The 55,583-nt window shown below is 68.3% G+C and carries 58 protein-coding genes and 2 pseudogenes (1 of these 60 running past the window's edge); 29 read left to right on the plus strand and 31 right to left on the minus strand.

The features are described 5' to 3' along the window. Positions 1–32: 32 nt before the first annotated feature. Entirely contained in the window at positions 33–569 is a 537-nt protein-coding gene (locus tag SK854_RS04660; protein ID WP_319973720.1) for a flavodoxin domain-containing protein, read from the minus strand. 31 nt (positions 570–600) lie between these two features. After that, positions 601–1,194 (minus strand): Rv1733c family protein, encoded by a 594-nt coding sequence (locus tag SK854_RS04665; protein ID WP_319973721.1) that lies wholly within the window; start codon positions 1,192–1,194, stop codon positions 601–603. Between the two features lie 333 nt (positions 1,195–1,527). Between SK854_RS04665 and SK854_RS04670 the strand changes: the two genes are divergently transcribed. Genes SK854_RS04670 through SK854_RS04685 form a run of 4 tightly spaced genes read left to right on the plus strand, consistent with a single transcriptional unit; the run spans position 1,528 to position 5,138 of the window. Next, positions 1,528–1,992, plus strand: a complete 465-nt coding sequence (locus SK854_RS04670) for a universal stress protein (RefSeq protein ID WP_319973722.1) — start codon at positions 1,528–1,530, stop codon at positions 1,990–1,992. Further along, positions 1,949–2,872: an ABC transporter ATP-binding protein gene (locus SK854_RS04675; RefSeq protein WP_319973723.1), complete on the plus strand. Its 924-nt coding sequence runs from the start codon at positions 1,949–1,951 to the stop codon at positions 2,870–2,872. The genes SK854_RS04670 and SK854_RS04675 overlap by 44 nt, the downstream gene beginning before the upstream one ends. 2 nt (positions 2,873–2,874) lie before the next feature. Next, positions 2,875–4,044 (plus strand): ABC transporter permease, encoded by a 1,170-nt coding sequence (locus tag SK854_RS04680; RefSeq protein ID WP_319973724.1) that lies wholly within the window; start codon positions 2,875–2,877, stop codon positions 4,042–4,044. Next, entirely contained in the window at positions 4,041–5,138 is a 1,098-nt protein-coding gene (locus SK854_RS04685; protein ID WP_319973725.1) for an ABC transporter permease, read from the plus strand. The genes SK854_RS04680 and SK854_RS04685 overlap by 4 nt, the downstream gene beginning before the upstream one ends. Before the next feature lie 3 nt (positions 5,139–5,141). Here SK854_RS04685 and SK854_RS04690 read toward each other — a convergent pair whose 3' ends face one another. The 4 genes from SK854_RS04690 to sqr all read right to left on the minus strand — a co-directional run bounded on the left by SK854_RS04690 (position 5,142) and on the right by sqr (position 8,572). Further along, entirely contained in the window at positions 5,142–6,440 is a 1,299-nt protein-coding gene (locus tag SK854_RS04690) for a wax ester/triacylglycerol synthase family O-acyltransferase (RefSeq protein WP_319973726.1), read from the minus strand. Positions 6,441–6,517: 77 nt separating this feature from the next. Continuing rightward, complete coding sequence (locus SK854_RS04695) at positions 6,518–6,985, minus strand: DsrE/DsrF/DrsH-like family protein (protein WP_319973727.1); 468 nt, start codon at positions 6,983–6,985, stop codon at positions 6,518–6,520. Positions 6,986–7,004: 19 nt separating this feature from the next. Continuing rightward, the gene (locus SK854_RS04700; protein WP_319973728.1) at positions 7,005–7,322 is read right to left on the minus strand and encodes a TusE/DsrC/DsvC family sulfur relay protein; all 318 of its coding nucleotides are present in this window, start codon (positions 7,320–7,322) and stop codon (positions 7,005–7,007) included. Positions 7,323–7,333: 11 nt separating this feature from the next. Next, a complete protein-coding gene (sqr, locus tag SK854_RS04705; protein WP_319973729.1) occupies positions 7,334–8,572 on the minus strand; it encodes a type III sulfide quinone reductase, selenoprotein subtype in 1,239 nt (412 codons plus the stop codon). A gap of 108 nt (positions 8,573–8,680) precedes the next feature. Here sqr and SK854_RS04710 point away from each other — a divergent pair, with 108 nt between their 5' ends. Continuing rightward, complete coding sequence (locus SK854_RS04710; protein WP_319973730.1) at positions 8,681–10,411, plus strand: aminotransferase class V-fold PLP-dependent enzyme; 1,731 nt, start codon at positions 8,681–8,683, stop codon at positions 10,409–10,411. Here SK854_RS04710 and SK854_RS04715 read toward each other — a convergent pair. The 4 genes from SK854_RS04715 to SK854_RS04730 all read right to left on the minus strand — a co-directional run bounded on the left by SK854_RS04715 (position 10,378) and on the right by SK854_RS04730 (position 13,531). Then, positions 10,378–10,641 (minus strand): metal-sensitive transcriptional regulator, encoded by a 264-nt coding sequence (locus SK854_RS04715; protein ID WP_319973731.1) that lies wholly within the window; start codon positions 10,639–10,641, stop codon positions 10,378–10,380. The genes SK854_RS04710 and SK854_RS04715 overlap by 34 nt on opposite strands. A gap of 72 nt (positions 10,642–10,713) precedes the next feature. Continuing rightward, positions 10,714–11,562, minus strand: a complete 849-nt coding sequence (locus tag SK854_RS04720; protein ID WP_319973732.1) for a sulfite exporter TauE/SafE family protein — start codon at positions 11,560–11,562, stop codon at positions 10,714–10,716. 5 nt (positions 11,563–11,567) lie between these two features. Further along, positions 11,568–12,143: a rhodanese-like domain-containing protein gene (locus SK854_RS04725; protein ID WP_319973733.1), complete on the minus strand. Its 576-nt coding sequence runs from the start codon at positions 12,141–12,143 to the stop codon at positions 11,568–11,570. Then, entirely contained in the window at positions 12,140–13,531 is a 1,392-nt protein-coding gene (locus tag SK854_RS04730) for an MBL fold metallo-hydrolase (RefSeq protein WP_319973734.1), read from the minus strand. Before SK854_RS04730 ends, SK854_RS04725 begins: the two co-directional genes overlap by 4 nt. A gap of 256 nt (positions 13,532–13,787) precedes the next feature. Between SK854_RS04730 and pflB the strand changes: the two genes are divergently transcribed. Both pflB and pflA read left to right on the plus strand, forming a co-directional pair. Continuing rightward, positions 13,788–16,037, plus strand: coding sequence for a formate C-acetyltransferase (gene pflB, locus SK854_RS04735; RefSeq protein WP_319973735.1), 2,250 nt, complete (start codon positions 13,788–13,790; stop codon positions 16,035–16,037). Further along, complete coding sequence (pflA, locus tag SK854_RS04740) at positions 16,034–16,765, plus strand: pyruvate formate-lyase-activating protein (RefSeq protein ID WP_319973736.1); 732 nt, start codon at positions 16,034–16,036, stop codon at positions 16,763–16,765. Before pflB ends, pflA begins: the two co-directional genes overlap by 4 nt. 128 nt (positions 16,766–16,893) lie before the next feature. Here the strand turns inward: pflA and SK854_RS04745 are convergent. Continuing rightward, positions 16,894–17,550: pseudogene (locus tag SK854_RS04745) on the minus strand (DUF4389 domain-containing protein); the annotation flags it as partial. Positions 17,551–17,671: 121 nt separating this feature from the next. On the opposite strand from SK854_RS04745, the gene SK854_RS04750 reads away from it, so the two are divergent. Then, positions 17,672–18,166, plus strand: a complete 495-nt coding sequence (locus SK854_RS04750) for a flavodoxin domain-containing protein (protein WP_319973737.1) — start codon at positions 17,672–17,674, stop codon at positions 18,164–18,166. 5 nt (positions 18,167–18,171) lie between these two features. Here SK854_RS04750 and SK854_RS04755 read toward each other — a convergent pair whose 3' ends face one another. From SK854_RS04755 to SK854_RS04790, 8 genes are all read right to left on the minus strand, one after another. Further along, positions 18,172–18,474: an HPF/RaiA family ribosome-associated protein gene (locus SK854_RS04755; RefSeq protein WP_319973738.1), complete on the minus strand. Its 303-nt coding sequence runs from the start codon at positions 18,472–18,474 to the stop codon at positions 18,172–18,174. Between the two features lie 219 nt (positions 18,475–18,693). Then, positions 18,694–20,280, minus strand: coding sequence for an ABC transporter permease (locus tag SK854_RS04760; protein ID WP_319973739.1), 1,587 nt, complete (start codon positions 20,278–20,280; stop codon positions 18,694–18,696). Then, positions 20,277–21,164 carry an ABC transporter ATP-binding protein gene (locus tag SK854_RS04765; RefSeq protein ID WP_319973740.1) on the minus strand — a complete coding sequence of 296 codons (888 nt, stop codon included), beginning with the start codon at positions 21,162–21,164 and terminating at the stop codon, positions 20,277–20,279. Before SK854_RS04765 ends, SK854_RS04760 begins: the two co-directional genes overlap by 4 nt. A 210-nt stretch (positions 21,165–21,374) precedes the next feature. Then, positions 21,375–21,830, minus strand: coding sequence for a universal stress protein (locus SK854_RS04770; protein WP_319973741.1), 456 nt, complete (start codon positions 21,828–21,830; stop codon positions 21,375–21,377). Between the two features lie 24 nt (positions 21,831–21,854). Continuing rightward, positions 21,855–24,434 (minus strand): bifunctional acetate--CoA ligase family protein/GNAT family N-acetyltransferase, encoded by a 2,580-nt coding sequence (locus tag SK854_RS04775; RefSeq protein ID WP_319973742.1) that lies wholly within the window; start codon positions 24,432–24,434, stop codon positions 21,855–21,857. Then, positions 24,431–24,934, minus strand: coding sequence for a universal stress protein (locus SK854_RS04780; RefSeq protein ID WP_319973743.1), 504 nt, complete (start codon positions 24,932–24,934; stop codon positions 24,431–24,433). Before SK854_RS04780 ends, SK854_RS04775 begins: the two co-directional genes overlap by 4 nt. Before the next feature lie 77 nt (positions 24,935–25,011). Next, entirely contained in the window at positions 25,012–26,223 is a 1,212-nt protein-coding gene (locus SK854_RS04785; protein ID WP_319973744.1) for an MgtC/SapB family protein, read from the minus strand. 4 nt (positions 26,224–26,227) lie between these two features. Next, positions 26,228–26,443: a DUF1918 domain-containing protein gene (locus tag SK854_RS04790; RefSeq protein ID WP_319973745.1), complete on the minus strand. Its 216-nt coding sequence runs from the start codon at positions 26,441–26,443 to the stop codon at positions 26,228–26,230. Between the two features lie 144 nt (positions 26,444–26,587). On the opposite strand from SK854_RS04790, the gene SK854_RS04795 reads away from it, so the two are divergent. After that, on the plus strand, positions 26,588–27,034 hold the full coding sequence (locus tag SK854_RS04795; RefSeq protein ID WP_319973746.1) for a universal stress protein: 447 nt from the start codon (positions 26,588–26,590) through the stop codon (positions 27,032–27,034). 803 nt (positions 27,035–27,837) lie between these two features. Next, positions 27,838–29,517, plus strand: a complete 1,680-nt coding sequence (locus SK854_RS04800) for a TIGR04141 family sporadically distributed protein (protein WP_319973747.1) — start codon at positions 27,838–27,840, stop codon at positions 29,515–29,517. Here SK854_RS04800 and SK854_RS04805 read toward each other — a convergent pair. From SK854_RS04805 to SK854_RS04815, 3 genes are read right to left on the minus strand one after another with little or no spacing between them, the layout of a single operon-like run. Next, positions 29,514–30,389: a universal stress protein gene (locus SK854_RS04805; RefSeq protein ID WP_319973748.1), complete on the minus strand. Its 876-nt coding sequence runs from the start codon at positions 30,387–30,389 to the stop codon at positions 29,514–29,516. The two genes, SK854_RS04800 and SK854_RS04805, sit on opposite strands and share 4 nt — an antisense overlap. Continuing rightward, positions 30,389–30,955: a CBS domain-containing protein gene (locus tag SK854_RS04810; protein WP_319973749.1), complete on the minus strand. Its 567-nt coding sequence runs from the start codon at positions 30,953–30,955 to the stop codon at positions 30,389–30,391. Before SK854_RS04810 ends, SK854_RS04805 begins: the two co-directional genes overlap by 1 nt. 26 nt (positions 30,956–30,981) lie before the next feature. Then, a complete protein-coding gene (locus SK854_RS04815; protein ID WP_319973750.1) occupies positions 30,982–31,674 on the minus strand; it encodes a hypothetical protein in 693 nt (230 codons plus the stop codon). Between the two features lie 124 nt (positions 31,675–31,798). Here SK854_RS04815 and SK854_RS04820 point away from each other — a divergent pair, with 124 nt between their 5' ends. The 3 genes from SK854_RS04820 to SK854_RS04830 all read left to right on the plus strand — a co-directional run bounded on the left by SK854_RS04820 (position 31,799) and on the right by SK854_RS04830 (position 33,044). After that, the gene (locus SK854_RS04820) at positions 31,799–32,068 is read left to right on the plus strand and encodes a DUF1876 domain-containing protein (protein ID WP_319973751.1); all 270 of its coding nucleotides are present in this window, start codon (positions 31,799–31,801) and stop codon (positions 32,066–32,068) included. A gap of 10 nt (positions 32,069–32,078) precedes the next feature. Continuing rightward, complete coding sequence (locus SK854_RS04825; protein WP_319973752.1) at positions 32,079–32,309, plus strand: SHOCT domain-containing protein; 231 nt, start codon at positions 32,079–32,081, stop codon at positions 32,307–32,309. Between the two features lie 78 nt (positions 32,310–32,387). Beyond that, on the plus strand, positions 32,388–33,044 hold the full coding sequence (locus SK854_RS04830) for a response regulator transcription factor (protein WP_319973753.1): 657 nt from the start codon (positions 32,388–32,390) through the stop codon (positions 33,042–33,044). Here the strand turns inward: SK854_RS04830 and SK854_RS04835 are convergent. Continuing rightward, a complete protein-coding gene (locus tag SK854_RS04835; RefSeq protein WP_319973754.1) occupies positions 33,041–34,714 on the minus strand; it encodes a sensor histidine kinase in 1,674 nt (557 codons plus the stop codon). The two genes, SK854_RS04830 and SK854_RS04835, sit on opposite strands and share 4 nt — an antisense overlap. Positions 34,715–34,855: 141 nt before the next feature. Between SK854_RS04835 and SK854_RS04840 the strand changes: the two genes are divergently transcribed. The 3 genes from SK854_RS04840 (at position 34,856) to SK854_RS04850 (ending at position 37,266) form a co-directional block, all read left to right on the plus strand. After that, complete coding sequence (locus SK854_RS04840; RefSeq protein WP_319973755.1) at positions 34,856–35,854, plus strand: Acg family FMN-binding oxidoreductase; 999 nt, start codon at positions 34,856–34,858, stop codon at positions 35,852–35,854. 190 nt (positions 35,855–36,044) lie between these two features. After that, the gene (locus SK854_RS04845) at positions 36,045–36,737 is read left to right on the plus strand and encodes a universal stress protein (RefSeq protein WP_319973756.1); all 693 of its coding nucleotides are present in this window, start codon (positions 36,045–36,047) and stop codon (positions 36,735–36,737) included. Further along, the gene (locus SK854_RS04850) at positions 36,685–37,266 is read left to right on the plus strand and encodes a hypothetical protein (protein WP_319973757.1); all 582 of its coding nucleotides are present in this window, start codon (positions 36,685–36,687) and stop codon (positions 37,264–37,266) included. Before SK854_RS04845 ends, SK854_RS04850 begins: the two co-directional genes overlap by 53 nt. Here SK854_RS04850 and SK854_RS04855 read toward each other — a convergent pair. Beyond that, positions 37,214–38,350 (minus strand): lycopene cyclase family protein, encoded by a 1,137-nt coding sequence (locus tag SK854_RS04855; protein ID WP_319973758.1) that lies wholly within the window; start codon positions 38,348–38,350, stop codon positions 37,214–37,216. The genes SK854_RS04850 and SK854_RS04855 overlap by 53 nt on opposite strands. A gap of 108 nt (positions 38,351–38,458) precedes the next feature. On the opposite strand from SK854_RS04855, the gene SK854_RS04860 reads away from it, so the two are divergent. Both SK854_RS04860 and SK854_RS04865 read left to right on the plus strand, forming a co-directional pair. Next, the gene (locus SK854_RS04860; RefSeq protein ID WP_319973759.1) at positions 38,459–39,067 is read left to right on the plus strand and encodes a hypothetical protein; all 609 of its coding nucleotides are present in this window, start codon (positions 38,459–38,461) and stop codon (positions 39,065–39,067) included. Between the two features lie 212 nt (positions 39,068–39,279). After that, entirely contained in the window at positions 39,280–40,989 is a 1,710-nt protein-coding gene (locus SK854_RS04865; protein ID WP_319973760.1) for a GAF domain-containing protein, read from the plus strand. Positions 40,990–41,085: 96 nt separating this feature from the next. Here SK854_RS04865 and SK854_RS04870 read toward each other — a convergent pair whose 3' ends face one another. Next, positions 41,086–41,958, minus strand: a complete 873-nt coding sequence (locus tag SK854_RS04870; RefSeq protein WP_319973761.1) for a slipin family protein — start codon at positions 41,956–41,958, stop codon at positions 41,086–41,088. Between the two features lie 293 nt (positions 41,959–42,251). Between SK854_RS04870 and SK854_RS04875 the strand changes: the two genes are divergently transcribed. Together SK854_RS04875 and SK854_RS04880 are read left to right on the plus strand one after the other, a co-directional pair. After that, entirely contained in the window at positions 42,252–43,418 is a 1,167-nt protein-coding gene (locus tag SK854_RS04875) for a hypothetical protein (protein WP_319973762.1), read from the plus strand. Between the two features lie 162 nt (positions 43,419–43,580). After that, complete coding sequence (locus SK854_RS04880; protein ID WP_319973763.1) at positions 43,581–43,886, plus strand: hypothetical protein; 306 nt, start codon at positions 43,581–43,583, stop codon at positions 43,884–43,886. Positions 43,887–43,953: 67 nt separating this feature from the next. On the opposite strand, the gene SK854_RS04885 is transcribed toward SK854_RS04880, so the two are convergent. Next, on the minus strand, positions 43,954–45,327 hold the full coding sequence (locus tag SK854_RS04885; RefSeq protein ID WP_319973764.1) for an MBL fold metallo-hydrolase RNA specificity domain-containing protein: 1,374 nt from the start codon (positions 45,325–45,327) through the stop codon (positions 43,954–43,956). A gap of 153 nt (positions 45,328–45,480) precedes the next feature. Here SK854_RS04885 and SK854_RS04890 point away from each other — a divergent pair, with 153 nt between their 5' ends. Together SK854_RS04890 and SK854_RS04895 are read left to right on the plus strand one after the other, a co-directional pair. Further along, positions 45,481–46,173, plus strand: a complete 693-nt coding sequence (locus SK854_RS04890; RefSeq protein WP_319973765.1) for a universal stress protein — start codon at positions 45,481–45,483, stop codon at positions 46,171–46,173. 171 nt (positions 46,174–46,344) lie between these two features. Further along, a complete protein-coding gene (locus SK854_RS04895) occupies positions 46,345–46,935 on the plus strand; it encodes a hypothetical protein (RefSeq protein WP_319973766.1) in 591 nt (196 codons plus the stop codon). Positions 46,936–47,212: 277 nt separating this feature from the next. Here the strand turns inward: SK854_RS04895 and SK854_RS04900 are convergent, their stop codons facing one another. Both SK854_RS04900 and SK854_RS04905 read right to left on the minus strand, forming a co-directional pair. Further along, a complete protein-coding gene (locus SK854_RS04900) occupies positions 47,213–48,232 on the minus strand; it encodes a Vgb family protein (protein WP_319973767.1) in 1,020 nt (339 codons plus the stop codon). A 120-nt stretch (positions 48,233–48,352) separates the two neighbouring features. Next, positions 48,353–48,595 carry a Gmad2 immunoglobulin-like domain-containing protein gene (locus SK854_RS04905; RefSeq protein ID WP_319973768.1) on the minus strand — a complete coding sequence of 81 codons (243 nt, stop codon included), beginning with the start codon at positions 48,593–48,595 and terminating at the stop codon, positions 48,353–48,355. A 15-nt stretch (positions 48,596–48,610) separates the two neighbouring features. Between SK854_RS04905 and SK854_RS04910 the strand changes: the two genes are divergently transcribed. Beyond that, on the plus strand, positions 48,611–48,772 hold the full coding sequence (locus SK854_RS04910) for a hypothetical protein (RefSeq protein ID WP_319973769.1): 162 nt from the start codon (positions 48,611–48,613) through the stop codon (positions 48,770–48,772). Positions 48,773–49,081: 309 nt separating this feature from the next. Here SK854_RS04910 and SK854_RS04915 read toward each other — a convergent pair whose 3' ends face one another. After that, positions 49,082–49,333 carry a hypothetical protein gene (locus SK854_RS04915; RefSeq protein WP_319973770.1) on the minus strand — a complete coding sequence of 84 codons (252 nt, stop codon included), beginning with the start codon at positions 49,331–49,333 and terminating at the stop codon, positions 49,082–49,084. Positions 49,334–49,495: 162 nt separating this feature from the next. Between SK854_RS04915 and SK854_RS04920 the strand changes: the two genes are divergently transcribed. The 5 genes and pseudogenes from SK854_RS04920 to SK854_RS04935 all read left to right on the plus strand — a co-directional run bounded on the left by SK854_RS04920 (position 49,496) and on the right by SK854_RS04935 (position 53,353). After that, on the plus strand, positions 49,496–50,647 hold the full coding sequence (locus SK854_RS04920) for a site-2 protease family protein (protein ID WP_319973771.1): 1,152 nt from the start codon (positions 49,496–49,498) through the stop codon (positions 50,645–50,647). 58 nt (positions 50,648–50,705) lie between these two features. Next, positions 50,706–51,824 (plus strand): carboxylate-amine ligase, encoded by a 1,119-nt coding sequence (locus SK854_RS04925; protein WP_319973772.1) that lies wholly within the window; start codon positions 50,706–50,708, stop codon positions 51,822–51,824. A 116-nt stretch (positions 51,825–51,940) separates the two neighbouring features. Beyond that, positions 51,941–52,030, plus strand: a pseudogene (locus SK854_RS48195) (DUF4342 domain-containing protein); the annotation flags it as partial. A gap of 364 nt (positions 52,031–52,394) precedes the next feature. Next, on the plus strand, positions 52,395–52,568 hold the full coding sequence (locus tag SK854_RS04930; protein ID WP_319973773.1) for a hypothetical protein: 174 nt from the start codon (positions 52,395–52,397) through the stop codon (positions 52,566–52,568). A gap of 71 nt (positions 52,569–52,639) precedes the next feature. Next, positions 52,640–53,353 carry a calcium-binding protein gene (locus SK854_RS04935; protein WP_319973774.1) on the plus strand — a complete coding sequence of 238 codons (714 nt, stop codon included), beginning with the start codon at positions 52,640–52,642 and terminating at the stop codon, positions 53,351–53,353. A gap of 10 nt (positions 53,354–53,363) precedes the next feature. Here SK854_RS04935 and SK854_RS04940 read toward each other — a convergent pair whose 3' ends face one another. Next, positions 53,364–53,573 carry a CBS domain-containing protein gene (locus SK854_RS04940; protein ID WP_319973775.1) on the minus strand — a complete coding sequence of 70 codons (210 nt, stop codon included), beginning with the start codon at positions 53,571–53,573 and terminating at the stop codon, positions 53,364–53,366. A 351-nt stretch (positions 53,574–53,924) separates the two neighbouring features. Between SK854_RS04940 and SK854_RS04945 the strand changes: the two genes are divergently transcribed. Then, on the plus strand, positions 53,925–54,395 hold the full coding sequence (locus tag SK854_RS04945; protein ID WP_319973776.1) for a GyrI-like domain-containing protein: 471 nt from the start codon (positions 53,925–53,927) through the stop codon (positions 54,393–54,395). On the opposite strand, the gene SK854_RS04950 is transcribed toward SK854_RS04945, so the two are convergent. Continuing rightward, positions 54,356–55,583 carry the 3' portion of a DUF4389 domain-containing protein gene (locus tag SK854_RS04950; protein ID WP_319973777.1) on the minus strand. It continues 158 nt past the right edge of the window, so 1,228 of the gene's 1,386 nt are visible here — the last part of the coding sequence; its start codon lies beyond the right edge, outside the window; the stop codon is at positions 54,356–54,358. The genes SK854_RS04945 and SK854_RS04950 overlap by 40 nt on opposite strands.

Here is a 55,583-nt window from a genome sequence, read left to right on the forward strand (position 1 = left end):
GCCCGCCCCCCCCCCCCCCCCCACCACTGTGTTCAATATGGACGGTGGATCGTGGCGGCCTTGACGGTGTCGAGCGAGTCCGCGATGCCATCGGCCCACGTCTCTACCGCGGCCCGGTCGCGGAAGTCGCCGAAGCAGCCGCCCACCGCGCGAAAAGCCAGCGCCCCGAACCTGCCGAACGCTCCTTTGCTCACGACACCGGTGAACAGCTGGTGCTCGACAGGCGTTACCTCGTCCACCAGCTCCCCTAGGATCGTCGCAGCCTCCATGCCGGCCCAGCGCCGCAGCGGTCCTCGCAGCGCACCGGGCAAGCCGACACTGAACAACCACACAGGCTTGCCCTTCAACAACTTCCGCTGGTGCCGCAGGAATGCCGCGCCGGCCGGTAGCCACGCCCGGTCGTGCACCGCGCTGCCGAGCACGTAGGCGTCGTAGCCAGCCGTGCTCGTTCCTTCCTCCATCACGTGGGTCACGACGTCGTAGCCCCGACCACTCAGCCTGTCCGCGATCCAGCGCGCGATTCCTTCAGTTGATCCCGCGGCCGTCGCATATCCGACCAGCACCTTCATGACAGTTGCTCCCTGTCCTCGAACGGCCTTGTCAGCGTGCGGTCCAGTCGGCAGCAATCCGTTCCCACTCCGCCGCCCACCGGCGAATGCGCATCCGCTGGCGCACGAAGCGCACCGCCAGGTAAGACAGCGCCATCACGGCTGAAACCCCTACCCACAGCAGGACGGCCAGCGCCATCGCCTCGATCGCCGCGCCTTCGGTGGTCAGCGGTGCCCGCGTCAGAGCTCCAGCGCTGTCCACCCAGACCGGCACGGCCCCACCGCTCTTGCGGCCATGAGCGGCCTGGACGGTGCCCTGCCGCTCTGTTCCGTCCGGCCCGCGCCACGTCGCCCGCACAGGTGCGGACTCCACCGGACCGTCCGGGTCCACGAACCCGTTCACCGGTGGCGCGTCTTCGATCAGCACTGCGTCCACCTGCTGCCGCGCGCGCTTCTCGCTCACCGACTGGACCAACTGGGTGGCATAGACCTCCGAGCCGATGGCGCCCACGACGGGTACTGCCAGCAGCGCGACGAACACGGCCGCGACGAGCACGGCGCCCTCGAGACGGTCGCCCGCGGTGGCGAGCTGATTGCGGCCGGGAAAGGCCTGGCGGACGGCTCGGGCCAGCATTGTCGCGTCCATGGTCCACCTCCGTGGTCAAGGCTGCGCGCGCGAGTTGCTCCTCCCCAGTGCCCTTGGTCCCGTCACCGGCACGACCATTGGTCACCGGACACCGCTTAGGAGGCAGAAGTCTCTGGCGTGCCGAGGGTTCGGTGGGAAGGCTGAGACCGGCGTCGGCGCGCCGGACGCAGATGTCACAGTCGAACACCTGCGCGTCGGCGTCCCTGGCTTCGACGCATGCGATTCCCTGGATGGCGCGAGAAGTTGTGCACTGATCAGGCGGGACGAAAGCCCCTGCGCCAAAGGCCGCGCCTGCGAGCACGCTGAGTGGCGAATCCACGCGAGGAGCCCCTCATGAACTCCGAGTCCCGCATCGTCGTCGGTGTCGACGGTTCGCCCGCCGCGAAGGCCGCGCTCGCCTGGGCCGTCGCGGAGGCCAAGCGCACGAACGCGTCCGTGCTCGCGCTGTCGGTCTGCCACTTCAAGCCCTCGGCCGACAACGAAGCCGATCCGTTCGCCGAAGGGCATCGGCGCAATCTCCGTGCCGCTGTGGACGCCCTCGGCGCGGCCGGCAACGGCGTGCGCATCGACCAGGACATCCCGCTCGGCACCCCCGGACCGGTGCTCGTCGAACGGGCCGCCGGCGCTGACTTCCTGGTGGTCGGCGGGCACGGCGACCACAGGTCGGGCGTGCTGGTGATGAGCTCGGTCACGAGCTACTGCCTGCGGCACGCCCGCTGCCCCGTCGTGGTGGTTCCAGCGGAAGGAGCACACCATGACGGTCCTCTCATGCTCCGGCCTGAAACGCCGGTTCGGTGACGTGCTCGCGGTGGACGACGTCTCGTTCACCATCTCCGAAGGTGAGACGTACGGTCTGCTCGGCCCGAACGGCGCGGGCAAGACCACCACGATCTCGATGATCACCGGTGTGCTCGCACCGGACGCGGGCGAGGTGCTCGTGGCAGGTGAACCGATGTCCACGAACGCAATCGCCGCCAAGCGCCTGGTCGGGTACGTGCCGCAGGAGCTCGCGCTCTACCCGGACCTCACCGGGCGAGAGAACCTCAGGTTCTTCGCGAGCTTGTACGGGGCTCCGAGGAGTCGCGTCGACCACGTGCTCGACGTGGTCGGCCTGGCCGACCGCGCCGGCGACCTGGCTCGGGAGTACTCGGGCGGGATGAAGCGACGGCTCAACGTGGCGATCGGGCTGCTGCACGAACCGAAGCTGCTGGTGCTCGACGAGCCCACTGCGGGCGTCGACCCGCAGAGCCGCAACCAGATCATGGACAACGTCCGAGCACTCGCGGCCGAAGGCATGGCGATCCTCTACACCACGCACTACATGGAAGAGGCCGAGCGCCTCTGCGACCGCGTCGGCGTCATCGACTCCGGCCGCCTGATCGCCGAGGGCACGCGCCGCGAACTCGTCGAGCGGCTCGGCGAACGGGACCGGATCTCGTTGCTGCTGGACGGCGACGTCACGCACGCGGCCTCGGTGCTCGGCTCGATCCGGAACGTGCACGGCATGGCCACGCACGGACAGGGCCTCGAACTGGTCGTGGACGACGCGCGGGAAACCCTGCCGCTGGTGCTGTCCGCGATCTCGGCCGACGGTGTGGTGGTGCGGTCGGTCGAGGTCGCCGAACCCAACCTCGAGACCGTCTTCCTGCACCTCACCGGCAAAGCACTACGGGAGTGACCATGCGCCACGCCCTGTTGATCGCCGCGCGCGACCTGCGCGAACGCGCCCGCGACCGGACCGCCTACGTACTCGCGCTCGTCCTGCCGCTGGGGCTCGCCGGCATCTTCACGCTCATCCTCGGCAACGTCGGCGGCGACAGCCAGCTCTTCCGCTACGCCGTCGTGGACTCCGACCGCGGCGCCATCGCCAGGACCTTCACCGACGAGGTCCTGCGCGGTGCCGCGAGCTCCGGCGCCATCGAGATCCGGCCCGCGGCCACCGAGCAGGAGGCACGCACGCTGGTGGACAAGGGCGAGACGACGGCGGCGTTCCTCCTGCCGGCGGGGTTGACCGAGGACGTGCTCACGGGCCGCGCCGCGCGGATCGAGGTCGTCGGGGACGTGGACGCCCCGACCGGCACGCAGGTCGCCCGCTCGCTCGCCCAGTCCTACACCGACCGGCTCACCGCAGTGCGCCAGGCGGTCGCCGCGACCATCCACTCCGGACTGACCACCTCGCCCGCCGAACTCGCCGCCGAGGCCGCCGCCGCACTTCCCAGGGTGACGGTGGCCGAGGACACCACCACCAGCAGACAGCTCGACGCGAAAACCCAGTACGCCGCAGGAATGGCCGTGTTCTTCCTGTTCTTCGCCGTACAGCTGGGCGTGACCGGACTGCTGGAGGAACGCCGCACCGGCACGATGGCACGACTGCTCGCCGCGCCGGTGCGCCGGTCGTCGATCCTCGCGGGCAAGCTGCTGACGAGCGTGGCAATCGGCGTGCTGAGCATGACCGTTCTGGTCGTGGCCAGTTCGCTGCTGATGGGCGCGCGATGGGGAAATCCCCTGGGGGTCGCGATGCTCGTGCTCTCCGGAGTGCTCGCCGCCACAGGTGCGATGGCGGTGGTCGCCGCACTCGCGAAGACACCGGACCAGGCGGGCGGCTGGCAGGCGGTCATCGCGATCGTGCTCGGCTCACTCGGCGGCGCGTTCTTCCCGGTGTCACAGGCGGGCGGGCTGCTGGAGGTACTCAGCCTGGCCGCGCCACATCGGTGGTTCCTGCGGGGGCTCGCCGATCTGGCGGGTGGTGAGGTCGTCGCGGTGTTGCCGTCGGTCGCCGCCATGACCGCGTTCGCCGCGGTGACGGGCACGGCGGCACTGCTGCTGTTCCGAAAGGTGGTGCGACCGTGAAAGTCCTCTCGATCGGCTGGATCAACGTCCGTCGTGCACTCCGCGATCGCACCGGCCTGTTCTTCCTCGTGGCGCTGCCTTTGATGCTGGTGTTCATCATCGGTGCGGCGTTCGGCAGCGCGGGCACACCGGTGCTCGGCGTCGTGGGTGACGCCGGTGTGTTGCGCGCGGAGTCCGCGCTGCGGGTCCGGGACTTCTCCGACGAATCGGCTCTGCGCGCCGCGGTGGAACACGGTGAGGCGAGCGCCGGACTCATCCGAGTCGCAGGGAGTACACCCAGGCTGCTCGTACGACCTGATCGAACCGGTCAGCAGCTGCGGATGCTCGTCACCACGGCGCTCACCCAGGAGGCGAACCGGCTCGCCGCAGGCGAGTTCGTCGCTTCGCACACCGGGCTCGACACCGCGGCCGCCCTGTCCGTTGTCGACTCGACCTCGGTGGAACCGGTCGAGGTGCGCACGACCACGGCAGGCGAAGCTCTGTTCCCCGAAGGCTTCTCGGGCTTCGATCTCGGCGCGGCGAGCCAGTTGATCGTGTTCACGTTCCTCAACTCGCTCACTACAGCGGCGGCGTTGGTCGAGACACGTGCCTTCGGCGTCACACGGCGGATGCTCGCCACCCCCACACCCGCACGCGTGATCATCGCCGGCGAGGCGCTCGGCCGAGTGGCGATCGCCCTGCTGCAGGGACTGATAGTCGTCGTCGGCTCGGCGCTTCTGTTCGGTGTGCGCTGGGGCGATCCACTCGGCGCGGCGGCGCTGCTGTGCGCGTTCGCACTCGTGTCCGGCGGTGCGGGACTCCTGCTCGGCGCTATGTGCCGCACGCAGCAGCAGACCACCGGTGCCGGCATCCTGCTAGGGCTGGGCCTCGCCGCGTTGGGCGGGTGCATGGTGCCGATCGAGTTCTTCAGCTCCACGTTGCGCACGGTCGCATTCGCCACTCCGCACGGCTGGGCCAACGACGGGTTCACCGCGCTCACCCGGCGCGGCGGCGATCTCCTCACCGTGGCGCCGCACCTGGGAGTGCTGCTGGGATTCGCGGCAGTGCTGTTCGCGCTCGGTTCCTGGCGGCTCCGGCGCGCGGTGACGGCATGACGTTCAGCCGGAGACCAGCTCCCGCGCCGCGGCGGCCAAGGCGTCCATCGCCTCGTGCAACGCGGACACGAGCACGTCCACGTCGGGTGTGCTGTCACGGTCGGCGGTGATGCCGAACGACAGCCGGTCGGTGTAGGACAGCACGGCGATCCCCGTCCTGATCCGGACGGCGATCGGGACATACGGCAGGATCTCGACGATCCGCCGGCCGAGCACCCGCAACGGCTTCCTCGGCCCCGGCACGTTCGTGGTCACCGTGACGATGCTGCGCTGCGGCAGCGAGGCGCCGAGCCGGATGCTCCAGGCGAGCGGCGCGAACGGCTCGTACCGGGCGAGCTCGGTCAGCGCCTGCCCGCTCTCCGCCTCGTGCCCTTCCTTGAGCGCGGTGAACCGGCCATGCACCAGGTGCAGTGCCTCGGTCGCGCTGACCGCCTCGACCGGCAGGAACACCAGCCGCAGGCTGACCTGGTTGTCCAGGCGTCGATCGCCTCGCACCGACACCGGCACCATCGTCCGGACGCTGTTCGGCGCAGGTTCTTCGCCACGCTTCAGCATCATCGCCCGGTAGGCGCAGGTGACCACGGCCAGCACCACGTCGTTCACCGTGACGCCGAACGCGTGGGCCACCTCCTTCACCTCCGGCAACGAAGCCCGCACCACTCGGTAGAGCCGAGGCGCGCCCAGTGGCCCGACCAGCGACGAGTCACGCACCGGCAGCAGCGACCACGCGAGCTGCACGAGTCCACCGGCGATGGCCAGCGGTGCCCGCACCAGATTGCCCAGCAACGACAACAGGCTCACGCCACGTTCCTCGCCCCCGAGTTCCGGTGCGGGACCTTCGCCGTACAGAACGTCGTAGAGCATTGTGCCGCTCACGCCGTCCGCCATGCAGTGGTGGACCTTGGCGAGCACCGCCCACCGGCCGCCTTCAAGCCCTTCGACGACCCAGTACTCCCACAGCGGACGGTCTCGGTCTAGCCGCTGGCCCATGATCCGCGCGATGAGCGCGCACAGTTCCGCGTCACGACCCGGTGAGGGCAGCGCGGTGCGCCGCACGTGATAGGCGAGGTCGAACGACGGGTCGTCCTGCCACGTGGGCGTGCTGAGGTCCAGCGGGGTGCGCACGACCCTCTGCCGGGCGCGAGGCAGCACCGGCAGCTTCGTCCGCATCAGTGCGAGGAACTCGTCCTGGCTCGGAGCTGGTCCTTCGACGACCGCGACCGAGCCGATGGCGAGCGAGGCGTGCGGGTCCGCGTCCTCGACCTCGAGGAACGCGGCGTCCAACGGGCTGAGGTCATCCATTCACCCAGTGCAGCACCGGAGGCGCCTGGCGCACACGGTCCAGCGTCCCGCTCCGCACGAGTCCTTCGGCCCTGCGATCACGTGAAGATGATCTGGCCGCCCGCCGCGAGCTCGTAGAACTCGCCGACCGTGATGATGTCCTGGACCTGGTCGATGAAGTCCTCTTTGGACAGGCCGAACAGGTCGACGGACGCCTGGCACGCGTACAGGCCCGCACCGGTGTCCGCGATCATCTCGACGAATTCCGGGATCGGCGGGATGTCCAGCTCTTCCATCTTGTGCGACAGGTAGCGCGTCATCACGGAGGACACCCCGGGCAGCCCGCCCGCCCAGGTCGCCAGGTGCAGGCCGGGGTTGCCGACGGTGGCGAGCTTGATGTGCTCGTGCCGTGCCTTGTGCACGGCGTCGAGCCCGAAGAAGGTGAAGAACAGGTTGGCGTCGATGCCTTCCGCACGTGCGCCGTTGGCCATGATCAGCGCGGGGTAGATCCCCTCCAGGGAACCCTTGGAGATGATGATGGAGATCTTCTCGATCTTGTCCGACATCGCAGGCGGTCCTTTCGAATCAAATGCAGCCGCGGGGTTTCGGGATGCCCGCGATGCGGGCCGCGAGCTTGGCCGGTCCCTTGGGGAACAGCTGGTAGAGCTCCTTCACGCTGACGCCGGAGGTCTTGCCGAGGGCGCGCACCGTGGGACCGGTGCCCTTCTCCGCGAACTCCGCGCGCATGAAGCTGATGACCTGCCAGTGCCGATCGGTCAGGTCGCCGACGCCCACCTCGTGGGCGATGTCGGGAGCCATGTCCTCGCTCCACTGGCCGGGGTCGAGGAAGAACCCCTCGTCGTTGAGCGACACCTCGGTTCCCGCATACACCTTCGTGGACATTCGATCTCCCCTCACCGGGCTTCGAGGCGCTTGCCCGCGAGGGGCATCGCGGCGGACACGCCGGGCAGGTCCCGGCCGGGCAGAAGGCTGTGCCAGTACAGCCAGGCGAACATCAGCTTGCCGAGGTGATTGAGCCTCGACTCCTTCAGCAGCGGCAGTCCCACCGCCGACGGGTAGTGGCCGGGCAACGGCTCTGTGCCGTAGTTGAAGTCGATCAGCAGGGCCTTGCCGAACCCGCTCTCGATGAAGCAGTTGGTGTGGCCGTCGAAACTCGCGTCGAGTTCCTCACCCGCGAGGAACCGGGCCACGTTGCGGGTCAGCACCTCGCCCTCGAAGTGAGTGACCGATCCCGCCTTCGAGGTGGGGATGGCCGCGGCGTCGCCGATGACGAAGATGTTCTCGCGCACCTTGGACTGCAGGGTGTGTTCGTCGGCGGAAACGAAGCCGAGTGCGTCGCCCAGTCCCTGAGAACGTTCGACGCATTCGGCTCCGCCGTGCACCGGCACCACTACCGCCAGATCGAACTCGACCTCTCGCTCGTCGTACGAGATCAGCTTTCCCGCCTCACCGTCGACCTCGCCGGTGTTGAACTCGGTCACCAGCTCGATGCCCTTCTCCTGCAGCATCCCGGCGAGTGCACGGGCGGCGAAGGGCTTGGTGAACGCCGCGTCCAGCGGGGTGACGTAGGTCAGCCGGACGTGGTCGCGGATGCCGCGTTCCTGGAAGTACCAGTCGGCCAGGAAGCAGAACTCAAGCGGGGCGACCGGGCACTTGATCGGCAGGTCGACGACGTTGACGACCAGCCGGCCGCCGTCGAAGTCCCGCAACGCCCGTGCCAGCGCGGTCGCACCCGCCAGGTCGTAGAAGCTGAACACCTTGCTCATCCAGCCCGGACCCGTCAGGCCGTCAGTCTCCTCCGGCACCAGTCGGGCACCGGTCGCGATGATCAGGACGTCGTATGCGAGCACGCCGCCGTCATCGAGGTGGACCTGGTCGGCCTCCACGTCGACGTGGAGGACTCCGCTGTCGCGGTAGGCGACGCCGTCGTGCAACTGGCGGCGCCGGGACCGGACGAGGTCGTCCGCGTGGGCGAGCCCGAACGGCACGAACAGCAGGCCCGGCTGGTAGACGTGGTCGTCGTCGCGGTCGACCACGGTGATCTCGCACTCGGCGCCCAGGGCGCGACGCAGCCTGTTGGCGGCAAGGGTGCCACCAGTGCCACCGCCGAGGATCACGATCCGCTTGGTCATGGTCGCCAGTCTTCGACGCGGCACGGCCGGTCCCCAGTGGCCTTGGTCCTCGCCCACACGGGCCCATCGACAGCGTCCCGCTGTGGCTGGCAGATCCACGATGGATCGATGATGGGCAACGTTCTCGACGCGGAGGCCTCACCGCTGCTGAACCGCATCCGGCAGGGCCTCATCGGCGACGACGAGGTTCTCGACGGACCTTACGGCCCCCGAAGGATCATTTACGCGGACTACACCGCGTCTGGCAGGGCGCTCGACTTCGTCGAGGACTTCGTCCGAGCGCACGCGCTCCCCCGCTACGCCAACACCCACACCGAGAGCTCCGGCACGGGGCGGTACACGACGAGGTTGCGCGAACAGGCTCGTCAGCTCATCCGCGACTCCGTCGGCGGTACGGATGACGACCTGGTGATCTTCTGCGGATCCGGTGCGACCGCCGCGATCGCGAAGCTGGTCGCCATCCTCGAACTGCGGCTCCCGGCTGGGCTGAACGAGAAGTACTCGTTGCTGGATCAGATCCCCGCGAACCAGCGCCCAGTGGTGTTCGTCGGCCCGTACGAGCACCACTCCAACGAGCTGCCGTGGCGCGAGTCCATCGCGGACGTCGTCGTCATCGACGAAGACGCCCACGGTCACATCGACGTCGCCGAGCTGCGCCACCAGCTGGTCCGGTACGCCGGCCGCCCGCTGAGGATCGGCAGCTTCTCCGCCGCCTCCAACGTCACCGGCGTGCTCACCAACACCGACAGCATCGCCGCGCTGCTGCACGAACACGGTGCACTGTCCTTCTGGGACTATGCGGCCGCCGCCCCGTACGTGCCTATCCGCGTACGGGAGAGCGCACGGGGTCGCGGCGATCACAAGGACGCGATCTTCCTGTCACCGCACAAGTTCGTGGGCGGTCCGCAGACCCCTGGTGTTCTCGTGGTCCGCCGGGAACTGGTCACCAACGCGGTGCCCACAGTCCCAGGTGGCGGCACGGTGGCGTTCGTCCACCCCCTTGGTCACCGCTACCTCGACGAACCGGTCGCCCGTGAGGAAGGCGGCACGCCCGCGATCGTCGAATCGATCCGCGCCGGGCTGGTGTTCGCACTCAAGGACGCCGTCGGCACCCGGCTGATCCAGGCACGCGAGGAACGCCTGTGGCGGCACGCCCTCACCGAATGGGAGGACGAACCCGGCATAGAGATCCTCGGCAACCACGACGCGGCACGGCTGTCCATCGTGTCGTTCCGCATCCGCGCCGGCGAACTCTTCCTGCACCACAACTTCGTGGTCGCCCTGCTCAACGACCTGTTCGGCATCCAGACCCGCGGCGGCTGCTCCTGCGCCGGACCGTACGGACACCGGCTGCTCGCCATCGACACCGCGCACTCCCACGGCTACGACCACGAGGTCGCCCTCGGCTGCGACGGGGTCAAGCCGGGCTGGGTGCGGCTCAATTTCAACTACTTCATCACCGATGCTGTCCGCGACTACCTCGTCGACGCAGTGCGGCTGGTTGCCAGGTACGGCCATCGGCTCCTGACCGACTACGCCTTCGACCCGCACACCGGGCTGTGGCAGCACCGCGCCACCGCAACCATTCCACTGGGACTGCCTGATCTGCGCTCCGTCGCGCCCCTGGGTGCTCCCCCAGCCGGACCGTCAGATCATGCTGACGACGGCGTCCTGGCCACGCAACTGGACGAAGCCCGGTGCCTGCTGGCCGCTCGCGCGGACCTGCTCGACGACGGTCCCACCGGGCTGCCGGAGGACTTCGAGGCATTGCGCTGGTTCGTCCTGCCTCCGGTGTGCCTGCTGGGTCAGGCCAGTGCGAGGAACAGCTTCTCCAGCTGAGCGCGGTCTGCCACCGACTGCTCGGAGCCGTCGGCGATGCACTGCTCCAGCCCGCTCGCGATCAGCTTGAAGCCGGCCCGGTCCAGGGCACGCGACGCCGCGGCCAGCTGCGTGATCACGTCCTTGCAGTCGCGTCCGGACTCGATCATCTGGACGAGCCCGCCCACCTGCCCCTGCACGCGCCGCAGCCGCTTGACCACGTCGGAGAGGACTTCTTCGTTCAACTCCACCCCATACCTCCTTCAGTACCCCCTAGGGTACCTGTGCGACGCGCCTCTCCGACGGTGCAGCGAGGGGCGTCCCTATCTGGGGCGGCTTCCCGTTCTCATCTCACGACGCTTGCGCTGCGCCAGCCACGCGCCACCACCCACGGCGATGAGCACGGCCGCGACGACCCAGTACATGACGGGCAGCTGCTGAGCAAGCACGAAGCCACCCATCACCAGGACGAACCAGCCAAACCCCTTGCGCAACAACGTCTCCGGGATGCGGCCCGCGAGTCTGCCGCCCGCCAGGCTGCCCGCCACCGCCGCCGCGGTGACCAGCGCGGCGAGCGTCCAGTCGATGTGGACGGTCGCCAGGTAGCCCGCAAGTCCCGCGAAGGACTTCATCGCGATCACCACGAGCGACGTGCCGACCGCGACCGCCATGGGCAGTCCGCCCAGCAACGCCAGCGCGGGTACCACGAGGAAACCGCCGCCCGCCCCGACCAGACCGGTGACCGCGCCGACCGCGACGCCCTCGGCGACCACGCGCCCGACCGACAGTTCGCCGTGGGTCTTCGCCTGTGCGCTGTCGCGGCGTCCGCGGATCATCGCCACGGCGGTCGCGATCATCATCACCGCGAAGCCCATCAGCAGCCACGTGCCGGGAATGAACTGTGCGAGCCGGCCGCCGCCGTACGCCCCGGCCATGCCCGCGGCTCCGAACACCAGTCCTGTGCGCCAGCGCACCCGCCCTGCCCTTGCGTGCGACACGGCGCCCACCGCGCTGGTCACGCCCACGACGAACAACGACATGGCGATCGCCTGCTTGGGATCCTGCCCGGCGAGATAGACCAGGATCGGCACGGTCAGGATCGAGCCTCCGCCACCGAGCACCGCCAGAGCGAGCCCGACGAGCACCGCGGCGAGCAGCGTGAGCACGATCATCCCGCTCACCTTCTCCCGTCGCCCAGCGCGGAGACCACGGCCCCGACGGTCGTGCGAGGACCGCGGTTGTAAGGCAACTTCGCGAGCAGCATGCCCAGCGCACAGGTGTTGCTCAGCGCGGCCACGACCAGCCCGGCACCGACCAGGCCCGCGAGCCACATGACGGGCGGGACGAACCACCCCACCAGCACCGCAGCGAGCACGATCGCGCCCGCCACCAGCCGGACCTGGCGTTCGAGGTCCCAGCGCGGCTTCCCGTTTCGCACCGGGCCGCCCTCGGCCTGCCACGCGGTCATCCCTCCGGCCAGCAGGCGGAGGTTGGGCAACCCGGCGGCGGACAGCGCCTGCTCGGCCTGTCCAGCCCGTTGCCCGGACCGGCAGATCAGCACCACCTGTTCGTCCAAGTGGTGGCGCAGCTCGTCACGGTGCTCCCGCAGCAGGTCCAGCGGCACGTTGTAGGCGCCCGGAATGTGCGCGACCTCGAACTCACCGGGCGTACGCACGTCGATGAGCCGCGGGCCGGTTCCAGACGCGACCAACTGCCGGAGTTCTGCGACGTCCAGCGTCACCGGCGCGCTCACCGCTGCTCTCCTGCCACGACCAGGCCGGCGCTGCGCGCGGTGTCGAAGTCGTCGTCGAGGTGCACCACGGCGCGGCCCGCGCGGGCAAGCACGCTCGCCGCGATGGACGCCCGATATCCGGACTGGCAGTGGACCCACACGACACCGCCGGGCACGTCACCCACCCGCTCCGGCAGGTCGGGCAACGGGATGTGCAGCGCACCGTCCAGGTGACCCTGCTGCCATTCACCGCCCATCCGGACGTCCAGCAGCACGTCGGCGGGAGGCAACCCGTGCGGCGACTGCCCGGCGCGCGCCGCGGCGAGGTCCGCGAACGTCGCCACGGCAAGCTCACCCAGCCGGCGCTCCTCATCCGCCCACTGCTCCGGCGCACCGGTAACGGCGGCCGCGGGGCGGTCGATCCCGATTCGTGCCAGTTCGCGTTGGGCCTCGGCCACCTGCTCGGCGGACTCGCCCAGAAGCGTGATGGGCGCACCCCACGGCGCCATCCAGCCCAGCCAGGTGGACATCGGTCCGTCGAGGCCGAAGCTCAGGGTGCCGGTCAGATGCCGGTGGGCGAAAGCCTTGCGCGAGCGAAGATCCACCACCCACTCCTGGGCATCGATCCGGCCTCGCAACTCCTCGGGATCCGCGATCCGTACCGGCGTGAGGTCGGCCAGCTCAGCCCCTTCGGCATTGCGCACGCCCATGTGGGCGTAGTAAGCGGGATAGGCGTCCAGCCCTGCCAGCATCTGGGCGACGAAGTCTCCGGCTTCGAGGCGCAGCGCGGGATTCGCCGTCTTCTCCCTGCCGACCGTCGACGAGGGCGCGTCCGACTGGGTGGCCGAGCAGAAGCTCCCGAACCCATGGGTCGGCCACACCTGCGCTCCGTCCGGCAACAGGTCGGCGAGCCGGCGCACAGAGGCATGCTGGTGGTGCGCCAGCGTGTCGGCGTGCTGCTTGCCGAGCAGGTCCGTCCGGCCGGTAGTACCGAACAACAGCGAACCACCGGTGAACACCCCCACCGGCCCGTCCGCACCGTGCAGCACGTACGACACGTGATGGAACGTGTGCCCTGGCGTGGCCACCACCGTCAGCCGCATCTGGTCGGACAGCACGATCTCATCCCCATCGCTTACCGGTAACCGTCCGAACCTGACGTCATCCGCCGCCGCCACCGCGTACACCGCGCCGGTCAGCTTCGCCAGCGCCAGTCCACCGGACACGTAGTCGTTGTGCAGATGGGTCTCCACGACGTGCGTGATCCGCACCCCGCGCCGGCCCGCCAGCGCCAGCACCCGGTCGATGTCGCGCTGCGGATCGACCACCACCGCCACCCGTCCGTCGTGTGCCAGGTAGCTCCGGTCGCCCAACGACGAGGTGGCCACGACCTCAATTTCTATCGTCATGATCATCCGTTCTGCCGCATTCATCTGAGAACCAATGGAATCCCCATTGGTGACACATACCCCTGGGGGTACCCGCGCCTCCACCATACGTCGCCCTCCCACTCTCCGACAACTACCCCCGGGGGTATACCTGTGGAGCCTGCACGGCGCCCGCGAACCAGGGACCTTCGGTCCTGGATGCCGGGGACCGCAGGCTCTGCATCGCAACCTCTGATCAGAGAAGTCTTGGATCGACGACCCGATGAGGAGGAGCGCGATGACCGCAACTGCGGAGCGCCTGACCGCCGCCTGGCGCGGGTTCGACGAAGGGCCGTGGTGCGATGAGATCGACGTACGCGGCTTCATCCAGGCCAACTACACGCCGTACGAGGACGATTCGTCGTTCCTGTCCGGCCCAACGCCACGCACGACCGCGTTGTGGCACCGGCTGACCGAGATGTTCGTCGACGAGCGCGCTCGCGGGATCTACGACGTCGACCCGAACACCCCGTCGTCGATCACCGCGCACGCACCGGGCTACATCGACCGCGCACACGAGATCATCGTCGGGCTGCAGACCGACGCACCGCTCAAGCGCGCCATCATGCCCACTGGCGGCCTGCGGATCGTTGAGACCAGTCTTGCGACCTACGGCTACGAGCTCGATCCGCACGTCAAGGAGATCTTCACCAAGTACCGCAAGACGCACAACGACGGCGTGTTCGACGCCTACACCGCCGAGATCCTGCGTGCTCGTAAGGCGGGGATCATCACCGGTTTGCCGGACGCCTACGGGCGTGGCCGGATCATCGGCGACTACCGCCGAGTGCCGCTCTACGGCGTCGACCGCCTGATCGCGGCGAAAAAGGCCGAGCGCGCGGTACTGGACGAGATGGTGTCCACAGAGGACATCATCAGGGACCGGGAAGAACTGACTGAGCAGATCCGGGCGCTCGAGGAACTGCGCCGCATGGCCTCGTCCTATGGCTACGACATCTCCGGCCCCGCCGGTAACGGCCGAGAGGCCGTGCAGTGGCTGTACTTCGCCTATCTCGCCGCGGTGAAGGAGCAGAACGGCGCCGCGATGTCGTTGGGCCGCACGTCCACCTTCCTGGACGTGTACCTGCAGCGCGACTTCGACGAGGGCCGGCTGACCGAACGCGAGGCGCAGGAGCTCGTCGACGACCTGGTCATCAAGCTGCGGATCGTGCGGTTCCTGCGCACCCCGGAGTACGACCAGCTGTTCTCCGGTGATCCGACCTGGGTCACGGAGTCCATCGGCGGCATGGGCGAGGACGGACGGCCGCTGGTCACTCGGACGAGCTTCCGGTTCCTGCAGACCCTCTACACCCTCGGCCCAGCGCCGGAACCGAACCTCACCGTGCTGTGGTCACCGCGTCTGCCGGACGGGTTCAAGCGTTTCTGCGCCAAGGTGTCCATCGACACCAGTTCGATCCAGTACGAGAACGACGACCTGATCCGGCCGAGGTTCAGCGACGACACCGCGATCGCGTGCTGTGTGTCCGCCATGCGGGTCGGCGAGCAGATGCAGCTGTTCGGCGCACGGGTCAATCTCGCCAAAGCGCTGCTGTACGCGATCAACGGCGGCCGTGACGAGGTCAGTGGCGTGCAGGTAGCGCCGGAGTTCCCGCCGATCAGGTCCGAGTACCTCGACCCGGAGGAGGTGCAGGCGGCGTTCGACCGGATGACCGACTGGCTCGCGAAGACCTACGTCGAAGCGCTCAACGTCATCCACTACATGCACGACAAGTACGCCTACGAGCGCATCGAGATGGCACTGCACAACCACCCGGTTCAGCGGCTGCTCGGCTGCGGCATCGCCGGTTTGTCGGTGGTGGCAGACAGCCTGTCCGCGATCAGGTACGCCCGCGTCCGCGTGATCCGCGACGACACCGGCCTCGCCGTCGACTACGTCGTCGAGGGCGACTTCCCGAAGTACGGCAACAACGACGACCGCGCCGACGCGATCGCCGTCGAGCTGGTGGAGGACTTCATGCGCAAGGTGCGGCAGTACCCCGCGCACCGCGGCGCCGTGCACTCCCAGTCGGTGCTCACCATCACCTCGAACGTCGTCTACGGCAAGCACACCGGCAACACCCCGGACGGCCGCCGCGCGGGCGAACCGTTCGCACCCGGCGCGAATCCGATGAACGGCCGCGACAAACACGGGCTCGTCGCCGCGGCGTTGTCGGTGGCGAAACTGCCCTACGACCAGGCGCAGGACGGAATCTCGTTGACCGCGAGCATCACCCCGACGGGTCTGGGGCGCACCGAGGACGAGCAGGTGACCAACCTTGCGGGTGTCCTGGACGCCTACACCGACGCGGGCGGGTTCCACCTCAACGCCAATGTGCTCAACCGCGAGACCCTGCTCGACGCCATGGCACACCCGGAAAACCACCCGCAGCTGACCATCCGCGTCTCCGGTTACGCGGTGAACTTCGTCCGGCTCACGCCCGAGCAGCAGCGCGACGTCATCAACCGCACGTTCCACGAGTCGCTGTGACCATCACCGGCTCAGTCCACTCGTGGGACGTCTCGACCGCGGTCGACGGCCCGGGCACCCGCTTCGTGCTCTTCCTGAGCGGGTGCCCGCTGCGCTGCCTGTACTGCGAGAACCCGGACACCTGGCACATGCGCGACGGCCACCGCATGACCGTCGACGAGGTCATGACGGAGGTCGCGAAGTACCGGCGGTTCATCGAGGTCGCCGGCGGCGGACTGACCATCACCGGCGGAGAACCGCTGCTGCAACCCGCCTTCACCGCCGCCGTGTTCCATCGCGCCAAGCAACTCAGCCTGCACACCGCGCTCGACACGTCCGGTTTCCTCGGCGCGCGGGCGTCCGAGGAACTCCTCGCCGACACCGATCTGGTCCTGCTGGACATCAAGTCCTGGGATCCGGCCACCTACCGGCACGTCACCGGCGGCGAGGTCACACCGACACTGCAGTTCGCCCGCCGGCTGTCCGCGATGCGCAAGCCGATGTGGATCAGGTTCGTCCTCGTGCCCGGCCACACCGACGCCGAGGACAACGTCGCGGGCGTCGCGTCCTTCGTCAGCACCCTGGACGCGGTCGAACGCGTGGAAGTGCTGCCGTTCCACAAACTCGGCGCCTCGAAGTACACGGCACTCGGCATCCCGTTCCCGTTGGCGGACGTCCCCACGCCGGATGCCGAACTGGTGCAGCGAGTCCGCGAGCAGTTCGCCGACTGCGGTGCTCCCGTTCACTGACACGACTCGGCGGCGCATGCCGGGCACCGCACGACGCGGTGCCCGGCTCGGTCAACGGCTCGACGCCTCGACGTCCGCGAGCGCTTCGGCGATGATCTCGCTCCACGCCGGAACCCTCATGATTCCGCGCTCGGCTCATCGCCACCCGCGTCGAAGCGGAACGGCGGGTAGTCGTCGGTCATCAACGCCGCATAGGCACCCACACGCAGAGCCCAGCGGTTCATGCCCAGCACGAAGTCGAAGAGCCCCTTGGGATAGCGGCCGGTGAACAACAGCGCGATCCCCGCCACGAGCACCATCAGGCCGATGAGCCCGCCGGTGGAGTTCCGCACCGACTCGTGCACGACATAGCTGCCCCCGCCGACGAACACGGCGACGATCAGGTAGTGCGGGATGGCGAGCAGCCACCACTTCACCAGCACCAGCCCGCGCGACAGGTGCTCGGGGTAGGCGATGTCGAGCGTCGCCGGGTAGTCCGGTTCAGCGCCGAGGCTGAACGGCGGATACCGGTCTGTGGCCAGCGCACCGTAGCTGTAGCAGGAGACACGCCACGTCCAGCGCAGCACGCCGAGGTTGAAGTCGAACAGGATGCGGGGATAGCGGCCGGTGAACAGGATCGCGAAGAACGCGATCACGCTCACCACCACGAACCCCAGCCACAGGAACGCGAGCACCACGTAGTGCGGGATCGCGAGGAACCACTTCAGCAGCCATAGCCAGCGACTCAGATCTGGTTCGAGCCGCGCATGCACGTGCACCGGATAACCGGCGGTAGCGGTAGTCATCGTTGCCTCCTTCAACGTCCACCCTCACGCGCGCACGCGAGCACCGTCAGTACCCCGCGGCCCTGCGCCGATGAGCACAAGTGCCCTGTCGAGACCGAGCATCCGGCTAGATCGTGTTGGTATGGAAGAGATTCTCGTCGCGTACGCGACCAAGATGGGTTCCACCAGGGAAATCGCCGAGGCGATCGCTGAGCGCATCCGCTCGGCCGCCCACGAGGTGACCGTCCAGGAGGCCGCATTGGTCCAGTCGGTCGCGCCCTACAAGGCGATAGTGGTGGGCAGCGCCCTCTACGCCGGACGGTGGCACCGGGAAGCTGTGAAGCTGCTGAAGCGCAACGAGGAGCTGCTCTCCAGGCGACCGGTGTGGCTGTTCCACAGCGGTCCGCTCGGCGCGGAACTGACCCCGCAGAGGGCGCCAAAGGTGGTGCGGGAACTCGCCGCCCGCATCGGCGCGGACGAGCCCGTCACGTTCGGTGGCAGGCTCACCCCCGAGACCGCGGTCGGCTTCATCGCCAAGAAGATGGCGCGCGGCGAGATGGCCGGTGACTTCCGCGACTGGGACAAGATCGCCCTCTGGGCGAACATGATCGCCGAGCGGTTGGTCGCGGCGCGCTGACGGCGTCAGTTGTGCATCTTGAGCAACTGGCGGTGCAGGTGATCGCGGACCGCGTCGATCGCCTCGGTCGCCGTGCCCGCCTCGGCCTGCGCGACCACTGATGTGCCGTTCACGTCGAGGTTCGCGTGCACGGCCACCGTGCGCGGGCTCGAGTGCGAGACCCGGACATGTGCGTAGGCGGTCTGTTCAGGTGCGAACCGGCCGAGCGACGCGATCTTGTCGTGCGCGTACTGCCTGGCGTCCTGCGGTGTCTGGTCGTCGGCGTCGATGACGACGTTGGCGATTTCCGTTGCTCCGGCGTGCTTCATCTGTCCTCCTGGAAGTCTGCACGCACTCTCGCTCGAAGTGATCACAGCTGGGCAGGGCCGAAAGAGCGCGGCGAAGCGGGACCTGTGGCCCGGTTCCGGTACGCGCACGGCCCTGGTTCGTGATCGATCCGCTGAGCACCGTGGAGGTATAACCCCGAGCAGAGGAGCGGGACACGATGCACCCCGACCCGTCGCTGGCCGTGGCCTTCAGTTCGATGTTCAGCCGACGTCTCTGCGCCGCAGCGCCATCAGCCCTGCGCCGGTGAGCAGGAGCGTGCTCACCGCAAGCCAGGCCATCGGCATCGCGGCGAAGGTTCCACCTGGCAGATGTGGCACGTGCGTGAACGGTGAGAGGTCCATCAGCCACTGGTCGAGCTTCAGCACCGGACCGAGGTCTCCGAGCAGCAGGAACACCGCCAGCACAGCCCACCCCGCCCCCGCGAGTGCCCGCGCGGCACCGAACAACACGACCGCCACGCCGGTCAGCACCCACGCGGCGGGCACTTCCACCACCGCGCCGGCGAAGACCCGGCCGACCTGCGTCGCGTCACCTGTCCGCACCGCGTGCACCACACCGGCGGCCAGCCCGGCACCGACCAGCAGGAGCGCGGTTCCGGTGAGCGCGACGCTGACGTGGCTCATCACCCAGCAGGCCCGGCTCACACCCGCCACGAGCACGGGATCCGCTCGGTGGTCGGACTCCTCGGCGTGCAGCCGCATCGCCGCCTGCACTCCGTAGCCGGCCGCGACCACGCCCAGCAACCCGAACATGGCAGCGAACACCGCGTCCGTCAGACCCTCGACACCGCCGAGCGCACGGAACATCTCCTGGGACTCGGCGCTGCCGACCATGTCTCCGATGCTGCCCGCCACGCTGCCCACCAGCAGGCCGTACAGCACGAACCCGATCGTCCAGCCGATCAAGGAACCTCGCTGCAGCCGCCAAGCCAACGAGAACGGACCTCGCAGCCACCGCGAGGCGCCGGCGGGCCCGAGCCGGTCGGGCAACATACCCGCGCCGTGGTCGCGCCGCGCGACCAAGAGATACGCCACCGCGGCGACGATCGCCGCGAACGCCAGTGCGATCCATGCGACCCACCACCGATCACCCTCGTACGGCCGAAGCTGCTGCGCCCAGGCGAGCGGCGAGAGCCAGGACAGCCACCTCGGGCCGGTCACGTCCCCCACCGCGCGCAGCAGGAAGGCAAGGCCCAGCACGGCCAGCGCGAGTCCGGTCGCCGCGCGCTTGCTCGCCACCAACTGCACCGTCACGGCAGCAACGCACGCGAACACGAGCCCGACGCACACCCAGGCCAGTCCGAACGCCAGCGAGCCCGCAACAGGCAGTCCGGCCAACGCCACGGCGATCCCGGTCACGAGCCCCAGCACCACGTCCGCCCCGATCGCGACCGACAGCGCGGCCGTCAGCGGCGCCCACCGGCCGACCACGCCGGATCCCACGAGTTCGAGCCTGCCCGCGTCCTCCTCGGCGCGCGTGTGCCGGACCACCACGATGATCGAGAAGATCGCGACGAGAACCGAACCGCTTCCCATCGCCTTGAGCATCGCCAAGGCGCCGAGCGACGTCGGGTCGAAGATCCGGCCGTACACCGCGACCAGCGCCGGCGTGCCGTTCATCAGCGACGCTGCCTGCACGATCGACGCGACCGTCGGGAACAGGTCCTTCGTCGCAGCCGCCGACGTCACGGCCATCATCAAGAACGCCGTGATCCACACTGGCAGCAGCACGCGGTCGCGTCGCAACGCAAGCCGCATCAACACCCCGGTGCCCGTGAGCGCGTTCATCGCTTCACCTCATACTGGCGCAGGAACAGCTGCTCGAGCGTCGGCGGCCGGCACTCCAGCGTGCGCACACCGAGCACGCTGAACGCGCGGAGCACGGCATCGAGCTGTTCGGCGTCGACCTGACAGCGCAGGCGCGTGCCGGTGACCTCCGGCTCGTGCACGCCCGGCATCGACACCAGGCCGTTCGGCGGGCTCACGAGATCGACGTCGATGGACGTCCGGGTGAGGTGCCTCAGCTCCACCAGCGACCCGCTCTCGACGAGCTTGCCGTTGCGGATGATGCTGACCCGGTCGCAGACCTTCTCCACCTCGGCGAGCACATGGCTGCTCAGCAGCACCGTGCGTCCCTCGGCGCGCACCTCCTCGACGCAGTTCTCGAACACAGCCTGCATCAAGGGATCCAGGCCTGCCGTCGGTTCGTCGAGCAACAACAACTCGGCGTCGCCAGCGAGCGCGGCGATCAACGCGACCTTCTGCCGGTTGCCCGACGAGTAGGCGCGGCTCTTCTTCGTGGGATCGAACTCGAACCGTTCGATCAGCGCACGCTTGCGCCCGACGTCGATCCCGCCCCGCAACCTGCCGAGCAGGTCAATGACCTCGCCGCCGGTCAGGTTGGGCCACAAGGTGACGTCGCCCGGCACGTAGGCCAGCCGCCGGTGCAGGGTGGCCAGGTCGCGCCACGGATCCCCGCCGAGCAGCTCGACCTCCCCGCCGTCTGTGCGAAGCAGGCCCAGCAACACCCGCAGAGCTGTCGTCTTGCCCGCGCCGTTGGGCCCGAGCAGCCCATGCACCTCCCCGGCGCGCACGGTCAGGTCTAGTCCGTCCAATGCGGTGGTCCGGCCGAACGCCTTGCGCACGCCGGACATGGCGATGGCTGTAGTCATGATTCTGAAGCTAGGCATGCGTTGCGCCGCGGTAGAGGGGCTTGCGACACCACCGCGCGCGATCCAAGGGCCCTGTCCGCTCCCAGTCGTTCGGCAGAAGCTGACGCCGAGCCGGGGAGTGATGATGAAGCAAGACTCTCGTGGTGTTGTGGGCTCGGCTGCTCAAGCTGGCCAAGAACGCCTGGTTCGTCGGCGCTCACCACGCCGCCTTCATCGGGCGGGCTCCGCGTGCTCTCGGTCGTCGACCGGGATCACGACGATCGGAGCGTGCGCGTGCCGGACGCAGTGCATGCTGGTCGAGCCGAGCACGATCTGACGCAGCCGGTGCCCTGTGTGCGACGCGACCACGAGCATCGCGGCGCCCTCCGACACCCGCTCCAGCACCTCGGCCGCATTGCCCCGCCTGCTCTCCCGGACGATCACAGGCAATTCCGCGCGTCCCGCCGAAGCGGTCTGCACCGCGTACTCGACGAGCGCCTCCGACTCGGCCTGCGCCTGCTGTGCGGTCGTCTCCGTCCAGTCGGCGAGCGCCTCGTGGGCCCAGGCGTTCACGACGTGCAACGGGCAACCACGCACCACAGCCTCGTCCAACGCCCAATGAAGAGCCCGGCTCGATGCCGGTGTCCCGTCGATGCCCACCACGATCGGCTTCGTTGTCGTGCTCATGGCCCTGTCTCCTCGTGTCGGTTGTCAGCTGGTCCGCAACTGCCGCAGGAATGGATCGTTGTGTGAGGCCGGGGTGACGCGCACCCGTGCGTCCACGACCACGCAGCCCGTGTCCGAGACGAGCAGCGGGTTGATGTCGAGTTCGACGACCTCTGGCAAGGAGGCGGCGAGTTCCGCGACGCGCAGCAACACTTCACGCACGGCCGGCTCGTTCGTACCCGCCAGGGCGGAACCTGCCGCGCGGAAGCCGTGCAACAGATCGTCGGCGTCCACTGTGGACAACGGGGCGAGCGCGGCCGCGCGGTCGTTGACCAGGTCGGTGTCCACGCCGCCGAGCCCGGTGACCACGAGCGGCCCGAACTTCTCGTCGGCCGCGACACCCACCAGCAACTCGCGGCCGCCAGAGGCCATCGGCTGTACGAACACGCCGCGCAAACGGTCTCCGAATCGCTGCTGGAACGCGCGGAAGGCCGCCGCTACCCCGCCTGCATCAGCGATCCCCAACTCGACGCCGCCGCCCTTGCTCTTGTGCAGCAGATCGTCGGCCACCGCCTTGAGCGCCACCGGACTGTCGTAAGCCTGTTGTGCCGCGATGGCGTGCTCGGCGTTCGTGGCCAGCGTCCCGCCGAGCACGGGCAGTCCGAACGCCTTGAGCAGCTTCACCACCTCGTCCGGGGCGAGCCAACCGTCCTCTCTCCCGCCTACGATCGCCTGCGCCGCAGGCAGATCGATTCGGTCGAGTTCGGGGAACTCTCTCGGCCGCGCCAGCCAGTCCGCACGCTCAGCGAGCCGCGCCAGAGCCGCTGCGGCCCGCGCGGGTTCGGCATAGCAGGGCACATTGTCCGCGAGCCGTTCCGTCTGACCTGTGCGCACGGCGAGGATCGGCTTGCCGTTGAGGCGGTGTACACCTGCTGTCGGGTCACCGAGCGCGGTCGGCACCGTCACCGTGATCACCGCGTCGACCGCCGGGTCGACGGCGATCACGTCCAGGCAACGAGCGAACGTCGCCTCGTCCACGACGGCGGTGGTGTCGACCGGGTTGTGCACGCTCGCGGTCACTGGCACCAACGTCCGCAGCGCCTCGACCGTGTCAGCGGAGAGTTCCGCCATCTTCAGCCCTTCGCGCTCGCAGGCATCCGCGGCCAGTACGCCCAGGCCGCCCGCGTTGCTCAGCACAGCGACCGACCGTCCGCTCGGGACCGGTTGCCAGCTCAGCGCCATCACCGCGTCGGTCAGTTCCGGGACGCTGTCGACCGCGATCACGCCGGCCTGACGGAACAACGCGTCCCTGGTCACCGACGGTGTGGCGGTCGAGGCGGTGTGCGACGCGGCGGCGCGTTGCCCGGCCTCGCTGGTGGCGGACCGGATCGCGAGCACCGGCTTGTGCCGGGCGACTCGGCGGGCCAGGCGGGAGAACTTGTGCGGGTTGCCGAAGGACTCCAGGTACAGCACCACGATGCGGGTCTGCGGGTCCTGCTCCCACCACATCAGCAGGTCGTTGCTGCTGATGTCGAGCTTGTCGCCGGTCGAGACCAGGTTCGACAGCCCGAGACCGAGCCGCCGCAGCTCCTCCTGCACGCCGATCGCGATCCCGCCGGACTGCGTGACCAGCCCGATGTCGCCGGCGAGGGTGCTGTGGGCGGAGAACGTCGCGTTCATTCGCACACCGGGCGAACTCGTCGACACGCCGAGACAGTTCGGGCCGACCAGCCGCATGTCATGGGCCCGTACGGCGTTCATGAGTTCTTCGGCGTCCACGCCTGACGAGATGACGACCAGCGCGCGAACACCCCGACGGCCGCACTCCTCTGCGACTGTGGGAACGGCCTTCGCCGGCACGCACAGCACGGCGAGCTCGGGCACTTCCGGCAGTTCGCTCACCGACGCGTAGCAGTCGACGTTCGCGACCGACTTCGCATGCGGGTTCACCGCGTACAGGTCGCCGGTGAAGTTCGCCGCCACCAGGTTGCGCAGCAGGGCGTTGCCCACCGAGTCCGGCGAGCGGCCGGCGCCGACGACCGCGATCGAACCAGGGCGCAGCACGTGGGTCAGGCTCGCGACATCGGCGGCTGTCTCCCGTTCCGCCACGGCGTCGAGGTAGTACTCGCCGGGATCGAGTCCGAGCTCGACGTGGACGACGTCGCCATCAGGCGTGACCGTCCAGACGAATCCCATGCTCGTGAACACTCGCAACATCCGGAAGTTCATCGTGAGCACTTCCGCGGTGAACACGTGCACGCCTTGTCTGCGGGCCAGCGAGGACAGGTGTTCGAGCAGCAGGGTGCCGACACCGTGGGCCTGCTCGGTGTGGGACACGACCAGCGCGACCTCGGCACTCCTCGGGTCGTCGACCACGACGTAGCTCGCCGCACCGATCAACCGATCGCCGTGCAGCGCGCCGATCACGACGTGCTGCGGCTCGTCCGGTGACACCATCCGCTGCACGAAGTCCTCGAGCTGCCGTGGCGACGTGCTGAAGAACCTCAGGTACTGGTCCTCGATCGGCAGCGAGTGGTGCAACCGCAGCAACTCCGACACGTCCGAGGGCCCCAGCTCGCGGACGGTGACGACCGTGCCATCGATGAGCAGGGATCGGCTGTTCACAGCAGTGGTCCCGGAGTGAGCGGCACGACCGGCTTGATCGACGAAGGCTCCGGCTCGGCCTTCGCCTCGCGGATCACGACCACCGGACATGACGCGTGGCGCACGCAGTACGCGCTGACCGAGCCCAGGATCGCCTCGGCGATCAGCCCGTGCCCCCGGTTGCCGACGACGAGCAGGTCGGCCTCCTGGGACGCCTCCGTGAGCACGGTCCTCGGGTCGCCCTCGACGAGCACCCGGCGGATCTCCGCGCCTTCCAGCCCGTTGACAGCCTCTTCGAGCATGGCGTCGTGGCCTGCCTGAATCGCCTCGCGGGTGAGCTGCATGCCCACCTCGGCGGTCAGCGCACCGATGACGATGCCGCTGTCCGACCGCCACACAGCGATCGCGTCGACCCGGCAACCACGCCGTTGTGCTTCACCCACCGCCCATCGCAGCGCGGCTCGTGCAGCAGGTGACCCGTCCACGCCGACCGCGATGGGCCGGGACTCGTTCTCGCTCATGCACTTCAGCCTCGCCAACCACGCGGTGACCAGTGAGTGGCTGCGGTCCCGCACGGCGTGGGACTTTCGTCCTCGCCCTACCAGGCCATGCCAAGCGCCACCACGGCGACGACTGGTGCCAGCCACGCACCGAGCCGCAGCGCGAACCGCGGCCCGCCGGTCACCGCGGCCACGATGAGCTTCACGACGGTGTTCGTGGCCAGCGCGGCACCAACCGCCAGCACGGCGATGTGCAGCGGAATCGACTGCGGGGCAAGAGAAGCTGCCGCGATCGCGGCGGCGTGCGCATCCGCGAGTCCACCAAGTGCGCCGGCCGCGACCACTCCCCCGCCACCAAGCCAGTCCGCGGCCGCGCGGGTGGCGACGAGGAACAGCACGAGGATCGCCGCGAGTGCGACCGCTGCCCGCAACGACATGGGCCTGCCCGCGTCGAGCTCCTCCTCGGCCGGGCCCGGTCTGGTGCGCCACACCAACCAGGCCACCTCGATGGCGAGCACAGCGGCACCCGCGCCCACAGCGGGCAGCAACCTCAGAGCGACCGGCGGGCTCGCGATGGTGGTGACGGCGACGATCTGCACGAGAGTCGCGAGGTTCACCGCCACCGCGCCGGGAAACACCTCCGCACCGACAGCGCGGTACTTGCGTCCCATCACCGCCGTGGTCGCCGAGCCCGACACGAAACCGCCGGCGAACCCGGCGACCAGCAGCCCCCAACGCTCTCCGAACGCCCGCGCGGCGACGTAACCGGCCCAGCCGATCACCGTGACCGCGACGACCAGCCACCACACCCGCGCCGGGTTCAGCACCCCGTACGGCCCGAGCGGCCTGTTGGGCAGCAACGGAAGCACGACGAACGCCACCACGAACAGGACCATCGCGTCACGCACGTCCTGGTCGCTGACCACCTTGCGGGCGAACCGGTGCAGCGGCCGTTTCGCGGCAAGAAGCACCGCCACGACGACACCGGCGGGCACCGCCAGTTCAGGTCGTTGCCACGCGAGCGCGCCCAGCAGGAACGCGATCACCGCGGCGATCTCCGTCGTCGCGCCGGGTTCGGCGGTGCGGAGATACCAGGCGATCACGAGCGCGGCCACCGCTCCGAGCGCGACGCCCATCGCCATCGGCGACAACGCGGCACTCACCGCTCCGGCCAGCGCGATCAGTGGAAACGTCCGCGAGCCTGCGGGCCGGATCGAGTCCTCCGCGTTGTCGTGCTCACGCTCCACACCCAGCAGCAGCCCGATGGCGAGCGCGGTCGCGAGATGGATCAGTGCGGTGGTGGTGTCCACCTGGTCACCCGGCACGCAGGCGGGCGGCCTCGTCCTCAGCCGTGATCACGTGCGCGTCCGGCCCGGGAAACACCAGGCCCTCGTGCCCGGTGTCCAGCCACCGCACCACGTACGGCGGTGTGCCGTCCTCGTGCCGCAACGCCACGATCTGCCCACGCCGCCCACCGCGGTCGACGACCGCGCCTTTCACGACCAGCCAGTCGTTCACCTTCGCCTTCATGGCATCGCCCTTCCGCTCGGTGCCCCAGCGTTCCTCCGGGAAGCCGGGGTGAGCAGTGCGAATGGTCTCGGCCGGCTCGTGACGTTCGTCCCTGCCGGCAGCCCGCTCCTCGCGCGACGCTCGTCACGAGTGATGGAGGTAGCGATGAGGACACCTGTGATCCTGGTGGGCGTCGACGGTTCCCCCGAGTCGCGCGCGGCTTTGCGGTGGGCGCTGGAAGAAGCACCGCACCGCGGGGCCCGAGTGGAGGCGATGCTGGTTCACCAGCAGGAGCCCGCGTTCGTGCCGGCCACGTCGATGGGCTTCAACCCGCACGGCGAGATGCCGCAGCGGCATCCGGCCCGCGAACTCCACGACGCCGTGCAGCACGTCCGCGCGACCATGCCCGACGCCCCGGACGTCACTGAAACCGTCGTGGTGGGTGACGCGGCGGACCACTTGGCCGCCGCGTCCAAGCACGCTGAACTGATCGTGATCGGAAATCGGGGTCGCGGAAGAGTGGCGGAATTCGTTTCGACTGGCGTTACCGCGGATTGTGTCCGCCACGCGACTTGCCCCGTTGTCGTGATTCCGTCGAAGAGGCGCAGCTAGAGGCCCGACCAGACGAGATCAGACGGCCGCAGTTTGGCCTGGACCATTCAGGCCGAACACAAGCAGAGCGCGCTGGGATGACATGCGGTAACGCCTGAGCCGATGCGAACGACATCAGCTGGATCGCAGGGTTGCCCTCACCTGCGGTGAACGGTCGCCCATCCGGAGACCGGGGACACTCCAAGCCGGAGCCAGTTGCTCACCCAGAGTGACTTTATGTCCATTCGCCGCGAATTTCATACTCAAATTGGCCACTACTTGTCCATTCCCCAGCCCGGACAAGGTTGTCGAAGCAAGCCGTATAAGCGTTCGCTTTTCTTTCCGACCGACAATGGACCGATAGTCCCGGCATACCGTCGCGCTCAATCGCCTGACCGCTCGGCGCCCATTTCAAACCGCTCACCGGACAGAGGCGATCCAATGGTCAAGAGCATCCGTTGGACTCAGTCATGCTTGATCGGGTCACGAGGCGCACAGCCCCGTGACACACAAACGCGACCCCCTGTTGGAGCAGGAGGCCGCGTGAAGTTCCACCGGCAAGACCCTGGCCTGACAACCAGAAACAGTCGGAGGAGCGCGCGCTGAGTCTAGGGCTTCGCGTGTGCGCAGACCTAATCACGATCAGGTGACGTTGCCGCTCAAACGTTCGACGTCTCCTGTTGTCCACAGAGGACCGTTGCAGGCCTGCCGCACGAGCGTCCGTCGGCGTGCGTTCCCCCGGCGCACAGCCAGATTCGGCGCGACGACGATGCATCCGCTGTCACCACCTGCTCGTCGTCCATGGACGATTGGACGTTCTTCCCTTGGCAAGGCAGCCAAATCCCACCGCGGTGACCACGGTCTACCGCTTCCCCGCGAGCCAGCAGCGCCTCAACGACTACCTGAAGAAGGTCGAGGGCGTCGAGCTGAAGGTCGACGGCGAACTGACGGTCGCGGGCACGCGCACCTACGTCGTCGCCGGCGTGCGGGAGAACGAAGATCCCCACTGGGTCAGGCACTTCACTCAGGTCACCAGCCTGGACGTCGACCTGACCTCCACATCTCCGTTCGCGCTCATCGTCGTCGAGATCGACGAGAAGTGGGTCTGCGCGGTCACGTGGGGCACGTCGGGCAGACACCTGCTCGACGACCTGCTGCTCGATGACGACTTCGGTCTCGACTTCGGCATCCGGCGCATCGATCCCGCGAAGCTCAAGCTCGTGCGGAGCAACCTGCTCGACGTGTCGGCGCGCGGCATGGAGATCAGCTTTCCGTCCGGCAGCGCGCTGTCGGGGTTCCCGCTCGAGCCCGCGGGCGAGCTGGTCAGCGGTATCGAGGGGCCGGCGGACATGACCGGCCTGACCTACGCGACCGCCACCGACGGCAAGTCCTGGCAGATCAGGGCGGGTCGGTCGTTGAGCATCCAGCTGGGCCGGTCGCCCGAGGACTTCATCGCCGATCTGCGCATCATCTGCGCCATCGCCGACGAGGACGTCAGCGGTGCGCCCTTGCGGCGCATGGCCGAGGTCCGCCCGGTCAGCGACAACGACGCGATGATGTCCGAACTGGAGTCCCGGCTCGCCGCCGCGCTGGGCGGCGACCCGCAGCACGGGCCGCTGGGCCTGTGCTGGCCCTCGTCGGCGCTGGGTGAGATCGGCCAGGCGAACTCATACGTCACCAGTCGCATCGGCAGGATCGACGTGCGCGTGCTCGACCCCGCGTTCGAGGTCGAGGAACTGGTGGAACCGTTCGCGCACCTCAACACGGGCGAACGCGTCACCTGCCTGCGCGACGCGGAACTCACACCGTGCGCGGACGAATTGGGCACGGATCCGCTCACCCGGTCGATCCCGATGATCAAGTGGATCGCCTTCGAGACACCGGTCAACGGCAGGACGTACTGCCTGCACCAGGGCAAGTGGTACGAGATCGGCAAGGAGGCGGTCGACCGCGTCCGCGCCCAGGTCGCCGAACTGCTGCAGAACAAGAGCGCGCTCTCGTTCCCGCTCTGGCGGCCGTCCGGGAAGCAGACGGACGAGCACGACTACGCCGCGAAGGAGGTGGCGAAGCAGCCCGGTTATCTGTGCCTGGACAGCAACTTCGCCCGCACGCCCATGCACCCACGGTTCGAGCTCGCCGACGTCATCGGGCCGGGTGACGAGATCGTGCACATCAAGTGGCTAGCCCGTGCCACGGCCGCGAGCCACCTGTACACGCAGGCGCAGGCCTCGGCGTGGGCTCAGCGGTTCGAGCCGGAAGCCATGCAGCAGCTCCAGGACAAGGTCCGCGTGATCGATCCGAACCGGGTGATCACCGACCGGCCGAAGGTCGTCGTTCTCGCCATCGCCGGACGGCAGTGGCACGTGGACGAGCTGTTCTCGCTGTCGCAGGTGAGCTTGCTGCGGCTGAGTCAGGAACTGCGCAACCTCGGCGTGGAGCTGCAGTTCGCCGACATCCCCTTCGTGCCGAAGCAGAAGGGGAGGTCGGCGGGCAACGCAGCCTAGTCTGGGCGCACGATGGCCAACGGGCACGGCGAGTTGTAGACGAGTGCCTGACTCGTCGAGCCGAGCAACATCCCGGCGAACCCGCCGTGCCCGTGGCTGCCCACCACCAGAAGCTGCGCCTCAGAGCCGTACCGCATCAACGCCCGCACCGGCCGGTCCCGGACTACGACCCGGTGCACCTGCACATCCGGGTACTTGTCCTGAAACCCGGCAAGTCGCTCGGCGAGCAGTCGCTGCTCCGCCTCCTCCACCTGGCCCCAGTCCACGGTGAACCGGGAGGCGGTGTAGGCGCTCTCGATCATGAAGTCGTGCCAGCACATGACCACGGTGAGCGGGGCATCGCGCATCGATGCGGTCTCGAAGGCGAATGCGAGGGCGGCTTCGCTCGTCGGCGAGCCGTCGACACCGACCACGACAGGTCCGGTGGGGAACTCAGTCCCGCGCACGACGACCAGCGGGCACTTGCCGTGCGATGCCATGGCGATCGCAGTAGAACCAACCAACAGGCCCGTGATGTTGCCGAGACCCTGGGAGCCGAGCACCATCAACCGCGCGTTGCGCGACTCCTCGATCAGCATGGTGATCACACCGTCGCAACGCAGCTCAGTCGTGATCTCAACCTCGGACGCCACGCCCCTGGCCACCGCAGCGGCGTCGCTCAGCCATCCCCCGGCCTGTTCCTCAATCGCGCGCCGGATCTCCTGGCCTGTCAAGATGATCTCCGGATAACCGCGCAGTGGCAGGGAGTACGCGTGCACCAGGCGCAGCGGCGCGTGGTGGCGGGCGCATTCGGCAGCGGCCCACTTCACCGCGAACAGCGCCGACGAAGAACCGTCGACACCGACCACGACCGGGGCAGCAGGACCCTTCATCACTTTCCTCCTGTCAGCACACGCACACGGAGCACGCCGGCAACCGAGCCGGCGAGGGCGGTGAGCACGCGTTCGGTGTCCTCGTCGGGTTTCTCCGCGCCGATGACGGCCTCGCCGTCGCGAACGACGACTGTCCACTTGCGACCGCCGCCGTAGAGGTCGAGCACGCGCTGCACCTCGGCCGACACGGTGGTGTCCGCTCGAGCGAGAACGCGCACGAGGTCGCGCCGTGTCACCACACCGGCGACCTGCGAGCCGTCCAGGATCGGAACGCACCGCACTCGCTCGTCGAGCATCACCCGCGCGATCACCTCGGCCCAAGCATCGACGTCCAGCGCGAACGCGGGCGCGGTCATCACCTCGGCCACCTTGCTGCCACGGGACTCGTCGACGTACCCGTTGCGCAGCAGGTCCGCCTCCGTGACGATGCCGACGAGCCGCTTGTCGTCGTCGACCACCGGCAACGCGGTGAACCCGTGCGACACGAGCAAAGCCGCGGCCCCGCGCACGGGCACCTCCGGCTTCACCGTGATGGCCGGACTGGTCATGATGTCGCGAGCACGCATGGCGCGCCTCCCTTCCTCACTCGAAGCTAGGAGCTGGTCACACCGGCGGACGCGGCCACAGGTCCCGCACCGTCCGGGTCCTTGGCACCCACCAGCAACAGGGCCTGCGGGAAACCCGCGAGCTCGTGATTCTCGATCAGACCCGCACGCCACTCGGGCCGGTGCAACAGGTGCACGACCGGACGAACCCGCACGCCGGCCGAACGGCCCTCCAGCACAGCCGCCTGCAACGCCGCTCCACCCCGCACGTGGTCCTGACGCCGGTCGCCGACCGTGACCACGACCAGCGTGCGGTCGGAGACCGGATGCAACTCGGTGCCGGCCCAGTGGTTGGCCGCCACCAGGTCGCGGGCCAGGCCGTCACCGTGGGCCGCGGCAGCGCGGACGGCGCGATGAGAGTCGATCTCCTTCTGCGTCGGTGGTTGCCTGCGGTCCGCCTTGACGATCGCGATCAGGTCCGGGTTCGCGTGGTCGGAGGGGAACACGACCTTCATGTGCCAGCCGAGCATCCGGCCGGCGAGCACGACGTGCTCGAGTGCGGCGCCGCAGGTGAGCAGTCGGTCCATGCCGAGCGGGTCGTGCGACGACTTGTGCGCCACCTCGTAGAGGTAGACCGAACGGCCGTGCAGCTCCAGCACCCAGGGGCGACCAGGGCTGTAGACGGGCGCTTCCCGCGCTGTATCCACGATTTCCGCCGACTCTGCGTTGCTCCACCTCATACCCCGACGATCCAGCCCACGGCACCGCCTCGGACAGAGCGGAGGTGCTCGCCACGCTCGGGCCCTTGGACTCTGCGTCCGGGCGGGCGAGGCGTACCAACCTGGAGTCTCTGAAGGAGGCGCGATGAGCACCGCCAAGAAGTGGACCATCGAGATCCACATCGACGAGCACGAGGCCAAGACCCGTGCGGAAGCCCGTCTGCACACCGCGGACCCGACGCACCTCGTCGGCGTCGGCTACGCGCGGCTCAACCCGAAGGACACCGACATCCCGGAGATCGGCGACGAACTCGCCGCGTCACGTGCGCTGACGGACCTCGCGCACCAACTGCTCGACGCGGCCGCGAGCGACCTCGAAGGCGTCACGCACACGCCTGCACAACTGACCGAGTGAGGAGGAAGCCATGTACCCGTACTACGGAGGGTCGATGGGCTGGGGCGGCATCGTGATGATGACGCTGGGCATGATCGTGTTCTGGAGCACGCTGGGCGTGGTCGCCATCGTGCTGCTGCGCAGGGCCGAGGCGGCACGCCACGACGGCTCCGCACTGCGCATCCTGCAGGAGCGGCTGGCCAAGGGTGAGATCGACACCGAGGAGTTCGATCGCGTCCGCAAGACCATGCTCGCTCGTTGATCAGAGTCTTCGGACCTTGCGCTAGGCCATCCGGCCGGAGGATGGTTCACCTGAGCAAATCGACGAGAGGTGGGCGCGGTGGTCGCGAGAGTCTTCCTGGTGGACGACCACGAGGTGGTCCGCGTCGGCATCAGGGAGCTGCTCAGCGCCTCGCCCGACCTGGAGGTCGTGGGCGAGGCGGGTTCCGTCACCGAGGCGTTGACGATGGTGCCCGCCGTGGACCCGGACGTGGCGGTGCTGGACGTGCGGCTGCCCGACGGCAACGGCATCGAGCTGTGCCGCGAGCTGATGTCCCGGATGCCGGACCTCAAGTGCCTGATGCTCACGTCGTTCACCGACGACGAGGCGCTGTTCGACGCGATCATGGCCGGCGCGTCCGGGTTCGTGCTCAAGCGCATCCTCGGCACCGACCTCACCGCGGCGGTGAAGACCGTCGCGGCCGGACAGTCCCTTTTGGACGCCCGATCGACGGCCGCGCTGCTCAACCGCATCCGCCGCGAACGAGAGCAGGGCGACCCCGTGCGCGCGCTCACCGAGCAGGAGCGGACCGTGTTCGACCACATCGGCGACGGCCTGACGAACCGGCAGATCGCGGACAAGATGTTCCTCGCGGAGAAGACCGTGAAGAACTACGTCTCGCACCTGCTCGCCAAACTCGGCCTCGAACGCCGCACCCAGGCCGCCGTACTGGCCTCACAGCTGCGCAAACCCACCCACGACAACGAAACCGGCTAGTCCAGCGGAACCCGCCACGTCACCCGCGTACCACCACCGGGCTCCTCGCCGACGGTGAGCGCGCCGTTCAGCTCGACCGCGCGCTGCTCGAGATTGCGCAGACCGCTGCGGGCGACATCAGGCGGCATGCCCAGGCCGTTGTCGACCATCGAGATGACCAACGCGTCGCCCGCCTCGATGGTGAGCGTCAGTTCCGTGGCGTGTGCGTGGCGCAGCGCGTTGCTCACGGTCTCGCGCACCACCGCCTCTGCGTGGTCCCCGATGTAGCCGGGCACGAGGCTGTCGATGGTGCCCGACATCCGCACCGCCGGACTCAGTTCGCCGTCCTCGGTGAGCTCGGCGACGACGTTGAGCAGCCTGCGCCGCAGACCGGTGTCACCGGAGTCCGCCTGCAGGTCGAAGATCGACGTGCGGATCTCGAGCACGGTCTGGTCGAGCTGGTCCACCGCCTTCGTCACCCGCCGACGCGCCTCCGGGTGAGTCACCCACGTCAGCGCGCCCTGCAGGCTCATGCCGGTGGCGAACAACCGCTGGATCACGTGATCGTGCAGGTCGCGGGCGATCCGGTCGCGGTCCTCCAGCACGTCCACCAGGCGCTTGGCGCTCTGGTTCTCCGCGAACTCGATCGCGACCACCGCCTGGTCGGCGAACGAGGCCAGCAGCGGCATCAGGTCCGCGCCGAACGGGGCGGAGTCCTTGTCTCGAGTAGCCAGCAGCACCCCTGTCACAGTGGTGCCCGCGCGCAGCGGGAGCGCGACCGCAGGCCCCACCTGCGTGGACAGTTCCCCGAACTGCCCGTCGACGCTTTCGATCATCGACGGCGCGCCGGTCTCCAGCACCTGCACGAGCAGCGGAGCGTCAGCCGGGAACTCCAGGGGAGCCGACTGGTCGCCCGCCTGAGCGAACTTGACGAGTCCACCTCCGCCGGCCAGCAGCACTGACGCCCACGTGGCCGACGCGAGTTCGACGGACCTCTGGACGATGAGCTGGACCGCGTCCTCCGCCGACGCCCCGCCGAGGAGCTGAGCGTTGATCTCCGCGGTCGCCTCGAGCCACCGCTCACGCATCCGCGACCGTTCGAACAGGCGGGCGTTCTCCACCGCGACACCGGCCGCGGCGGCCAGCGCCTCCAGCACGACCTCGTCGTCGGCGGTGAAATTGCCGCCGCCGATCTTCTCCGTCATGTACAGGTTGCCGAACACTTCGTCGCGCACCCGCACCGGAGCACCGAGGAAGCTGTGCATCGGCGGATGATTGGCCGGGAAGCCGACCGACGCCACGTGCTCGCTCAGGTCGTGCAGCCGGATGGTTCTGGGGTCCTTGATGAGCAGCCCGAGCAGACCCTTGCCCTCCGGCAGGTGTCCCATGTGGGCTCGGGTCTCGGGATCGATGCCGACGTGGACGAACTGCGACAGGTTGTGCCGCGAACCAAGCACACCCAGCGCGCCGTAGCGGGCTCCCACGAGCTCCACCGCGGCCTGCACGATGCGCTGCAGCGTGGAGTCCAGCTCCAGGCCCGCGCCGACGGCGAGCACCGCGTCGAGCAGGCTCTGCATCTTGTCCCTGGTCGAGCCGATCTCGGCAAGCCGCTCGCGCATCTCGTCGAGCAGGTCGTCCAGGCGCAGCCCACCGAGGAGGCTCTGCGACGGTCTGTCCACGGGATCCGGCATGGATCAAGACTTCCACGCGCACCGGGCAACGCCAAGTGATCCCGGTGAGTTCGGGACCTTCGACGGTGGGACCTCCCTGCCACGGCTCACAAGGTGGAACGACAACACGTTCTGGTGAGCAACACGATGGGGTGAAAGGCAATGGCCGAGGTGACCGCAGCACTGGGACTGGGGCATGAACAAATCGAACAGGTGCTCAGGACCGCTTCGCTCGCACCGTCCGTGCACAACACCCAGCCCTGGCGTTTCCGCGTACGACCCGATCGCATAGAGCTGCACCCCGATCCCGAGCGCAGGCTGGCAGCCACCGATCCGGATGACCGCGAACTGCGTCTGTCGTGCGGTGCGGCGCTGTTCAACCTGAGACTTGCGTTGCAGGGTCTCGGCGTGCGCCCGCTCGTGTCGATGCTGCCCGGTCAGGACGCGCCAGGAGCACTCGCGATCATCCGCCGGGGCGGCACGATCAAGAACGACCAGGAGAACCGCGCCCTGCTCGACGCGGTGCCACGCCGCCGCACCAACCGCCGGCCGTTCCTCGAAGCCGCTGTCGACCCCGGGCAACGCCACGCACTGGTCAGAGCGGCCGAGTTGGAACGCTCGTGGCTGCACGTCATCACCACGCCAGAAGAACGCTCCCGGCTCAGGAAGTTCGTCCAGCAGGCACACCAGATCCAGCTGCCCGACGAGGGCGTGCAGGCGGAGCTCGCGGCGTTCACCGGTCACCGGCCCGACGCTGTGGACGGCATCCCACCGACGTCAGCAGGCACGCGCCCAGAACCGCAGGACGAATGGACGTTCCGCGACTTCCAGGGCGGCGAACGCCATCCCGGCAAGGACTACGAGTCCGACCCGCTCGTCGTGGTCCTCTGCTCGCACTACGAGGGCTCGCTCGGCGAACTGCAAGCCGGCCAGGCGATGCAGCGCGTCCTGCTCACGGCCACCACGCTCGGGCTGTCCGCGTCGTTCCTGTCCCAGCCGGTAGAGGTGCGCGCCGTCCGCGAGGATCTGCGGCGTGCACTGGGTGGCCTGCTCGTGCCCCAGACGGTGCTGCGGCTCGGGTTCAGCACGCCGGTCCCGCCCACACCGCGACGCCCGCTGTCCGAACTGCTGGTGAAGCCGAACGAACACGCCGAACGCTAGACCTGCACGCGCTCGCCGCCAGTGGGTCCACGGCGATCCACCGTGCTCGGGCTCCAGCCGCCGCGCCGGCGCTGCGAGGGAGCACCCCCCGCAGCGGGCAGCGGGCCCTGGAGCCGCGGGACTTTGGTCCTGCGCGACTCGACTCCCCTCCGCCCTGTCCCGCGTGACCGCGGTACGCGATCGTCGAGGCATGGAACCAGTCGTGGTCATCGAAGATGGCACCGGACGTGACGCAGACGCGCTGAAGTGGGCCACAACCTACGCCCAGCTCATCGACACCGGCCTGGAGATCCACGGCCCGCACGACGACTTCCGGGCGCAGCTCGTGGTCGTCGGCTACCGAGGCCACTCGAACTCGCCGCTCGGTCTGGGAGACCACGTGCTGCCGCTGCTGGCCAAGGCCCGTTGCGACACGGTCGTTGTGCGCGGCACGCCTTCCGCTGTCGGCGCCGAGCACCGCCGCATCACCGTGTTGGTGAGCGGCGGCACTGATGACGACCACGTGCTGCAGCGCGCCGCCGACTTCGCCCGGCGACTGGGCACCTCTATGCGGGTCCTGCACGCCGCACCGGTGCCCCCGGTCGGTACCGGGACAGAGGTGAACCACTCCGACGTGCTCAGTCGCGCGGCGGCAACGCTCGGCGGGGTGCCACACAGCGCGGTACTTGTCCGCGCGCAACCGCACGAAGCGATCGCCCACTGCATCGACACCGACCTGATCGTCGTCGGCTCCGGCGAGTCGCACGAGAACGGTTCCGTGACGAGGGCGGCGTTGCACCACGCGCCGTGCCCGGTTCTGGTCGTACACCAGCCTGTTCTGGAGGAAGTTCATGGTCACGACGCCATCCCCGCTCCTCGCCGATCGGTTCGCACCGAGGCCTGAGTTCGGCCGCACCGATCTGATCGTCGTCGACGCCGACCCTGCGACCGCCTGGAAGTCGTTGCGCGGCCTCGATCTCACCGAACTACGCGGTGGCCTCGCGGCGTTGGCAGTGTGGGTACGCGATGCCCCCGAACGGGTGCGCGGGCGTCCGGCCCGCACACCCACCAGGCTGACGTGGAACGACCTGGACGCCGGCACCGACTGGATGATCCTCGGCGAGAATCCCGGTCAGGAGATCGTTCTCGCCGCAGTCGGCAAGTTCTGGCGGCCGGTGGTGAAGTGGATGCCGTGCGAGCCTCGTGACTTCCCGGACTTCGCCGAACCCGGCTACGGCAAGGTCGTGTGGTCGTTCACCGCACTCCCCTACGGCGACCGCCGCACCTTGTTCTCCTCCGAGATCCGCGTGACGCTGACCGATCCGCGCGCGTGGGTGAGTTTCCGCCGCTACTGGCGGATCAGCACACCCGCGATCGCCCTTATCGCACGTTCGGTGCTGCGGACGGCCAAGAACGACGCCGAGCGGCCCTGAGGTACGTCGCCGCGGGCAAACCGGCGAACAGCCGCAACTCCTGGGCCGGCGTCGTCGCCTCGTCGAGGAAGCGCAACGCCGGCTCCGCGGTGCGAAAGCGGAACAGAGCGCCGAAGGCTCGCTCCAGCTGAGCGGGTTCCTTGGTGATCACATCCAGCAGAACGCCGTCGAACATCCGGAACCGCGCGGGTGACACCGGTAGCTCGAACGGATGACCGTTGCGGCGCAGGGACTCGGCGATCGCCTCGCTGTCGCGCTGGATCCGCTGATAGGCGTAGCCCGTGGAAGCCTTGAGCAACCCCGCCTCGGCGCCGATCGTCAGCACGCCGCTATGCCTCCGCGGCACCTGCCTGGAACACAGTGGAAGGGCGGCCTGCTCGTCTCGCTCGATCTCATGGCCACCGGTTCCGACGACCTCGGCGAGGTACTCGGCGAGCGCTTCTTCTTGCGCTGCTGGGTCTTGCTCCGCGCCTGGCACCGTGAACGAGGTGTGCTCGACCAAGGCGTGATGTGCGTCGACGGGCAGCACGTAGACGAAACTCGCGCCGTTGACCTGTGATGTGCGGAAGTCGAACAACGTCGGCGTCTCCGCGTCGAACGCGGCGCGTTCGCTACGCACGTGCCAGCCCCGGAAGATCAAACGCGCATCCTCAGGTGCCGGCTCGGCGGTTCCGGCCACGCTGTCGAACACCCACCTCGCCCGCATGTGCTGCCCGTCGACGATCACACCGCCGTCCTCGACGCGGTCCACGTGTCCAGGATGAAAGGTGAAGTGCGGCAACGGATCGGTGAATCTCCGGACCACGGTCAGCAGGTCGTCTCCCCGGACTACCCGGTACCGGTAGTGCCCCAGTGGCAACACCGTCGTCCGCCCGCCGACATGCACCCTGACGCGGTCGAACCACCGCGACGCGGCGGCATCCAGCAGCCCTGGCCGGTCGCTCCAGGACGCCCAGGCCATGGCGCTGAGCGGACGGCTGCCGTCGTCGACCACGACCACTGGATGCCGGTGATCTGTCACCGCGAGTTGCGCGGCGAGACTGAGCCCGCTCACCCCTCCACCAGCGATCACAATGCGCGTCATGGCCACCACACTGGCCTGGCAGGCCTCTGTCGAACACGGCATTGCGCACCATCCAGATGAGGACGTTCGTCCCTGCGCTCAAAACAATCCGAGGCGCAACGTTGACGGATGACCACCACCGAACTGGCCACGCGCGGCATCTGGCAGTCCTGGTTCCGCTGGACGACGGCAGGCGAGTTCGCGGGCTTCCTGGCTCCGGCGCTAGTCGGCGCACTCACCTCGTCGGCGGAGCTGCTCGTCCTCGCCGGAGTCATCGAGGGCGCCGTGCTCGGCGCGGCTCAGGCTGCCGTGCTTCGCCGGGTGTTGCGCGCACCTCAGTCGTGGGACTGGATCGGTGCCACCGCCATCGCGGCCGGTTTCGCCTGGGCCGTCGCGATGATCGCGGTGCACAACGGGGAACGGCTCAACTCGCTTCCACTGGTGGTGCTGCTCCCTCTCGCCGCGGTCGCGGGCACGGGCGTGCTGCTGTCGATCGGCGTCGCGCAGTGGTTCGTCCTGCGCGTCCACGTCCATCGATCACACATCTGGGTGTTGGCCAACGCGCTGGCCTGGAGCGTCGGCCTCGGCGTCTTCTTCGCAGTCGCCACGCCCTTGTGGCAAGCCGGTCAACCGCCCGCTCTCATCGCGCTCATCGGCGCGTTCGCCGGCCTGCTGATGGCCGCCACGATGGCCGCGATCACCGGTGCCGCGCTCGTCCACCTCGTGAAGAGAGGCTGATGTGAGCCCGAAGTCGCAAGTGACCGCCGTGCTGCTGAGCGCGTCGTTCCGTGGACACCGACGGTAACCGGTTTCGCGAAAACGGCCATATCGCCGTCGGCATGTTCGGAGTAGCTTTGCGGTGTGGCCGGGCACTCTCCCGGCCTCATCGGGTGTAGTCACGTTGGCCTGGCCCCCGCTGACGCGCGTGAGGGTTGACGGGACGTGAACCCATGCCGAAAACCTCCGGCACTGACGCTTCGGACCGCCTGCCGCAGGGTGAGTTCCGTCTGCCGTTCGCCGATCTCCCCCGCACAGAGCTGGAAAAGCTGCTCGACGAGGTGTCAGGGCGAGCGCAGGACGTACTCGCGACCCAGGGTCGACTGCGACACCTGCTGCACGCGCACGCGGTCGTCGCCAGCGAACTCAGTCTGCAGGCGGTGCTGCAACACATCGTGACCTCGGCACGAGAGCTGGTCGATGCGCGCTACGCCGCGTTGGGTGTGATCGGCGCCAACGGCATGCTCGACGAGTTCGTCCACGTCGGCATGGACGAGAACATCGTCGAGCGCATCGGGGAACTGCCGCACGGCCGAGGGATCCTGGGCCTGCTGATCAGTGAGCCGGCTCCCGTCCGGCTGACCGACCTCGCCGCGCATCCCGCCTCCGCCGGGTTTCCGCCCGATCACCCCGCCATGGACAGCTTTCTGGGCGTGCCGATCCGCATCCGCGATCGCGTCTTCGGCAACCTCTACCTCACCGGCAGCGCGAACGGCCAGTTCAGCGCCGAGGACGAACAGCTTGCCGTCGCGCTCGCCGCGACCGCGGGGGTCGCGATCGACAACGCCCGGCTCTACCAGGAGTCCGAACAACGCCACCGCTGGCTGACCGCCTCGACCGAGGTCACCCAGCGGCTGTTCGCCCGGCAGGACGAGAACCCCCTGGACCTGGTCCTGCGGACCGCCCAGCAGACCGCGTCCGCCGACGTCGCCACCCTGGCACTGGTCACCGAGACAGGGCGGTTGCAGATCACCGCCACCAGCGGCGGCCAGCATGGTCGAACGGGCATGGACGCAGATCTCGCCGTAGCCGAACAGGTCGCCCGGTGCGGCACTCCCCTGCTCATCCCAGCCCCCTCGGACGCAGCCGGCACCGAGCAGACCTCCCCGATCGGATCCGTCGTCGTGGTGCCGGTGCTGGCCGGCGACAGGATCATGGGCACTCTCAGCGTGGGTCGGCTGGCCGGGCAGCGGTCGTTCACCGACGCCGACATGAAGCATCTCGCCGGATTCGCCGGCCATGCGGGCGTGGCGATGGAACTCGACCGCTTGCACGCCGAACAGCAGATCCAGCACCTCACCGAGGACCACGACCGCATCGGCCTCGCGCTGAACGAGCACGTGATCCAGAAACTCTTCGCGGTCAGCCTAGGGCTGCAAGGCCTCGCCACAGCCGACAAACACCCCGCCTACCGGGATCGCGTCAACGGGTACATCGGCATCCTCGACGCCATGATCAGCCACATCCGCGCCGCCGTCTACAACGTCGACGTCGCCCCCGACTCGCATGGTTCCAGTCTCCAGCAACGAATCCTCGACACCATCGAGGAGTACACGCCCCCACTCGGTTTCCCCGTGGCGACCACCTTCACCGGCAAGCTCAGACGCGCCATCCCCGCTGGTTCCGTGGACGAGGTGGTCGCCGCTGTCCGTTTCGCGCTCGCGACCGTCGCCGGTCACGCCGACGCCACTCGCACCGAGCTCCGCGTCAGCATCAACGGCGATGTGATCACCGTCGAGAACATCGACGACGGCGCGAGTCCCTCGACACCCGATCCCACCGGCAACCTGAAGCAGAGCGTCACGCCTGACGGCGATACGTGCCTGACCTGGACCACTCACCTCCCGGCCTCACTTGAAGCCCGCACTGGCGCAGGCCACTGACAGCACAACTCTCCACTGTGGATTAAGGGGTTCTTCCACGCCAAGCCGAAACGTGTCCTGCCTGAATGAAACAGGCAGGACACGTTCAACCGACTCCTATCGTGGAGCGATGAGCGGCTCGCCGTTCGCCGTCGCTTCCGGTGCTTGCAGCCCACCGTTCGGCTGCGTCGGGATCGCGGTGAGCGTGACGTCGGTCGGCGAGGCGGCCGCGGCGGTCTCGCGAGCCAGGAACGTGCCCAGTTCACCGATGGTGCTCATCAGCGGTGCGGGGAACACGACGGTGGTGTTCTTGTCCACTCCGAGTTCGACCAGGGTCTGCAGGTTGCGCAGTTGCAAGGCGAGCGGGTGGGCCATCATCGTGTCCGACGCGTCACCGAGCGCGGCTGCGGCCAGCGACTCGCCCTCCGCGTTGATGATCTTGGCACGCTTCTCCCTCTCGGCCTCGGCCTGCCTGGCCATCGCGCGCTTCATGCTGTCGGGCAGCTGGATGTCCTTCAGCTCCACCAGAGTCACCTCGACACCCCATTCGACCGTGGTGATGTCGAGGATCTTGCGGATGTCGACGTTGATCTGGTCGGTCTCCGACAGGGTCTGATCGAGGGTGTGCTGACCGACCACCTTCCGCAGGGTGGTCTGGGCGATCTGGTCGATCGCGGCGTACACGTTCTCGATCGCGACAACGGACTTCACCGAATCCACGACCCTGAAGTACGCCACCGCCGAGACGTCGACGCTGACGTTGTCCCGCGTGATGATCCCCTGCGACTGGATCGGCAACGTGATGATCCGCAACGACACCCGGCGCATCACGTCCACCACCGGAATGATCAGCCGCAGCCCCGGTTTCATCGCCCCGCGCACTCGCCCCAGCCGGAACAACACGCCCTGCTCGTACTGCTTGACGACCTTCACCGACATGCCCAGCAACAGCAGGACCAGGGCAGCGGTGACAATGATCCACACGCTCATGACGACGCTCCATCCGGAATCGAACGAGAACGGCTACCAACACGTCGATCTCGCGCCTCCTCACGATGCGCCCACCGCAACGGCGGCACCGCAGCCGAAGGTCCTCGCCCTTCTGCGCCGATCGGCCCGGCCGCGGCATGACTCAGTCTGGATGATTCGCTCTGCCGGGCATTTCCCTCCCGCTCAACAGAGTCGGCAGCACTCTCGTCCAGAACACCTTCGGCTCTGCGAACGAAGCCGAGGACGGCGGACGCTGATCAAAAATGTTCAACTCATGACGGAGGTGTGTCCCGATGACGTGGTTGGGAAACAAGCGGCGGACCTGGCTCGCGATCAGCGCTGCCGCATGCGCCGCCTTGGGCACCACGGCCACACCCGCCTACGCGGCTCCGACGATCGTCGATCTCGGAACGCTGCCAGGCGGCAGTTACAGCACCGCGTTCGCGATCAACGACGCCGGAGCCGCAGTGGGTTGGTCAGATGCCGCGGATGGCCGCACACACGCCGTGCGCTGGTTTCCGCCAGGAAGGATCGTCGACCTCGGCACACTTCCAGGCGGCGGCAGCAGCATGGCTTTCGCGGTCAACAACGCGGGGGTGGTCGTGGGCCAGGCCAACGCGGCCAACGGAGATCTCCACGCGGTGCGCTGGGACAGCCAAGGGGTCATCAGTGATCTAGAAGCGTTACCCGGTCACGCTCGTAGCATGGCCATCGAGATCAACCAGGCAGGCGAGATCATCGGGCGTTCGGCCGTCAACGTTCGCTCCAACTCGCAGGGCGTTCGCTGGGACAGCAGCGGCCAGATCACTGATCTCGGTTACGAGAGCCGAGCCTATGCGATCAACGACGCGGGCCTGGCAGCCGGTGACTCGTCCAGCGGCGAGCCTGTGATCTGGGATCGCAAGGGCCGGATCACCAAGGTGGAGCACGGTGGTGGCCTCGCCAGTGCCAATGCAGGGATCAATGAAGCAGGCATGGTGGCCGGCGTCGTGGGTCTGTCCGACGGAACGTTCCACGCCGTGCGCTGGAACCGGCACGGCGACCTAACCGATCTCGATTCCCTGTCAGAACGAAGCAACTGCATGGCGGTCGGCATCAACAACGCCGGAACGGTCGCCGGCACCGCGGATGCGGAGATCGCCGCCCGCCACGCGGTGCGGTGGGACCGGCACGGCAAGATCACCGACCTCGAGACCCTCGGCGGCAACCCAGGGCCGTACCCGCCCAGCAGCCAAGCGACAGCGATCAACGACGCGGGCATCGTGATCGGCTCCGCGACGACGAACAGCGGCACCAATGCCGTTCGATGGGACCGGCACGGAAGGATCACCGATCTCGGTACCCTCGGTGGCAACTCGAGTTCGGCCTACGCGATCAACGCAACAGGCGTTGTCGTTGGCGTGTCTAACATCGACGACAGCATCTCGCACGCCGTGTTGTGGCGGTCACCGCGTCCGTAGCCACCCTTGCAATCGGAACATCCCGGTGCTCGGCGAACCGCAGCGTGTCAACGTGCACCGCGGTAAGACGTTGCCCCACCTACCTACTCAACACGGACCAGGAACCGTTCAAACCTTCACCCGTTCCGGTGACGTGATTCGGGCACTGCCGACCCTTGATGAATGCTCTCTCATGTGGCGCGCGAACATCCCTGCGATCTGTGCGACGGAACCGGCTTGATGACCTGGCAACAACCCCTGCCAGGTCCGGATGGCGCGCTCGCCCTGACCGAGATGAATCACCCCTGTGTCAACGGATGCTCTGGCTGGTTCAAACTGCCCGCCGCCGAACGCGGCAACGTCGTCACAGCCGGCACCGCCGAAAGGACGACCGGGAACAACGTCGCCCAAGCCAACCTGGAGCACCGCACCGAGTGGTTCCGGCCCTTGCCGCCACCGGACGACCACTCCGCGATTTCGCCGAGCTGACTGCGAGCTCTGGCCGACACGGCGCGGCTGCGCAGCCGATCATTGCCTTGATCTTCCTTGATAAGGATCACACCAGGACTCGCTCGCCGTCCCTCGGCACCACGGCGGTCCACCCGTGCTCGGCGTTCAGCCGGTCTGCCAGGGTCGTGGCACTCTCCGGTTCACCGTGTACGACATAGGTCGTGGCCGGAGCAGGTCCAGTGGCCGCCCACGCCAGCAGTTCGCCGGCGTCTGCATGGGCGCTGAACGCGTCGAGCACCTGCACCTCGGCCTTCACCGGTACGTACCGGCCGTGGATCTTGATCTCGCGGGCTCCGTCGACGAGCGAGCGAGCCCGTGTGCCCACCGCCGCGTAGCCGACGATGAGGATCGTGTGCTTCTGGTTGGGCAGCATGTGCTTCAGGTGGTGCAGAACCCGGCCGCCGGTGGCCATGCCGGACGCGGAGATGATGATCGACGGCTTCCTGGGATCGTTGGCCTGCATCGATTGGGAGGCCGTGTGGAGCTCCGCCAGGTGACCTGGGTCGAACGCGTCCTCGCCGTTCACGAGTTCGGGGCGGATTTCCGGCCAGCTCTTGGCGACCGCCTGCCGGTAGACCCGCAGTGACGCCAGCGCCATCGGGCTGTCGACGAACACGGGGAGGTCGGGAATCTCACCCGCGCGCACCAGCTTGGCCAGTTCGACCAGGATCACCTCGGTGCGATCCACCGCGAACGCGGGGACCAGCACGCTGCCGCCCCGCGCGGCCGTGCGCCGGATGGTATCGGCGAACAGCGCGGTGGCTGCGGCATCGTCGTGCGGGCGGTCGCCGTAGGTCGACTCGATCAGCAACGCGTCGCAAGCGGGCCTCGGCTGGGGAGGTAGCAGCACCCGGTGCGCCGGCCTGCCCAGATCACCGCTCACGACGACGCTGCGGTCGCCGAGCGTCAAGTGCGCCCATGCCGAGCCGAGAATGTGCCCGGCACGGCCGAGTTCGAGGTCGACGCCATCAGCGATGGAGCGTGCCACCTCGAATTCGATCGGACGGAACAGCCTGATGGTGCGCTCCGCGTCGTCCGTGTCGTACAGCGGCAGGGCGGGCCGGTGTTTGGACCAGCCCGACTCGTTGGCCTGACTGGCCTCCTCCATCATCAGGTGCGCGCTGTCGGTCAGCACGATCCCGGCCAGGTTCGCGGTGCCCTCGGTGGTGAACACCGGCCCGCGCCATCCGTGCCGCACCAGCACCGGCAAGTAACCGCAGTGGTCCAAGTGCGCGTGGGTGAGCACGACCGCGTCCAGCCGGTCCAGATCGAGCGGAGGCCGCTGCCAGTTCCGCCGCCGCAACGGTGCCAGCCCCTGGAACAGACCGCAGTCCACCAACACCTGCGAGCTGCCGGTGTCGAACAGGAACTTGCTTCCGGTGACCGTGCCGGTGCCACCGAGGAAAGTCAGCGTGCTCATCGTTCAGCCTCCTCGTGCTGGAGACCACACCGTCCTTCTCCGGTCACCAGCGGGCACAGCGGCACGAGGCCCAGTAGTTGCAGGACTTTCGTCCCGCTCAGGTGGTCACCCTTCGCTCTGGGTACCGCAGCCGTACAGGGCGACCGTGGACGTATGGAACCTGTCGTGGTGATCGCAGACGGCTCCCCGTGGACCGCGGAGGCCGTGCAGTGGGCCGCCTCCCACGCGAAGCTCGTCGAAGCCGAGGTTGAGACGCATTGGCCGGAGGACGCCTTCCACGCCCAACTCGTGGTGGTCGGTTATCAAGGCAGGACCGGCTCTCCGCTCGGCCTCGGCAACCACGTCCTGTACGTCGTGTGCGCCGCGGATTGCGACGCGGTGGTGGTGCGCGGCACGCCGGACGCGCGGCACGGAATGCACGGACGCGTTACCGCGCTGGTCAGTGGAGGCCCGGACGACGCGGGTGTCCTCGCTCGTGCCGTGGTCTTCGCCCAGAGCCGAGGCGCCACCCTACGAGTGCTGCACGCCGCGCCGATGTCCGTGGTGCGCGAAGACTTGGACGAGGACCACAGCTGGGTCCTGGAGCGCTCTGCCGAGTTGCTCGCCGGGTTCCCGCACACCGCCGTCCTCGTGCGCAGACAGCCGCACGAGGCGATCAGCCGTTGCACCGACACCGACCTGATCGTCGTCGGGCCCGGCGAGACCCGCTCGTGTGGTGCGGTGACCAGGGCCGCACTCCACCACGCGCCTTGCCCCGTACTCGTGGCGCATCGACCCGTTCAGGTGGAACACCGAGGCGTCCTTTCCCTTCCCGCTCCTCGCCGGCCAGTTCGCACCACGGTGTGAGTCCAGCCACGCCGAGCACGTCCTGGTGGAGGCCAATCCCGACTGACGTGCAGGGCGGTGCACGACCCTGCTTCCACCGACCGATTCGGCGAGGGCTGAGCCCTGCTGTCACTGTCTCGCCATCTCACACCGGTCCGACGCTGACAGGAGAACAACACCCCAGGAGCAGAGATGAAGATCGACGAACTGATTGCCAGGACCAAGAACTCGCTCGAAGCGAGGAAGGTCTACGCCGAGCCTTGCGAAAAGGGCCAGGAAGGTGAAGACGGCGGCTTCGGCCTCAACGCCGAGCCAGCCGGCGCGTACGGTGATCAGCGATGGCAAGGACCGGTGGGAGCCAGTGGTCGACGTGAACTGGCTGGTCGTCACCGCGGGCACCGTCGCCATCGCCGCGCTCTTCGTGGTGCTGCACATCATCAGGGCGAAGGCCCAGTCGCGATGACCTTGACGCGGTGGCTGTTCCTCGTGGCTGTGGCGCTCGTCGTGACGTCGTGCGCTGCCGGTCCGAACGTCGTGTCCCATGTGGACTCTGCACAGGTCGCGGGGTTCTGGAAAGGCCTGTGGCACGGGCTGATCTACCCCGTCACGTTCTTCATCTCGCTGTTCACCGACAACGTGAACATCTACGAGGTGCGCAACATCGGTAACTGGTACGACTTCGGCTTCGTCGCCGGCATCGGCCTGCTGCATGCTGTGACCAGCGCAGGTGGTCGCAAGTCGAAGCGGCGGCGCAAGACCGCGCGAACCAAGGCGACCTCATGAACGCCAGTCCCGCATCACAGCCGGTGGGCCTGACACCCACCGCGAAGTCTGCCCTGGCGTGAGCCGTCCACGCAGCGAAGCGCACCAACGCGTCTGTGCTGGTCCTCGACCGCATGGCACGACCGGCTGACCCGCCGCATCAGCTCCCTGGCCACGGCTGCCATCCGCTGCCCGGTCGACCGTGGCCCTGCCAGTTGCACACTGCGTCTACGCCTGGGAACGTGCCGGATCGTGAAGGATCAAGTGGGCTCGGCACCCGCGGACCCTGTTGGGCCTGTCAACCCACACGCGGTGCGATCCGCACCCGGCCGATCTCGCCCCTCGTGTGGTCCGTGAACCACAGGCTTCTACCGGGTCCGGCGGTGATGGACCCCGGCGTGCCGGGGTCAACGAACGGAAACTCCGTGACTTCGCCGCGGGTCGTGATGCGCCCGAGCACGTTGTAGTACTGCTCGACGAACCAGAGCGCTCCGTCCGGCCCAACGCAGATACCGGTCGGCATGGGCGCACCGGGCTGGTTACGAACCGGGAACTCGGTGGTGTCCCCTGCCGGTGTGATTCGCATGATCGAGCCCCAAGGAGAATCCTGCAGCGTGACCCAGAGGTTTCCGTCCGGTCCGGCGACGATGTCCGCTGGCCCCGACACGTTCGATCCGGGTGGTGCGTTCTGGGTCGGGAACTCGGTGATCTCTCCCGCGGTCGTGATCCGACCTGCGTTGTTGCCGGACCGTTCGGTGAACCACAGATTGCGGTCAGGGCCGGTCGTGATTCCACTCGGATGGCTGCCCGGTGTCGGCACCGGGTACTCGGCGAGAAGGCGGCCGAACCGGTCCATCCGGCCGATCCGGTTTCCGTCGCTCTCGGCGAACCACAGGTTGTGATCGGGGCCGAGAGTGATCCCACTCGGTGAACTGTTCGACTGGGGAAGTGCGTACTCGCGGAAGTGTCCGCGAGCATCGACTGAGCCGATCTTTCCTGCCACGAACTCCGTGAACCAGATTCGGCCGTCCGGACCCGCGGTGATGCCGTGCGGGTAGGAATTCGGGGTCGGCACGACGAAGCTCTGCACTCGGCCCCGGGATTCGATGCGGCGGATCATGTTGCTGGCCGGATCCGTGAACCAAATATGACCGTCGCGGGCATTGACGATCTCGGTCGGAAAGCCACCGACCCTAAATCTTTGGACAGCCGTCGCCGGATCGCCGCCATCCGCGTGAACGACGGGGGCGACCCCGACTGCGAGACAGCCGGCGAAGACAAGTGCGAATAGAGCCTTGGAACCTTTTCGTGCCAACATTTCATTCCCTTCCGCAAGACCGGTACCTACAACCGAACGACCCTCCGTACGTCACAAATGACCTGTCCTCGTGCAGTTGAGGCGCGCCGCCAGCCCTGCACCGTCGCCGACGGCTGCACCTCACTCGCGAACGCCACCCGTACCGCCGCGGTGAGCACGACCTCCCCCGTTCGCAGCGGACCTCTCCTGGAACAGAACCCAGCCGCTGCCACCGGTCGGCTGAGCAAAGGTGACCTGCCCGGTGAAGGCGCACAGCTCATCACCGCCTCCGGTGACGAACCCACGGCCGATCTCCGCCACGCCCTTGTAGGCGAGCACCCGTACAGTGACGTTGCCCTCGAACACGTGCGCCCTGCCGCTCACGGTGACCGGTGACCGGTGACCGGTGACCGCAGCACGTCATCGCACTTCGGCACGTCCACCTGGACGACCGCAGCACGGGTGCCGGTGACCGACCAGCGGCCTCCCGCATGCCGCAACGACACGATCATCGGCAACGTGGTGATCGGCTTCGAGACGTCGTCCGGGCTCGGCGGATAGCAGGTGACTCGGCGACACCGCCTTCAGGTTCGCCCTGTGCCGGCGGAGGATGCTGCAGCCACTCGAAGAACGCCGCGACGTCACCGTCGAACGAGTACACAGTGGACTTGACCGTCGGGATCTGCCGCAGCGTGGTGTCGAGTTCCGCCCAGCGCGGCACTGCCGAAGCTGGAACTCTCGACCTGGACGCTCTGCAGCTTCTTCGCCGTCGCGGCCGGTTCCGTCCTGGTGCCACCGCGCAAGATGGCCGGCGTGACGACTAGCCCCACTACGATCGCACCTTTCAGGATCCTCGTTCGCCTCGTGATGTCACACCGCCAAAAGCGAGCGGAGGACCTGGGCACCGAACGTCGTGAGCACGGCCGGTGCAAGTGCGCCGGCAGCCGCTTCACGGACCGGGCGGAACAGACCACCGGTGAACAGCTCGATCGTGGCGGTGAAGTCGCACCACAGGCCGTCGACGCTCAGGCTCGGAGCGCGTCCGCACGCCAGCTCGCCGCGTCCGTCCGCGATGGCCTGCAGCATGGCCCTGTGGCGCGCCGTGTAACCCTTGGTGGTCATTTCGCTCCCCTTCCAGTGCGTTTCCGGCAACTGAGGTGAGCCTGTTCTTCGCCACGGACGTGACGCAGAACACAAGGTGGGCAGTGATCCGGGACCATTGCCGCAGAGACGGCGGACCTCGGTCTCTGCTTCGGTAGCGGGCCAGGTCGGGACGCTGGGCATATGAACACCGGATTGGCTTCAATTCCGCTCGGGCGCGTACGTGGGGTCGGAGTCGGCGCCCACTGGTCGACGGTCGTCGCGGTGCTGGTGATCGCCCAGGTCGTCGTGGTGTCCGTGCTGCCGCAGGCGGCTCCGGGCCACTCGGCGGTCGTCAACTGGATCGTCGGCGTGCTCGCGGCGCTGATTTTCATGTTGTCGCTGCTGGCCCACGAGCTCGCGCACGCCTTGGTCGCGCAACGGCTCGGTGTTGGTGTCGAACGCATCGATCTGTGGTTGCTCGGCGGCGTGTCGCGACTTTCGTCCTCCCCTCGCAGTCCGAGGGCGGAGTTCCTGATCGCCGTCGCAGGTCCGGCTGCCAGCGCGGGCCTCGCGGTGGTCGCCGGTGCCACTGGAGCCGCTCTCGCCGCATGGGATGCGCCTGCGCTCGTTGTCTCCCCCGTCCTGTGGCTGGCGATCACCAACGGCGTGCTGGCCGCGTTCAACTCGGTGCCGGCCGCGCCCCTGGACGGCGGCCGACTGCTGGCGGCCGCGGTGTGGTGGCGCACCGGCGACGAGCACCGCGGCACGAAAGTGGCAGCCGTCGCGGGCCGCGCGTTCGGTGTCGCACTGGCTGCGTTCGGACTGACGCAGGTGCTCGCCGGCGCGGTGTCCGGCCTCTGGCTGATGCTGCTCGGCGCGTATCTCGTGGTCAGCAGTACCACCGAGCAGTCCGCGAACGAGGTGCGGCACCGTCTCGGCAGCGTGCTCGCGCGTGACGTCATGACCCCGGATCCGCCGATCGCACCGGGGTGGTGGACTGTGCGGACGTTCCTGCACAGCCTCACTTCCGGTCCGCACAGGCAGGTGTTCCCGGTGGTGTCGTTCGACGGCGCAGTCGCCGGAGTCATCAGCCTCGCCGAACTCGTCCGGGTACGTGACCCTCTCACCACCAGAGTCAGCGACGTGTGCCGCGCGCTGGCCGGGGTACCGGTCGCGTCCCCCGACGAGCCGCTGCTCGACGTGCTCGCCAGAACATCGCCCGGGCAGGGCCGTGATGTCGTGCTGGTACTGCGCGAACGGCACCTCGCCGGCGTCATCGGCCCGGATGACGTGGCTTGGGCGCTCGAACTGGCCTGGGGTGTACCGATCAGCCGTCACGAGGTGACGGCATGAGGTTCGGCTATCGTGCCCAGGCAGGCCGCCTCCTCACTTCGTCCGCCCGGCCCAGCGCATGATCGCCGCGCTCTCGATGGGGGTCGAGGAGGAGTACCTCGTCGTCGACGCCGTCAGCAGGCGCCCGCAGTTCGTCGGCGCCGCGATGGTTCGCGCGCTGTCCGATGTGGACTTTCATCGCGAGTTCTCTACCGCCCAGGCCGAGTTCGCCTCACCGGTGTGCACCGACCTGGCGTCACTGGGGCAGGAACTCGACCGGGGCCGCCGGGTGCTGGCCGGCGCTGCCCGCGACCACGGCGCCCTGCTGATCACGACCGGCACGCCTCCGCTGGGTCGGCCAGGCCCTCCCCCCGTGACCGGCAAGCAGCGCTATCAGCTCATGGCAGCGGAATATGGCGCACTCGCGGAGGACCAGGGTGTATGCGGATGTCACGTGCACGTCGGCGTGCCAGATGCCGACCACGCGGTCCAAGTGAGTAACCACATCCGGCCGTGGCTTCCGGCGCTTCTCGCCCTCGGAGCGAACTCACCGTTCTTCGACGGCAGGGACACCGGGCACGCAAGCTGGCGGACGACCGTCTGGTCGCGCTGGCCGGTGTGCGGTGTGCCTCCGCGGTTCCACAGCGCGGCCCACTACGACGACCTGGTCGGGCGGCTGGTCGACGCCGGCGTCATCGCCGATGCCGGAATGGTCTACTACTACGTCCGCCCATCACAACACGTCCCCACAGTCGAAGTACGGGTCGCAGACGTCGCGACGACCGTCGAGGAGGCGCTGCTGCAGGCGGCGCTCACCCGAGCACTCGTTGGCACCGCACTGGTCTTCACGCCAAGGGAAAGCCCTCCCGACGCGATCATTCGTGCCGCGTGTGCCCGAGCCGCCATGGTCGGGCTGGAGGGCCGGTGCCTCGACGCGGTGACGGGCCGAGCATGCACGGGATGGGACCTGGTCGACCGCTTGGTGTCGCATGTGCACGACGCGCTGCGTGACGTCGGCGATCTCGGGTTCGTGGAGCATCGCCTGGCCTGGCTGAGAAGACATGGTGGCGGTGCGACAAGGCAACGCCTCGTGCTGCGGGAAGGCGGTGACCTTCGCGCCGTCGTCGACCATCTCAGCGTGACATCATCGGGATGGCAGTGGCCGACGACCCTTCCGCACGGGACCGAAGGCCACTGATCCGTGAACGCGCCAAGGAACATCGTGGTCGTGGAAGGGGGACAACCATTTCCATCGAACACAAGGCGGAGACCCGCCTGCGCGGCGAGGTGGTCGTCGACAAGGCCAGGTAACTCATCCACGAGGGCAACGTCCGGCGTCTGATCATCAAGAACGACAAGGGTCACGCCGTGATGGAGGTTCCGGTCACCGCCGTCGTGGCGGCTGGCGGCTTGTCCCGCGTGCGAACCGTCGCACAGCGTCGCCGGCGTGCGGTGAGCACGCTTTTCTCACTCGCCGCAGTGACGGCCACCTTCACCGCGGGCACCGCGGCGATCTGCGCGGTCCTCGCGTGGATCGGTGAGCTGGATCCCACCAATGCGCTCCTCGGTGGTGCCGCGTTGTTCGCGCTCGGGGTGGCAGGCATGTTCCTGTCCCTTGTGGACGTCCTGAGGCCGAAGCAGCTCGCGCTCCCCGTTGGGCGCCGCGACGGCTCTGTTCGGTGCGCAGCAACCGTTGAGCGGCGATGCCGCGGTCTGCTACGCGCCCACCGCCTGCCTAGCGTTCATCTGCTTCGTCACCTACTTAGTTGTGAGCTCGACGATTCTGCTCGTGGCGGGAGTGGTCGCGACGACCGCGGACGTGCCCGAGGTGGTGTGGGACCTCACCGACGGCGCGGTGGGCGGTGGCGTGCTGCTCCTCGTGGCAGGTGCGGTGCTGCTCGCCACCAGTCTGGGCAGCACGTGGTTGCGCCGGACCCGATGAGTTTTGGCCCCTTGGGCCACCACCCTTCGCGGCAACAGACTGCTGACATGAATGACAATCGAAGATCAGTGATGTCCGCTCTCCTAGTGACGGCGGGTCTGGTGCTCTGTCCGACTGGCATCGCGACGGCTCAGCCACCGCAGACCTGCAACGGACTGGCCGCGACGCAGGTCGGGACGAACGGCGACGACGTGTTGTTCGGCACGAACGGTGCGGACGTGTTCGTCACGCTCGGCGGCGACGACGTCGTGTTCGGTCTCGGCGGAAACGACACGGCCTGTCTCGGAGCGGGCGCCGACGAGTTCTTCGGCGGCAACGGAAACGACTGGGCCGCTGGAGAAGCGGGCGCCGACACCCTCAACGGCGAAGCGGGTGGTGACACGCTCCTCGGCGGTGAGGGTCCCGACCGTCTCGACGGCGGTGACGGGAACGACGCTCTCAACGGCGGTGCGGCGGCCGACAACATCGAAGCCGGTGCGGGCGACGACACCGTCAACGCGGGAGCGGGCGCGGACTCCGTCAGTGGTGGCGACGGCGCCGACACGCTGAACGGCCAGAACGGCGCGGACCGGATGAACGGGAACAACGGCAACGACCGCCTCAACGGTGGGGCGGGCGTCGACGATCTCGACGGTGGCGCCGGAAACGACATCGTCAACGGCGACGCGGGCAACGACACGCTCACCGACCCGGCCGGTCTGGACGTCGGCGACGGCGGCCCAGGTCAGGCCGACCGCTGCGATTCGCGCTTCGAATCACTGTCCAACTGCGAGATCATCTTCTGACAGGCACGCGTCAAGCCGAGGGTGCGCACGGCTGCACCACGACGGAACGCACCCCTGGCACGGATGCCGCCAGGGCGGTCGCGGTCAGTTCTTCCCCGAGGTCGTGGAAGGTTCCCAGCACGGTGGCCGCACCGCCCATCACGACGGGCAGCGACCGGTAGTGGTGGCCGAGTAACAGCCGGGCAACCTCCCCGACCGGCATGTCGGCATCCACTGCCACAACGCGCGGGTCATCGCGTCCGCGACCCGCTTAGCCGAACTCCTCGCCCGCAGCTGCTCGCGCAGCAGGTTTTCCCCTGACACCAGGCCGACCAGCTCGTCGTTCTCGCCGACGACCGGCAAGCGGCGAAGCCATGCTCCGCGACGAGCGCTGCCGCCTCCTTGACCGTCGCCTGTGGCGACGCAGTCACCGCAGGCGACGACATCACGTCGAAAGCACGCATCCTGACCACCTCCGTTGGATTCACCACAGGCGTTTCGCCCATCAATTCCGCCGCACCCGTCAAGTGGCCCGGCTGCTGGAGACGTTGGACTCTGCCCCGCTCGCCGTCGGCGATCGATCCTCAGGTTCATGACCTACCAAGTGACACTCACCGAACTGGCCTCCACCGTCACCTGCCACCAGCGGGTGCGCACCGCGGCGGCCGAGATCGCCGGCACCGTCGGCCGGGGTCTCGAGGAGCTCTACGAGTTCGCGACGGCCTCCTCGGTCACACCGGCAGGACCACCGCAGCTCGCCTATCCCGGTCCTCTCACCGACGGCGAGTTCGAGCTCGACCTGTACCTGCCGATCTCGGGTATGCCGGAGGCGCGCGGCCCGGTCGACGTCGTCGTTCTGCCCCCGGGACCGGTGGCGCAGACGTTCCACCGCGGCCGCTACGACACCATCCCCGCCGCCTACGAGGCCGTGTTCGCCTGGATCCACGAGCACGGCCTCCACCAGGCAGGTCCGCCGCGCGAGCTCTATCTCACGGGGCCGGACTCGGCGACCAGCGCCGACGACTACCTCACCGAGGTCGTCGTGCCGTTGCGCCGGGACTGACCAGCCGTCAGCGCGGCCACCAGCATCAACACCAGGCCCAGCAACAACATCACCCCACCACCGATGATCAGGCCGATCGACAGCGGTCGCAGCACGGGCACCTCGGCCTGCGCTGCGAGCCTGGTGTCGACCACCGGTGAACGATCGGCGTTGAGCACCACCGCGGTCCAGCTGCCCTGCTCGGCTCGCCAGGTCACCTCGCCGGTACCGGACGCGGCCCAGAACGTCTGCACACCGGGATCGGCCGGTGAGCCGCCGTCGCGATGCGAGTACGTCGCCCGCGATTCGGCCGTGCTCACCTCATCGTGCTCCACACCGGACAGATAGCGCATGACGTCGTTCGTTCTGCCGATGCCGATGAACACGTCGTCGTCCGCCTTCAACCGGACCTCTCCGAGCCAGCCGTCCGCGAGCACCCAGTCCTCGTCGGTCCAGCGCAGCTCCAGTGTGCCGAACTCGAGCGCGTACCCCCCACCGTGGAACGACTCCGCGCTGGTGCTCAGAAATCCGGCGGCATCGCGTTGTGTCGAGTCGGCCCAGAGCCCGAACCCACCAGTACCTCCGACCGCGCCACCGGTCATCATCAGCAGTGCACCGATCACGACCGCGATGACACGTCCCGGCGTCCAGCCACGATGCCCGGGAGTGAGCGGGGCCGGCGCATGGTCGATCGTCGTTGTGCCCGGCTCGTCGCCGCCCGAGTCGAACCGGAACGGTGGATAGGTGTCTGTCATCAGCCCGGCGTAGGCGGCCACGCGCAACGCCCAGCGGTCCGTGCCGAGCACGAAGTCGAACAGCCCCTTCGGATACCGGCCGGTGAACAGCAACGCCACGCCCGCGAACAACGCCACCAACCCGACCAGGCCGCCGCCGGAGTTGTAGACGGTCTGCCCCGTCTGATAAGCGACATAGCTACCGCCGCCGACGAAGAACCCGACGATCAGGTAGTGCGGGATCGCGAGCAACCACCACTTCACCAGCACCAGTCCGCGAGAGAGGTGCTCGGGGTAAGCGATGTCGAGCGTCGCCGGGTAGTCCGGCTCCGCTCCAAGGCTGAACGGCGGATAGCGGTCGGTCGCCAGCGCCCCGTAGATGTAACAGGCGACGCGCCACGACCAGCGCAGCACACCGACGTTGAAGTCGAACAGCACGCGTGGATAGCGGGCGGTGAACAGGATCCCGAAGAAC

This window comes from Lentzea sokolovensis (assembly GCF_033949975.1).
Classification (GTDB): Bacteria; Actinomycetota; Actinomycetes; order Mycobacteriales; family Pseudonocardiaceae; genus Lentzea; species Lentzea sokolovensis.

Coding starts and splice junctions, on each gene's coding strand:
- SK854_RS04670 (WP_319973722.1), top strand. CDS start 1,528: ATGAACTCCGAGTCCCGCATCGTCGTCGGTGTCGACGGTTCGCCCGCC.
- SK854_RS04850 (WP_319973757.1), top strand. CDS start 36,685: ATGGTCACGACGCCATCCCCGCTCCTCGCCGATCGGTTCGCACCGAGG.
- SK854_RS04770 (WP_319973741.1), bottom strand. CDS start 21,830: ATGAGCACGACAACGAAGCCGATCGTGGTGGGCATCGACGGGACACCG.
- SK854_RS04900 (WP_319973767.1), bottom strand. CDS start 48,232: ATGTTGGCACGAAAAGGTTCCAAGGCTCTATTCGCACTTGTCTTCGCC.
- SK854_RS04885 (WP_319973764.1), bottom strand. CDS start 45,327: ATGAGCACGCTGACTTTCCTCGGTGGCACCGGCACGGTCACCGGAAGC.
- SK854_RS04890 (WP_319973765.1), top strand. CDS start 45,481: ATGGAACCTGTCGTGGTGATCGCAGACGGCTCCCCGTGGACCGCGGAG.
- SK854_RS04700 (WP_319973728.1), bottom strand. CDS start 7,322: ATGTCCACGAAGGTGTATGCGGGAACCGAGGTGTCGCTCAACGACGAG.
- SK854_RS04815 (WP_319973750.1), bottom strand. CDS start 31,674: ATGAGGTGGAGCAACGCAGAGTCGGCGGAAATCGTGGATACAGCGCGG.
- SK854_RS04865 (WP_319973760.1), top strand. CDS start 39,280: ATGCCGAAAACCTCCGGCACTGACGCTTCGGACCGCCTGCCGCAGGGT.
- SK854_RS04915 (WP_319973770.1), bottom strand. CDS start 49,333: ATGACCACCAAGGGTTACACGGCGCGCCACAGGGCCATGCTGCAGGCC.
- SK854_RS04870 (WP_319973761.1), bottom strand. CDS start 41,958: ATGAGCGTGTGGATCATTGTCACCGCTGCCCTGGTCCTGCTGTTGCTG.
- sqr (WP_319973729.1), bottom strand. CDS start 8,572: ATGACCAAGCGGATCGTGATCCTCGGCGGTGGCACTGGTGGCACCCTT.
- SK854_RS04840 (WP_319973755.1), top strand. CDS start 34,856: ATGGCCGAGGTGACCGCAGCACTGGGACTGGGGCATGAACAAATCGAA.
- SK854_RS04825 (WP_319973752.1), top strand. CDS start 32,079: ATGTACCCGTACTACGGAGGGTCGATGGGCTGGGGCGGCATCGTGATG.
- SK854_RS04665 (WP_319973721.1), bottom strand. CDS start 1,194: ATGGACGCGACAATGCTGGCCCGAGCCGTCCGCCAGGCCTTTCCCGGC.
- SK854_RS04755 (WP_319973738.1), bottom strand. CDS start 18,474: ATGAAGCACGCCGGAGCAACGGAAATCGCCAACGTCGTCATCGACGCC.
- SK854_RS04675 (WP_319973723.1), top strand. CDS start 1,949: ATGACGGTCCTCTCATGCTCCGGCCTGAAACGCCGGTTCGGTGACGTG.
- SK854_RS04810 (WP_319973749.1), bottom strand. CDS start 30,955: ATGCGTGCTCGCGACATCATGACCAGTCCGGCCATCACGGTGAAGCCG.
- SK854_RS04765 (WP_319973740.1), bottom strand. CDS start 21,164: ATGACTACAGCCATCGCCATGTCCGGCGTGCGCAAGGCGTTCGGCCGG.
- SK854_RS04895 (WP_319973766.1), top strand. CDS start 46,345: ATGAAGATCGACGAACTGATTGCCAGGACCAAGAACTCGCTCGAAGCG.
- SK854_RS04680 (WP_319973724.1), top strand. CDS start 2,875: ATGCGCCACGCCCTGTTGATCGCCGCGCGCGACCTGCGCGAACGCGCC.
- SK854_RS04710 (WP_319973730.1), top strand. CDS start 8,681: ATGATGGGCAACGTTCTCGACGCGGAGGCCTCACCGCTGCTGAACCGC.
- SK854_RS04860 (WP_319973759.1), top strand. CDS start 38,459: ATGACCACCACCGAACTGGCCACGCGCGGCATCTGGCAGTCCTGGTTC.
- SK854_RS04690 (WP_319973726.1), bottom strand. CDS start 6,440: ATGGATGACCTCAGCCCGTTGGACGCCGCGTTCCTCGAGGTCGAGGAC.
- SK854_RS04935 (WP_319973774.1), top strand. CDS start 52,640: ATGTCCGCTCTCCTAGTGACGGCGGGTCTGGTGCTCTGTCCGACTGGC.
- SK854_RS04875 (WP_319973762.1), top strand. CDS start 42,252: ATGACGTGGTTGGGAAACAAGCGGCGGACCTGGCTCGCGATCAGCGCT.
- SK854_RS04730 (WP_319973734.1), bottom strand. CDS start 13,531: ATGACGATAGAAATTGAGGTCGTGGCCACCTCGTCGTTGGGCGACCGG.
- SK854_RS04795 (WP_319973746.1), top strand. CDS start 26,588: ATGAGGACACCTGTGATCCTGGTGGGCGTCGACGGTTCCCCCGAGTCG.
- pflB (WP_319973735.1), top strand. CDS start 13,788: ATGACCGCAACTGCGGAGCGCCTGACCGCCGCCTGGCGCGGGTTCGAC.
- SK854_RS04920 (WP_319973771.1), top strand. CDS start 49,496: ATGAACACCGGATTGGCTTCAATTCCGCTCGGGCGCGTACGTGGGGTC.
- SK854_RS04720 (WP_319973732.1), bottom strand. CDS start 11,562: ATGATCGTGCTCACGCTGCTCGCCGCGGTGCTCGTCGGGCTCGCTCTG.
- SK854_RS04750 (WP_319973737.1), top strand. CDS start 17,672: ATGGAAGAGATTCTCGTCGCGTACGCGACCAAGATGGGTTCCACCAGG.
- SK854_RS04925 (WP_319973772.1), top strand. CDS start 50,706: ATGATCGCCGCGCTCTCGATGGGGGTCGAGGAGGAGTACCTCGTCGTC.
- SK854_RS04945 (WP_319973776.1), top strand. CDS start 53,925: ATGACCTACCAAGTGACACTCACCGAACTGGCCTCCACCGTCACCTGC.
- SK854_RS04780 (WP_319973743.1), bottom strand. CDS start 24,934: ATGAGCGAGAACGAGTCCCGGCCCATCGCGGTCGGCGTGGACGGGTCA.
- SK854_RS04805 (WP_319973748.1), bottom strand. CDS start 30,389: ATGAAGGGTCCTGCTGCCCCGGTCGTGGTCGGTGTCGACGGTTCTTCG.
- SK854_RS04790 (WP_319973745.1), bottom strand. CDS start 26,443: ATGAAGGCGAAGGTGAACGACTGGCTGGTCGTGAAAGGCGCGGTCGTC.
- SK854_RS04695 (WP_319973727.1), bottom strand. CDS start 6,985: ATGTCGGACAAGATCGAGAAGATCTCCATCATCATCTCCAAGGGTTCC.
- SK854_RS04880 (WP_319973763.1), top strand. CDS start 43,581: ATGCTCTCTCATGTGGCGCGCGAACATCCCTGCGATCTGTGCGACGGA.
- SK854_RS04845 (WP_319973756.1), top strand. CDS start 36,045: ATGGAACCAGTCGTGGTCATCGAAGATGGCACCGGACGTGACGCAGAC.
- SK854_RS04760 (WP_319973739.1), bottom strand. CDS start 20,280: ATGAACGCGCTCACGGGCACCGGGGTGTTGATGCGGCTTGCGTTGCGA.
- SK854_RS04660 (WP_319973720.1), bottom strand. CDS start 569: ATGAAGGTGCTGGTCGGATATGCGACGGCCGCGGGATCAACTGAAGGA.
- SK854_RS04855 (WP_319973758.1), bottom strand. CDS start 38,350: ATGACGCGCATTGTGATCGCTGGTGGAGGGGTGAGCGGGCTCAGTCTC.
- SK854_RS04835 (WP_319973754.1), bottom strand. CDS start 34,714: ATGCCGGATCCCGTGGACAGACCGTCGCAGAGCCTCCTCGGTGGGCTG.
- SK854_RS04820 (WP_319973751.1), top strand. CDS start 31,799: ATGAGCACCGCCAAGAAGTGGACCATCGAGATCCACATCGACGAGCAC.